This is a genomic window from Streptomyces sp. NPDC020731, assembly GCF_044334705.1.
Classification (GTDB): Bacteria; Actinomycetota; Actinomycetes; order Streptomycetales; family Streptomycetaceae; genus Streptomyces.
The window spans coordinates 57672-115342 of record NZ_JBIRTN010000024.1 but is presented as its reverse complement, the minus strand read 5'-3'; the positions used below and the strand labels follow the sequence as shown (position 1 = coordinate 115342).

43 protein-coding genes (1 of these 43 only partly in view) are annotated in these 57671 nt (G+C 72.3%); 26 read left to right on the top strand and 17 right to left on the bottom strand.

Annotated elements, in window-relative coordinates:
* Window positions 1-107 precede the first annotated feature (107 nt).
* The 4 genes from drmA (at window position 108) to ACH4VX_RS31145 (ending at window position 7176) form a co-directional block, all read left to right on the top strand.
* On the top strand, window positions 108-3932 hold the full coding sequence (gene drmA / locus ACH4VX_RS31160) for a DISARM system helicase DrmA (protein WP_398372077.1): 3825 nt from the start codon (window positions 108-110) through the stop codon (window positions 3930-3932).
* Window positions 3929-5821 (top strand): DrmB family protein, encoded by a 1893-nt coding sequence (gene drmB, locus ACH4VX_RS31155; RefSeq protein ID WP_398372075.1) that lies wholly within the window; start codon window positions 3929-3931, stop codon window positions 5819-5821. The genes drmA and drmB overlap by 4 nt, the downstream gene beginning before the upstream one ends.
* Window positions 5818-6582 carry a DISARM system phospholipase D-like protein DrmC gene (gene drmC / locus ACH4VX_RS31150; protein ID WP_398372074.1) on the top strand — a complete coding sequence of 255 codons (765 nt, stop codon included), beginning with the start codon at window positions 5818-5820 and terminating at the stop codon, window positions 6580-6582. The genes drmB and drmC overlap by 4 nt, the downstream gene beginning before the upstream one ends.
* A gap of 375 nt (window positions 6583-6957) precedes the next feature.
* The gene (locus ACH4VX_RS31145) at window positions 6958-7176 is read left to right on the top strand and encodes a hypothetical protein (RefSeq protein WP_398372073.1); all 219 of its coding nucleotides are present in this window, start codon (window positions 6958-6960) and stop codon (window positions 7174-7176) included.
* A gap of 38 nt (window positions 7177-7214) precedes the next feature.
* Here ACH4VX_RS31145 and ACH4VX_RS31140 read toward each other — a convergent pair whose 3' ends face one another.
* From ACH4VX_RS31140 to ACH4VX_RS31115, 6 genes are all read right to left on the bottom strand, one after another.
* Window positions 7215-8048: an SDR family oxidoreductase gene (locus tag ACH4VX_RS31140; protein ID WP_398372105.1), complete on the bottom strand. Its 834-nt coding sequence runs from the start codon at window positions 8046-8048 to the stop codon at window positions 7215-7217.
* Between the two features lie 178 nt (window positions 8049-8226).
* A complete protein-coding gene (locus ACH4VX_RS31135) occupies window positions 8227-8535 on the bottom strand; it encodes a hypothetical protein (RefSeq protein ID WP_398372072.1) in 309 nt (102 codons plus the stop codon).
* Window positions 8532-9104 (bottom strand): RNA polymerase sigma factor, encoded by a 573-nt coding sequence (locus ACH4VX_RS31130; protein ID WP_398372070.1) that lies wholly within the window; start codon window positions 9102-9104, stop codon window positions 8532-8534. Before ACH4VX_RS31130 ends, ACH4VX_RS31135 begins: the two co-directional genes overlap by 4 nt.
* Window positions 9105-9529: 425 nt before the next feature.
* Window positions 9530-10675 (bottom strand): IclR family transcriptional regulator C-terminal domain-containing protein, encoded by a 1146-nt coding sequence (locus tag ACH4VX_RS31125; protein ID WP_398372069.1) that lies wholly within the window; start codon window positions 10673-10675, stop codon window positions 9530-9532.
* A gap of 185 nt (window positions 10676-10860) precedes the next feature.
* The gene (locus ACH4VX_RS31120) at window positions 10861-11511 is read right to left on the bottom strand and encodes a response regulator (RefSeq protein WP_398372067.1); all 651 of its coding nucleotides are present in this window, start codon (window positions 11509-11511) and stop codon (window positions 10861-10863) included.
* Entirely contained in the window at window positions 11508-12689 is a 1182-nt protein-coding gene (locus ACH4VX_RS31115; RefSeq protein ID WP_398372065.1) for a sensor histidine kinase, read from the bottom strand. Before ACH4VX_RS31115 ends, ACH4VX_RS31120 begins: the two co-directional genes overlap by 4 nt.
* Before the next feature lie 157 nt (window positions 12690-12846).
* Here ACH4VX_RS31115 and ACH4VX_RS31110 point away from each other — a divergent pair, with 157 nt between their 5' ends.
* Window positions 12847-13482, top strand: coding sequence for a VanZ family protein (locus ACH4VX_RS31110; protein WP_398372064.1), 636 nt, complete (start codon window positions 12847-12849; stop codon window positions 13480-13482).
* A gap of 827 nt (window positions 13483-14309) precedes the next feature.
* Here the strand turns inward: ACH4VX_RS31110 and ACH4VX_RS31105 are convergent.
* Entirely contained in the window at window positions 14310-14798 is a 489-nt protein-coding gene (locus tag ACH4VX_RS31105; RefSeq protein ID WP_398372063.1) for a carboxymuconolactone decarboxylase family protein, read from the bottom strand.
* A 288-nt stretch (window positions 14799-15086) separates the two neighbouring features.
* Here ACH4VX_RS31105 and ACH4VX_RS31100 point away from each other — a divergent pair, with 288 nt between their 5' ends.
* The 3 genes from ACH4VX_RS31100 to ACH4VX_RS31090 all read left to right on the top strand — a co-directional run bounded on the left by ACH4VX_RS31100 (window position 15087) and on the right by ACH4VX_RS31090 (window position 18819).
* Window positions 15087-16457 carry a cellulase family glycosylhydrolase gene (locus ACH4VX_RS31100; protein WP_398372061.1) on the top strand — a complete coding sequence of 457 codons (1371 nt, stop codon included), beginning with the start codon at window positions 15087-15089 and terminating at the stop codon, window positions 16455-16457.
* A 112-nt stretch (window positions 16458-16569) separates the two neighbouring features.
* Window positions 16570-17739 carry a cellulose-binding domain-containing protein gene (locus tag ACH4VX_RS31095; RefSeq protein ID WP_398372060.1) on the top strand — a complete coding sequence of 390 codons (1170 nt, stop codon included), beginning with the start codon at window positions 16570-16572 and terminating at the stop codon, window positions 17737-17739.
* A 141-nt stretch (window positions 17740-17880) separates the two neighbouring features.
* The gene (locus ACH4VX_RS31090; RefSeq protein WP_398372059.1) at window positions 17881-18819 is read left to right on the top strand and encodes an RNA polymerase sigma-70 factor; all 939 of its coding nucleotides are present in this window, start codon (window positions 17881-17883) and stop codon (window positions 18817-18819) included.
* Window positions 18820-18837: 18 nt separating this feature from the next.
* On the opposite strand, the gene ACH4VX_RS31085 is transcribed toward ACH4VX_RS31090, so the two are convergent.
* The 3 genes from ACH4VX_RS31085 to ACH4VX_RS31075 all read right to left on the bottom strand — a co-directional run bounded on the left by ACH4VX_RS31085 (window position 18838) and on the right by ACH4VX_RS31075 (window position 23244).
* Window positions 18838-20082, bottom strand: a complete 1245-nt coding sequence (locus ACH4VX_RS31085) for a family 1 glycosylhydrolase (RefSeq protein WP_398372058.1) — start codon at window positions 20080-20082, stop codon at window positions 18838-18840.
* A 76-nt stretch (window positions 20083-20158) separates the two neighbouring features.
* Window positions 20159-22450, bottom strand: a complete 2292-nt coding sequence (locus ACH4VX_RS31080) for a family 78 glycoside hydrolase catalytic domain (RefSeq protein ID WP_398372056.1) — start codon at window positions 22448-22450, stop codon at window positions 20159-20161.
* A gap of 170 nt (window positions 22451-22620) precedes the next feature.
* Complete coding sequence (locus ACH4VX_RS31075) at window positions 22621-23244, bottom strand: TetR/AcrR family transcriptional regulator (protein ID WP_398372055.1); 624 nt, start codon at window positions 23242-23244, stop codon at window positions 22621-22623.
* 243 nt (window positions 23245-23487) lie between these two features.
* On the opposite strand from ACH4VX_RS31075, the gene ACH4VX_RS31070 reads away from it, so the two are divergent.
* Window positions 23488-24954, top strand: coding sequence for an MFS transporter (locus ACH4VX_RS31070; protein WP_398372053.1), 1467 nt, complete (start codon window positions 23488-23490; stop codon window positions 24952-24954).
* 8 nt (window positions 24955-24962) lie between these two features.
* On the opposite strand, the gene ACH4VX_RS31065 is transcribed toward ACH4VX_RS31070, so the two are convergent.
* Window positions 24963-25868: a helix-turn-helix domain-containing protein gene (locus ACH4VX_RS31065; RefSeq protein ID WP_398372052.1), complete on the bottom strand. Its 906-nt coding sequence runs from the start codon at window positions 25866-25868 to the stop codon at window positions 24963-24965.
* Window positions 25869-26031: 163 nt separating this feature from the next.
* Between ACH4VX_RS31065 and ACH4VX_RS31060 the strand changes: the two genes are divergently transcribed.
* From ACH4VX_RS31060 to ACH4VX_RS31040, 5 genes are read left to right on the top strand one after another with little or no spacing between them, the layout of a single operon-like run.
* Window positions 26032-26592: a quercetin 2,3-dioxygenase gene (locus tag ACH4VX_RS31060; protein WP_398372050.1), complete on the top strand. Its 561-nt coding sequence runs from the start codon at window positions 26032-26034 to the stop codon at window positions 26590-26592.
* 7 nt (window positions 26593-26599) lie between these two features.
* Entirely contained in the window at window positions 26600-26746 is a 147-nt protein-coding gene (locus tag ACH4VX_RS31055; protein WP_361749152.1) for a DUF1427 family protein, read from the top strand.
* Window positions 26743-26994, top strand: a complete 252-nt coding sequence (locus ACH4VX_RS31050) for a DUF1427 family protein (RefSeq protein ID WP_398372048.1) — start codon at window positions 26743-26745, stop codon at window positions 26992-26994. The genes ACH4VX_RS31055 and ACH4VX_RS31050 overlap by 4 nt, the downstream gene beginning before the upstream one ends.
* On the top strand, window positions 26984-27949 hold the full coding sequence (locus ACH4VX_RS31045; RefSeq protein WP_398372047.1) for an amidohydrolase family protein: 966 nt from the start codon (window positions 26984-26986) through the stop codon (window positions 27947-27949). Before ACH4VX_RS31050 ends, ACH4VX_RS31045 begins: the two co-directional genes overlap by 11 nt.
* Window positions 27950-27964: 15 nt before the next feature.
* On the top strand, window positions 27965-28864 hold the full coding sequence (locus ACH4VX_RS31040) for an alpha/beta hydrolase fold domain-containing protein (protein WP_398372045.1): 900 nt from the start codon (window positions 27965-27967) through the stop codon (window positions 28862-28864).
* A gap of 167 nt (window positions 28865-29031) precedes the next feature.
* Here ACH4VX_RS31040 and ACH4VX_RS31035 read toward each other — a convergent pair whose 3' ends face one another.
* Together ACH4VX_RS31035 and ACH4VX_RS31030 are read right to left on the bottom strand one after the other, a co-directional pair.
* The gene (locus ACH4VX_RS31035) at window positions 29032-29757 is read right to left on the bottom strand and encodes a dienelactone hydrolase family protein (protein ID WP_398372043.1); all 726 of its coding nucleotides are present in this window, start codon (window positions 29755-29757) and stop codon (window positions 29032-29034) included.
* A 212-nt stretch (window positions 29758-29969) separates the two neighbouring features.
* Window positions 29970-30917, bottom strand: a complete 948-nt coding sequence (locus ACH4VX_RS31030; protein ID WP_398372042.1) for a methionyl-tRNA formyltransferase — start codon at window positions 30915-30917, stop codon at window positions 29970-29972.
* A 266-nt stretch (window positions 30918-31183) separates the two neighbouring features.
* On the opposite strand from ACH4VX_RS31030, the gene ACH4VX_RS31025 reads away from it, so the two are divergent.
* The 8 genes from ACH4VX_RS31025 to ACH4VX_RS30990 all read left to right on the top strand — a co-directional run bounded on the left by ACH4VX_RS31025 (window position 31184) and on the right by ACH4VX_RS30990 (window position 51211).
* Window positions 31184-32524 carry a lysine N(6)-hydroxylase/L-ornithine N(5)-oxygenase family protein gene (locus tag ACH4VX_RS31025; protein ID WP_398372041.1) on the top strand — a complete coding sequence of 447 codons (1341 nt, stop codon included), beginning with the start codon at window positions 31184-31186 and terminating at the stop codon, window positions 32522-32524.
* A 23-nt stretch (window positions 32525-32547) separates the two neighbouring features.
* The gene (locus ACH4VX_RS31020) at window positions 32548-33606 is read left to right on the top strand and encodes a FecCD family ABC transporter permease (protein ID WP_398372039.1); all 1059 of its coding nucleotides are present in this window, start codon (window positions 32548-32550) and stop codon (window positions 33604-33606) included.
* On the top strand, window positions 33603-34664 hold the full coding sequence (locus tag ACH4VX_RS31015) for a FecCD family ABC transporter permease (protein ID WP_398372037.1): 1062 nt from the start codon (window positions 33603-33605) through the stop codon (window positions 34662-34664). The genes ACH4VX_RS31020 and ACH4VX_RS31015 overlap by 4 nt, the downstream gene beginning before the upstream one ends.
* 38 nt (window positions 34665-34702) lie before the next feature.
* The gene (locus ACH4VX_RS31010; protein ID WP_398372035.1) at window positions 34703-35542 is read left to right on the top strand and encodes an ABC transporter ATP-binding protein; all 840 of its coding nucleotides are present in this window, start codon (window positions 34703-34705) and stop codon (window positions 35540-35542) included.
* 112 nt (window positions 35543-35654) lie between these two features.
* Window positions 35655-36713, top strand: coding sequence for an iron-siderophore ABC transporter substrate-binding protein (locus tag ACH4VX_RS31005; RefSeq protein ID WP_398372033.1), 1059 nt, complete (start codon window positions 35655-35657; stop codon window positions 36711-36713).
* Between the two features lie 46 nt (window positions 36714-36759).
* Complete coding sequence (locus tag ACH4VX_RS31000) at window positions 36760-38547, top strand: ABC transporter ATP-binding protein (RefSeq protein WP_398372031.1); 1788 nt, start codon at window positions 36760-36762, stop codon at window positions 38545-38547.
* 57 nt (window positions 38548-38604) lie between these two features.
* Window positions 38605-49524: an amino acid adenylation domain-containing protein gene (locus tag ACH4VX_RS30995; protein WP_398372029.1), complete on the top strand. Its 10920-nt coding sequence runs from the start codon at window positions 38605-38607 to the stop codon at window positions 49522-49524.
* Window positions 49511-51211: an ABC transporter ATP-binding protein gene (locus ACH4VX_RS30990; protein WP_398372027.1), complete on the top strand. Its 1701-nt coding sequence runs from the start codon at window positions 49511-49513 to the stop codon at window positions 51209-51211. The genes ACH4VX_RS30995 and ACH4VX_RS30990 overlap by 14 nt, the downstream gene beginning before the upstream one ends.
* Window positions 51212-51250: 39 nt before the next feature.
* On the opposite strand, the gene ACH4VX_RS30985 is transcribed toward ACH4VX_RS30990, so the two are convergent.
* Window positions 51251-52369: an alpha/beta hydrolase-fold protein gene (locus ACH4VX_RS30985; RefSeq protein ID WP_398372025.1), complete on the bottom strand. Its 1119-nt coding sequence runs from the start codon at window positions 52367-52369 to the stop codon at window positions 51251-51253.
* Between the two features lie 93 nt (window positions 52370-52462).
* Here ACH4VX_RS30985 and ACH4VX_RS30980 point away from each other — a divergent pair, with 93 nt between their 5' ends.
* On the top strand, window positions 52463-52675 hold the full coding sequence (locus ACH4VX_RS30980; RefSeq protein WP_398372023.1) for an MbtH family protein: 213 nt from the start codon (window positions 52463-52465) through the stop codon (window positions 52673-52675).
* Window positions 52676-52730: 55 nt separating this feature from the next.
* Here ACH4VX_RS30980 and ACH4VX_RS30975 read toward each other — a convergent pair whose 3' ends face one another.
* The 3 genes from ACH4VX_RS30975 to aztA all read right to left on the bottom strand — a co-directional run bounded on the left by ACH4VX_RS30975 (window position 52731) and on the right by aztA (window position 54787).
* A complete protein-coding gene (locus tag ACH4VX_RS30975) occupies window positions 52731-53618 on the bottom strand; it encodes a GNAT family N-acetyltransferase (protein ID WP_398372022.1) in 888 nt (295 codons plus the stop codon).
* 155 nt (window positions 53619-53773) lie between these two features.
* The gene (gene rpmF / locus ACH4VX_RS30970; RefSeq protein ID WP_361749118.1) at window positions 53774-53944 is read right to left on the bottom strand and encodes a 50S ribosomal protein L32; all 171 of its coding nucleotides are present in this window, start codon (window positions 53942-53944) and stop codon (window positions 53774-53776) included.
* A gap of 60 nt (window positions 53945-54004) precedes the next feature.
* Window positions 54005-54787 (bottom strand): zinc ABC transporter ATP-binding protein AztA, encoded by a 783-nt coding sequence (aztA, locus tag ACH4VX_RS30965; protein WP_398372020.1) that lies wholly within the window; start codon window positions 54785-54787, stop codon window positions 54005-54007.
* Window positions 54788-54801: 14 nt separating this feature from the next.
* Between aztA and aztB the strand changes: the two genes are divergently transcribed.
* The 3 genes in view from aztB to aztC are tightly spaced (at most 15 nt apart) and all read left to right on the top strand, a layout consistent with a single transcriptional unit that may run on beyond the window.
* Window positions 54802-55656, top strand: coding sequence for a zinc ABC transporter permease AztB (gene aztB, locus ACH4VX_RS30960; protein ID WP_398372019.1), 855 nt, complete (start codon window positions 54802-54804; stop codon window positions 55654-55656).
* 15 nt (window positions 55657-55671) lie between these two features.
* The gene (locus tag ACH4VX_RS30955) at window positions 55672-56919 is read left to right on the top strand and encodes a hypothetical protein (RefSeq protein ID WP_398372017.1); all 1248 of its coding nucleotides are present in this window, start codon (window positions 55672-55674) and stop codon (window positions 56917-56919) included.
* Window positions 56916-57671, top strand: the 5' portion of a protein-coding gene (aztC, locus tag ACH4VX_RS30950) for a zinc ABC transporter substrate-binding protein AztC (protein ID WP_398372015.1). 204 nt of this gene lie beyond the right edge of the window; only the first 756 of its 960 coding nucleotides appear in the window; it begins with the start codon at window positions 56916-56918; the stop codon falls past the right edge of the window. Before ACH4VX_RS30955 ends, aztC begins: the two co-directional genes overlap by 4 nt.

Here is a 57671-nt window from a genome sequence, read left to right as displayed (position 1 = left end):
CGTCCGATACTCATTGTGTGAACTGAGTCAACGGTCTATTCTTCGTGTGCTGTCGCACGTTCGGTCCCCGTCCGTGCCCACCGGATCCGTCCGAAAGGACCCACCGCATGCCGGCCCAGCCCACCCAGGCCGCTGTCCCGCATCCGCTCGACGAAGTGCCCCAGACGTTCCGCGCCGGGGACTCGTACGAGGTGCGGGACGGACTCGTGACCTACATACGCCGCGATCTGCTGGGGCCCTGGGACGGCGAGACCGAGACCCTGCCGAGCGCCTCGTCCGGGCCGCGCGACCGGTATCTCGTGGGCATGCTCGGTCCACGGCCCCAGGACGTCACCGCCGACCGGATCGCGCTCGTGGCCGCCCAGAGCGCGGACGGGGAGTCGGGCGACGAGCAGGAGGGGGACGACACCGAGCTGCAGGACCGGCTGACCCCGCAGGCCGCCGGCCACATCTGGGCCTCCTCCATGGGGCTGTCCTTCACCGTTCCCGCCTCCGTCGGCACACTCAGCGTCACCGTACGCTGGGGGCGCTACACGCAGTCGGAGGAGGCCACCGACCGCGGCACGACCCGCAGGGTCTGGTCGCGCGAACCCGTCGAGCACCCGGTGGACATCGACGTGACGGACCTCGCGGACCGGATCGTCGAGCTCGAAGGGGGAGCGGCCGTCCTCGACGTGCAGGTGCGCCGGCACACCGGCCGGGGCGGAACCGAGGACCTGCGGGTCGTCGAACTGGCCCTGGTGAACCGGCAGCAGGACAGCCGTGAGGCACGCGACGCCCACTGGCTCTTCCAGACGGAGATCGACGTCACCGCCTTCCCGGACGACCAGGCGGCGGTCTTCCTCCCGGTCGACGACCCGCTCGATCCCGCCAACCGCGGCAACGGCGCGGAGGACGCCGAGGAACGCAGACTCCGGCTCCTCCACCGGGACAGTCTCAGCCACGCCAAGGGCCGCAACGTCGCCGTGCACGCCCACGTGCGGGACGGCGAACGCAACGCGCACCGCCTCACCACCACCTGGCTGCCGGAGTACGACGTCCGGGCCACCACCGCGCCGACCGTGAAGGAGCAGGACCTGCTCCGCGGACTCGAACTCGGCATGGACGAACTCGCGGCCCTCGCCGTGCCCGCCCGCCGGGCCGAGCTGAGCGCCGCCCTCGCCCCGCTCGCCGACGGCTACGGCACCTGGCTCGACCAGCAGCGCCGCAAGGCCCGCTCGCTCCCCGACGACCTGCGCGCATCGGCCGACGCCGCCATCGACCAGGCACTGGACGTCTGCGACCGCATCACCCTCGGCATCGACCGGCTCGTGGCCGACGACACCGCCCTGGAGGCCTTCCGGTTCGCCAACCGGGCCATGGCGCTCCAGCGCCGCAACACCGCGATCGCCGCGGCCCGCGCCGGCCGCGAGGACGACCGCGCCTCCTACCGGGAGGCGTACGACGAGATCCACGCGAAGGGCAAGGCGGCCGCGAGCTGGCGCCCCTTCCAGCTCGCCTTCGTCCTGCTGAACCTCGACTCCCTCACCCGACCCGGGCACCCCCACCGCGGCACCGGCCGCGAAGCCCTCGTCGACCTGCTGTTCTTCCCGACCGGTGGCGGCAAGACGGAGGCCTACCTCGGCCTCGCCGCCTACACCTTCGCGCTGCGCCGCCTGCAGGGCACGATCGGCTCGGGCACGGAGGCGCGCAGCGGCGAGGCGGGCGTCGGCGTCCTCATGCGCTACACCCTGCGCCTGCTGACCGCCCAGCAGTTCCAGCGCGCCGCAGCCCTGGTCAGCGCCTGCGAGGTGTTGCGCCGCGAGGAGTTCGCACGGGACGCCCGCTGGGGCGCCATCCCGTTCCGCATCGGCCTGTGGGTGGGGACCTCCGTCTCGCCCAACTGGTCCGACGAGGCCAAGGACCAGATCGCCGAGGCCCGGGAGAGCGCCAGCGACAAGCACGCCCGCGTCCTCCAGGTCCTCACCTGCCCGTGGTGCGGAAGCGGACTGACGGCCCGCTCCCACATGGAGTACGACGAGGGGCGGCGCCGCGTCCTGCTGTACTGCCCGCGCGGGGAGGGCGAGGACCGCTGCCCCTTCTCCCGGCGAGAGTCGCCCGGCGAGGGCATCCCGGTGCTCACGGTCGACGAGGAGATCTACCGGCTCGCGCCCTCCCTGCTGATCGCCACCGTGGACAAGTTCGCCCAGCTGCCCTGGAACGGATACGCCGGCCTGCTGTTCGGCAGGGTCACCGAGCTGTGCCCACGCCACGGCTACCGCCACGACGACCTCGACGCCAAGACCGGCTGCGGGAGCCGCCACAACGCCCGGGGCGACCTGCCCGGCGTCACCGCGCAGCCGGTGACACGCCTGCGGCCCCCGGACCTGATCATCCAGGACGAGCTGCACCTGATCTCCGGTGCCCTCGGCACCATCGTCGGCCTCTTCGAATCCGCCGTCGACCAGCTGTGCACCTGGAGCTTCACCGACGCCCAGGGGCAGCGCCACGAGACCGGACCCAAGATCGTCGCCTCGACGGCGACGACCAAACGGGCCGCCGAGCAGGTGCTGGGCGTCTTCGGGCGCAAGGTCGCCGTCTTCCCGCCCCAGGTCCTCGATGTCGGGGACACGTTCTTCTCCCGCCAGGTCGAGCTGAGCCGTACCGACCCCGGCCGGCGCTACCTGGGCGTGTGCGCGCACGGCACCCGCCTCAAGGCCGCCGAGATCCGGGTCGCCGAGATCCTGCTCCTCGCCGCGCAGCAGCTCTTCGACGACTACGGCAAGCCGGCCGACCCGTACATGACCCTGGTCGGCTACTTCAACGCGACCCGCGAACTCGCCGGCATGCGGCGCTACATGGACGACGACATCACGACCCGGGTCCGCTCCAACGGAAGCCGCAGGGGCCAGAACACGCTGGCCGACCGCATCGTGAGCCGGACCGGCATGCTCGGCATCCAGGAACTGACCTCACGCATCTCCTCCTCCGACATCGGTGCCGCCCTCAAGCGCCTGGAGACCGGGTTCGACCCCGAACGGGACACCTCGGAGCGGCGACGCGCCTTCCTGCGGGAGTACGCGGTGGCCATGAAGGAGAAACGGGAACCCCGCGCCACCATGACGCCGATCGCCCGGCAGGCCGTCGACGTCGTCCTCGCCACCTCCATGCTCCAAGTCGGCGTCGACGTCTCGCGGTTCGGCCTGATGCTGGTCGTCGGCCAGCCCAAGAACACCGCCGAGTACATCCAGGCCTCCTCACGTGTCGGCCGTGACGCCTCGCGTCCCGGTCTCGTCGTCACCCTCTACAACTGGTCACGCCCCAGGGACCTCGCCCACTACGAGGACTTCGAGCACTACCACGCCACCTTCTACCGGCAGGTCGAGGCGCTCTCCGTCACCCCGTTCACCCGGCGTGCCCTCGACCGGGGCGTCGCCGCCACCTATGTGGCGGCCCTGCGCCAGGCGGCCCACGACACCTCGCGCAACCTGGACGCCCACCACGTGGATCTCGACGGCCCCCTCGCCGGGGACGTCGAGCGCCGGCTGCTGGAACGCGCCGAACGGGTGGGCGGCGAGCTGTCCCGCCAGTACCTGAGCGAACGACTGGACCGGCTGAAGGACGAGTGGCGCCGCAAACGGGACGAGAACAGCGCGGCCCTCGGCTACCGCAAGGAGAAGCACAAGAACACCGTCGTGAACGGGCTGCTCCGGCGGGCGGACGGGACACGGTGGACCGAGCTGACCGTCGGCATGTCGATGCGCGAGACGGAGAACGAGATCAACCTCCTCCTGCCCGGCGGCGGAGCCTTCCTCGAAGATTCCTCGGGAGGCGGCCCCGACTGGAACTTCGGAGCGGCCGTCACCGAGACCGACCCCGACCTGACGGCCACCGTGGACAGCGACGAGTACGGAACCACCCCTGCGGACACGCCCAGGAGGGCACAGCGATGACCACGTGGAGCAACCGCAGGGTCGGGGCCGTCCGCCCCAGCCACCTCATGTTCACCGCCGGGGTCGGCTCCCTCGTCGACCTGCCGAACTTCTCCGTCCTCATCAGGGGCCTGGACGCCTGGAGTTACTCCGGCATCACCGACTACGACATCGACGAACCCCGGCTGCGCGCCGCCGTCAACCGCTCGCTCCAGCGCTACGGGCGCGGACAGATCGAGCAGTTGCGGGCGGCCCCCTGGCTGGAGGGCGGGGACACGGACCCCAAGGGCTGGGCGGCGCAGGGAGTCGGCGTGCCCGTCGCACCGTTTCCCCAGTGGCTGCGCTGCACCGCCTGCAACATCCTGGCCGCCATCGACTCCGACGAGTTCGCCTTCGTCAACGCCAACCCGCGCGCACCGCACGAGGCGAAGTTCGTCCACGACTGCAAGCGGGGCAAGCCGCTCGCCGTGGCCGCCCGCTTCACCCTCGTCTGCACCGCCGGCCATCTCGACGAGTTCCCCTACACCCCGTACGTCCACCACGGGCAGACCTGCGGCAAGATCCCGCGGCCCAAGCTGCGGATGAAGGACCACGGCGGCAACCAGGCCGCCAACGTCACCATCGAGTGCGTCGCCTGCGGCGCCAAGCGCAACATCCGCGAGGCGATGGGCGAGCGGGGGCGGCGCCACCTGCCCCGGTGCCGTGGCCGCCATCCGCACCTGGGCACGTACGCGCCGAACGGCTGCGACCGGGACTCGGTCCTGATGGTCGCGGGCGCCTCCAACCAGTGGTTCCCGCTCACCCTCAGCGCGCTCGCGCTGCCCAAGGGGCAGGGCGGGGACATCGACAAGCTGCTCGACGACCACTGGCCGGAACTGGAGAAGATCGAGGAGCGCGGCGAGCTCGCCTTCATGGCGCGGCTGCCCCAGTTCGGGTTCCTCAAGGAGTTCGACGCGGACGCCGTCTTCGCGGCGATCGAGACCCGTAAACAGGGAAGCGACGGACCGGCCCCCTCCGCCCCCGACGTCCAGGCCGACCTCTTCCGCCCCGAATGGGAGGCGCTCTCCGGACCGGTCCCCCCGCCCAGCGACGACTTCGCCCTCAGGCCGGTCCCGGTCCCAGCCCCGCTGGACGAGTTCTTCGCGGACATCCGCCAGGTCGAGCGGCTGCGCGAGGCACGTGCCCTGATCGGTTTCACCCGTCTCGACGCGCCCGACCCCGAGTCCCCGGAGATCGCGACCCGGGTGGACCTGTCCCGGGGCACGCAGAACTGGGTGCCCGCCAGCGAGGTCCGAGGGGAGGGGATCTTCCTGCGCGTGCGGGACGACCTCATGGCGGAGTGGGTGGCGCGCATGGAGAAGTCTCCGCAGATGGAGGCGCACCGGGAGGCCTACGGCCGGTTCCGCGCCAACCGGAAGTCGGACCGCAAGACAAGCGACTTCGACCCCTTCCACGGCTGGCCCGGCGCTCGCTACATCGCCCTGCACACCCTTTCCCACCTGCTGATCCGCACCATCGCCCTGGAATGCGGCTACAGCTCGGCCTCCCTGGCCGAGCGGATCTACGCGGGCGACGAGCAGAACCCGAGAACGGGAATCCTGATCTACACAGCCGTCCCGGACTCCGAGGGCACCCTCGGCGGCCTGGTCTCCCTCGCCGAGGAACGCGAGTTCGGCCGGATCGTCCGCCGCGCCCTGGCCGACGCCGGGCACTGCTCGGCCGATCCGCTCTGCTCCGAGCGGCTGCCCCACGACCCCGGCGACTACCTCCACGGGGCGGCCTGCCACGTCTGCCTCTTCGTCTCCGAGACCACGTGCGAGCGTGCCAACCGGTTCCTCGACCGCCGCTTCCTCGTCCCGCTGTCCGGGGACAAGGAACAGATACTCACACCGGTCGGTCTGCTGCCGTGAGCCGCCGCGCGTTCGAGGCCGCCGCGGAGGCCGCCGTGGCGGTCCTCGGCCTGCCCCGGGGCAAGGACCTCGCCGGCCTGCTGGCGCGGAGAGGCAGCCGGGAGCGGGCCCTGGTCGAACTGACCACGCCGGGAGCCGAAGCGGTCGTCGCGGACCTGTACGACGCGATGGAGCGGGACGCGGTCCCCTTCTCCGAGGCGGCCGCCTACATACGGGGCTATGCAGCGGCCATGCTGCACGCCCGGGACCGGGTGCGGGTCCGTACCGTGTGGAGCGGTCCCTCGACACCGGGCGTACCGGTGCGGGCGACCGCCCAGGTACTGGTCGACGTCATCGACGAGGCCCGGGACGAGCTGCTGGCCATGACCTACGCGGCCCGCCCGTACCCGGCGCTGACCCGGGCTCTCACGGCGGCCGCGGGCCGGGGCGTGGGGATCCACGTCGTCGTCGAGACGCTGGCCGGTGCGAAGGGGCTCCTCGCCGGCCGCGAGCCGGCCGAGGCGTTCACGTCCGTCCCCGGGCTGAGTCTGTGGCACTGGGCCCGTGACCCGGACGTCCATCGGCACTCGCGCCAGCACGCCAAACTCGCGGTGGCCGACCGCCGCACGCTGTTCCTGGGCAGCGCCAACCTGACCGAGTCCGCGGCCCACCGCAACATAGAGGCGGGGGTGCTGGTGAGCGGCGGCGAAGCACCCCGGCGGGCGGCGGAACACATCATGGAGCTGCAACGCGTGGGCGCGCTGAGGCGGCTTCACCTGTGAGCGGGCCGGGTGCGGAAGCCTGCCGTCCTGCTCTTCGACGACCTGTTCACCACCGGTCAGCGGATGCGGGCCGTCGCCGAGACGCCCGGCTGTCGCGGGAGGCGGGCGTCACCGAGGTGAGGGGTCCCGTCCTCGTACGGGCGCCCTGGCGCGGAGCGGACATCGCCGGGGCGGGCGCGGGCAAGAACGGATCCGGGTCCACCATGCGGGCGGCCACCGCGCTCAAGAGTCACGGCCTCGGACTCGGTCCGGAACTGGAGTCGACTGCCGAGATCTGGGCCTCGTGGGTGAAGCACGTCCTGCAGGCCTGCGCGCATCTCCAACCACCTCGACTACAGCTTGGAAGACGAGGGCGAGCGTGAGTTGGCGATCTGCGTGCGGGATGTCCGTCTGGTCGCCCTGTGCGACTGCGGCGACGACTTCTGCCAGAGCGTCCACACGGCGGTGCACCAGAAGGGCACGCCGTACGGCGAGGGCCACCGATGCGTACCGCTCTCGCCTTCGGAGGGCATGCTGGTCCTCGATGTCGTGTACGGCCGGATCGTGTACGTCGAGATACTGAACCGGGTGCCCATGCACCGTCTGAAGCCCTGACGTCCACGCCCCGCCGTGAAGCGGTCCCGTCCGGGCCGTCAGCGGAACGCGGCGACGTTCTCCGCGGCCCACTGCGCGAAGGGCCGGGCAGGGGAGCCGGTGACCCGCGGAACCGTGTCGTGCACCGTGAGCAGTTCGTCGTTGACGTCCCCGCCCATCAGGTCGAGCACCGCGTGCGCGGTCTGCTCTCCCATGAAGGGGGCCATCTGCCGGTGTGCCTCTTCCCGGCCGATCTCCTCGACGGACACCTCGTCTCCCAGGGCCGCCCCGATCGCCCGGGCCTGCTGACGTGGCGTGATCCGTGCCGGTCCGGTCAGCGCGTACGTCCGCCCGCGGTGCCCCGGCTCGGTCAGCGCCGCCCGTGCCACCGCCGCGATGTCGGCGGGGTGGACGGCGGGAAGCCCGACGTCCGCATAGGGCACCCGGATCGACCGGTGTTCCCGGATCGACTCCGCCCACCACAGGGCGTTCGAGGCGAACTGCGTCGGACGCAGGACCGTCCAGCTCATCCCGCTGTCCTGGAGCAGCCGCTCGACGGCCAGGTTCTCGGCGGCGGCGGGCAGGTGCGGATGGGTCCGCACCGTGATGGAGGACACCAGCACCACGTGCTCCACACCCGCCTGCCGGGCGGCCGTGAGAACGTCCGCGTCCGCGCCCATGCCCCGCACGAGGAACAGGGAACGCACTCCGTCCAGCGCCGGCTTCAGCGAGGCGGGCCGGGCGAGGTCACCCTCGACGGCTTCGACTCCGTCGGGAAAGGAGGCCCGGGCGGCGTCACGGGTCAGGCCTCGCACGGGTGCGGCGCCGGACCCGTGCAACTGCCGTACCAGAGCGCTTCCGATGTTTCCGGTGGCACCCGTCACAAGGATCATCGTCGTCTTCTCCTGCCGTCGTCCGCTGATCACGTCTGCCGCACGCTAGGACCTCAACCGTGATTCAGGTCAAGCAGAGGGCCCGGGCCGAGGCCGGCAAGGTGAGGATCCTCGGGCGACGCAGGCCCTCGGAGTCCCAGGGACGGCACTTCCTGATGGCGCATCAGTGGATGAGCGGTCACTCCGACGTCGCGGTGGTGCCGCCCGCCTTCGTCAGGGTGCAGACGCCGTCCGTGCAGTCGCGTTGCAGGCGGCCGCGGGAGACGGTCTGCGTCAGGCCGATCATCCAGCAGGCCGGGCAGCCGCGGAGGGCGACCAGGCCCAGGGGTGCGGCCAGCAGGGTGGCGGGGCCGGCGAAGGGCGCCAGGGCGATGGAGCCGATGATCAGGCCGAAGCCCAGAACACCGCGCAGCAGGTGCCGGGGGACGGAGGCGCCGGCGAAGTCCGCCTCCGCGCGGACGGGCCTGCCGGTTTCGGCGGTCCTCATGGTCGTGTCTCTCCTTCGGCTGCTTCACCGGTCGCCAGGGCCTGCCGCAGGGCGGCCCGGGCGCGGTGGAGTCTCGATTTCATGGCCGCGTTGCTCAGGCCGAGCGACTGGGCGACGAGACGGCCCGGATACCCCTGGACGTCTCTCATGATCAGTACCTGCCGCTGGTCGCGGGGAAGGCCGCCGACCGCGACGGCGACCCGCTCGGCGTCCAGCCGCCGCAGCACCGAGGTCTCCGCGGAGGGCGCCGGCTCGCCGCCGGCCTCTTCGGTGACGGTGGCGGAGGCGGAGGTGAGCAGTCGTAGCTGCCGCAGGCATTCGTTGCGCACGATGCGGAACATCCAGGAGGCCAGGGCGCCGGATGCGCGGAGCGTGCCGATCTTCCGGTAGAGGATGATCAGTGCTTCCTGAGCCGCGTCCTCGGCGTCCTGCGGTGTGGCGCACAGCGACAGCGCGAACCTGCGCACGTGGGGCTGCGACTCCATGATCACAGCGGTCAGCGAGGTGATGCTGCCGTCCTGGGCGGCTTTGACCAGCCGCTCGTCGGGCCAGGGGGAGCTTCGGCTCATGTGCCCTGCCCGTGTCCGGGGATCTGCCGTCGTGACCGGTGTGGATCAACCACGGTTCCGGTCCCTCCGCTTGAGCAACGTCACGGCGCACATACAGACCAGCAGTACACCGGCCACGGCGATGATCGCGATCATCATGCTTCGTTCCTCCTGGTATCCGCCGGCCCGCGCGGCCGGTTCATGGACAAGAGGCGGCGGAGGCGGAAAAGGATTCAGCGCCGCTGCGGCCGGCACCGGGGCGCGGTGCCCGTCCCGCCCGCCGACCGGCTCGCCGTGCGGCAGCTCGTGGCCCGGGACATCCTGTACGGCTCCGGGATGTCACGGTCCGTCTCCCTCGTCACGGCCGAGCCGGCGGCCGACGTGAGAAGGGACTGCACGGCGGGAGTGCGTGCCGCCGCGCGGGTGTTCGGCCGGCACCGGGGCGGTCAGCCCGTCTGTACGGGGCTGTCGGCGAATGCGACGGCCAGGTCCGACTCGATGCGGGCGGCGCAGGCGCGCAGCGCGGGGAGGAGAGCTTCCCTGGTGTGCTCGGGCGGCTCGGGACCGGCGTGCAGGGCGATGTTCACGGCTGCGACGGCCCGCCCGCTCCGGTCCCGGACCGGTACGGCCAGCGAGCGCAGTCCCGCCTCCAACTCCTGTTCGACCAAGGCGTGTTTCTCACGGGCAACCCGGTCCAGGGTGGCGGCGAGCGCATCGAGCGAGGTGAGCGTGTGCGGGGTCAGGGCCCGGGGGCGCGAGGCGTCGACGCGTTCCCGCCGGTCCGCCTCGGGCAGGTCCGCGAGCAGGGCCCGGCCCATGGAGGTGGCGTACGCGGGCAGCCGTGTGCCGGGCATGATCCGGGCGCTGGTGATCTGCTGGGCGGTGGCCCGGGCCACGTAGTGGACCTCGGTGCCGTCGAGGACCGCGAGTGAGGCCGATTCCCGTACTCGTCCGGCCAGTTCGGTCAGATGGGGTTGGGCGATGTCGGCGAGGGTGAGGGTGGACAGCCGCGCGTAGCCGAGTTCCAGGACGCGCGGGGACGGCAGGAAGCGGCGGTCGAGCTGTTCCACGTAACCCAGCTGACGGAGTGTCAGGAGGTTGCGGCGGGTGCTGGGATACGAGAGACCGGCCGCCTCGGCGGCCTCGGCGAGGGTGAGTCCGCCGTGCCGCCGGCCGAGCGCGGTCAGGACGGCGAGGCCCCGGGCCAGCGCCTGCAGGAAGGACGGCCCCAGTTCCGGCTTGGCGTCGGCGTAGGTGGGGGTGGCGGGCGGCGCGGTGGCTGCCGTCGAGGGGTCGTACAGCTCGTCCGCGATGCACCGGGCCTCCTCCGTCATCGTGGCCAGCGCGTGCGCGCGCAGTTCGTCGCCGCTGTGGCGGCTGGTGTGCGCGAGCACGCTGATCGCGCAGACGGGCCGGCCGCCGGGGTCGCGCACCGGGACCGCCACCGCGACCAGGCCCGGGGCGACCAGCTGGTCGTCCAGCGCCCAGCCGTCCGCGTCGGCCGCCGCCGACCGGGCGGCGAAGTCGGCCAGGTCGCGCTCCGCTCCGTCGGGTCCCGCGCCGTTGAACCCCGCCCCGGCGGCATGGGCCACGCGAAGACCTCCTACGCCTGCCTGCACTGTCGAGCCTCGTACGAGCAGCCCTACGACCCCTACGACAGGGACAGGCCGCGCCGGGCCTGCCCCGCTGCGCGGAACCGCTGATCCACGTCGGGTCGGCCTTCGTGGCGCCCCCGCGCCGGTCAGTCCCGTCCGCGGGACCGTCGCTCGCGGTCCGGTCAGCGGGCGAGTCCCGATTCCCAGGTCCAGGCCGCTATCTCGACCCGGTTGCGGACACCCAGTTTGCTCTGGATGTTGGTGAGATGGGTTTTCACCGTGCCCGCGCTGATGTGCAGGGCGGCGGCGATCTCCGCGTTGGTGTGCCCGCGGGAGACGAGGGCGGCGACCTCGGTCTCGCGCTCGGACAGGGGCGAGGGACGGGCCGGGGCGGCAGTGGCGGCGGGGCGGGTGAACCGCTGGAGCAGGCGGACGGTGATGGAAGGGCTGATGAGGGCCTCGCCGGAGGCGGCGGAGCGGACGGCCTCGGCCAGCAGGCGAGGGCCCGCGTCCTTGAGGAGGAAGCCGCAGGCACCGTTGTGCAGGGCCTGGTGGACGTATTCGTCGTCGTCGAAGGTCGTCACCATGACGACCTTCGGGGTGTGCGCGGCCCCGGGACGGTGCAGGTGCCGCAGGGCCTCGATGCCGTCCAGCCGCGGCATGCGGATGTCCATGAGGACGACGTCGGGGCGGTGCCGGTCCGCCTGCTGGATCGCGGCGACCCCGTCGGAGGCCTGGGCGACGACCTCGATGTCGTCCTCGGCCGACAGGATCATGGCCATGCCGGTGCGGACGATCGTCTGGTCGTCCGCGAGAAGGACACGGATGGTCATCGGAGCACCTGCCGTAGGGGGAGGGGGAGTTCGAGTCCGACGTGCCAGCCGGCCTCGGGGCCGGGACCCGCGGTCAGCGTGCCCCCGGCGGCGTCGGTGACCTCGCGCAGGCCTCGCAACCCGTAGCCGGTGCCGTCGGACGGGCGGTGGTGTCCGTCGTCGGTGATCCGCGCGGTCATCCGGCGGCGGGAGACGTCCAGGTGCACCTGGACGGTGGTGCAGTCACGGGCGTGCTTGCGGATGTTCGTCAGCGCCTCCATGACCACGCGTTCCACGAGGCGGGCGGCGTCCGCGGGGAGGCTGTCGGCCGCTCCGGTCTCGGCGAAGTCGACCCGGACCCCGGGCAGTCGGCAGTCGGCGACGAGGACGCGGACGGCGTCCGTGCCCGATGGCCGTGTGGTCGGGACGGTGTCCTCGCGCAGGGCGCCGACCATCCTGCGCATGGCGGTCAGCGCCTCCGCCCCGGTGGTCTCGATCAGTTCGAGGGCGTCACCCACCGCCTGGGGTTTCCTGGCCGCGACGGCACGGGCGCCCTGTGCCTGGAGCACGATGCCCGATATGTGGTGGGCGACGAAGTCGTGCAGGTCGCGGGCGAAACCGAGGCGCTGTTCGAGTCTGATCTGCTCCTCGCGCTGCCGGCGGGAGACGACGACCAGACGGACGGTGAGGCCGGAGGCCAGGGCACCGCCGGCCACCAGCGTCAGGACGAGCGCCACGATGCTGCTGGCCTCGTCCACCTCGATCACCAGCGGACGCAGGACGACGGCGGCCATGAGCAGCGGCAGGGCGACGGCGGTGCCGGCCGGGGAACCCCGCCGCGCCGTCACGTGCAACAGCACCATCAGGGCGGTCGGCTCGAACAGGGTGTAGGTGTCGGAGGCCTGGTCCAGGTCCGAGCCGCCGGCCGCCGCCACGCGCAACCCGGCCGAGCAGGCCAGCGACACCAGGGCCACGCCGCACGCCGCCCACGCCAGCACCGCGGGAGGCAGCCTGATCCCCACGGCCGGAAAGGCGCCGGCCACCGCCGCGGCCGTCGACAGGAACAGCAGGATCCCGGTGCCCTGGCTTTCGAGGGCGCCGGTGTCGACATCGATCAGCAGGGCCGCTCCGAGGACGCAGAGCAGCAGGGCGCTGCCGGCGAGCCGGCCGGCGGCCGCCGCGCGCAGTGGTCTGAGCATGGTGAGAACCCTAGCCGCGCGCGCCGCCGGGCCCCCTCTGCCGAAAGTCGTAGTCGTCCGCCGGGGAATGGGTCCTTCGGGAGATCCGTCGGGCCTGGTCCCGGAAGGAAGCTGAACGACGTCAGCACCGCTCGCCCCGACCGAAGGATCACCCCTCATGGACATCAGCTTCCAGGTGGACTCCGCACCCGTTCTCGGCCCCCTGCTCGTCCTGTTCGCGGCCGGCACCGTCGTCCAGGTGCGGCGCGGTGCGTGGGACAGGCGCCGCGCCCTGCTGCAACTGGCCGCCGCCGTCTACGCCGCCGCCGTGCTGTCCCTGACGGTCTTCCCGCTGAACGTGACGTGGGGCGAGTACGCCAACCAGACCCCCTGGATCGAGCAGATCAACTTCATCCCGCTGCTCACCGCGGACATCACCATGGTCCCCAACGTCATCATGCTGGTGCCGGCCGGCTTCCTGCTGCCCCTGCTGTTCCGGAACGCGACCTCGGCGTCGCGGGTGACCCTGGTGACGGCGGCGGTCAGCCTCTCCGTGGAAGCCGCACAGTTGTTGTCGTACATCGTCCTGAACAACGGTCGCTCCGTGGACGTCAACGACCTCCTCGCCAACACGCTCGGCGGACTCGTCGGCTACGCCCTGGTGACCCTCGCCCTGCGCGCGCCGGTCCTGCGCGGCCCCCTCCTCGCGGCCGCGCTGCCCCGCTCCGCGGCGCTGCGGGACGACCGCCGACGGACGGCGACCGCCGACGGCCCCCAGGCGGCCCCGACCGCGGCCCCCGTCATCCGCCCCTGACCCCGCCGGCTCCCACACCACCCCCGGTCCACGCGGAAAACGGCGGCTCACGACGACCACGGGGCCGTGGCCCGTCATCTTGAGTACGCTGAGGTCGCGGGACGCGCCGTCCCGCGCACGCACCTCACCCCCAGATGTCCGGGAAGCCGGGTGCCCACGTGAGCCGTATGCCGGTGTGCCGGGCCGATGAGGACACCACCGGGGTCCACCGGGCGCTTCCCCAGCACCGGAACGGGATGCAGGCGACGACCGGGGCGGGCGGTCCGGAGCCGGTGCGCGCAGTCGACGACCTGCCCGATACCCAGGCGGATCTTCTGGTCCTCCCGTGCCCCTGCCAGGCTCTTGACCTCGGCGATGAGCAAGTCCGTCCCGCATTGCCACCCTGCGTCGAACGCGGGAGCGCCCGGTGCGCGGGTGCGTACCCCGATACCTCGATCGGAAAGGTGTACGAGGAGCGCCCTCGCCGTCGCCTTGTCGAGACGGCTCAGATCGAGCATGAGATCCACGGACGGGCGCCGGCCTGGTCTGCGCACCCGAAGGGGGCCGCCGAGGATTTCGCTCCCGGACGGAGCGGCTGCCACGGGGCGCACGCGTCCGGTGCCCGACCTGCTCGGCTTCGGACACGGGGCGGGCCGCCGCTTGAGCAGCTTTCGGAGCGGCGCGCGACACATCGAGTGGGAGACCCGCCCTCCGCGCCGTCCCTTTGGCGGAGACTCCGAACGTCCTCCATGAGGCGGCGCGATCGGACCTGGCCATGGCCCGCAGAAGCCCCGCCCGGTAGCCGGCCCGGATCACACGGTCCCGGACCGGCCCGAGGCGTCCTCCGGTCAGCTCCTGACCGCCGCCGCGAACATGCCCGCCTCGTACGAGCCGCCCTTCTGATGGGTGATCACCGCGAGCCGGTTGGCCGCGTTGATCAGGGCGACCAGGGTGACCAGCGCGGCGGTCCGGTCGTCGTCGTAGTGCTTGCGGACCAGGGCCCAGGTCTCGTCGGAGACACCCTGGGAGGCGTCGGCGAGGCGGGTGCCCTCCTCGGCGAGGGCCAGGGCCGCCTGCTCGGCCTCGGTGAACACGGTGGACTCGCGCCAGGTGGCGACCAGGTGGAGCCGGACCGCGCTCTCGCCGGCCGCCGCGGCCTCCTTGACGTGCATGTCGACGCAGTGGCCGCAGCCGTTGATCTGGCTGGCGCGCAGCGACACCAGCTCCTGCGTGGACTTCGGCAGGGGGGAGTCGTGGATCACCAGGGCGGCGCCTGCGAACCGCTTGGCGAACCGGGCGGCGAGTTCGTTCTCGAACAGGTTGAATCGGGCATCCATGGCTTCGTCCTCACTCGTGCTCGTTCGTGGTGTTGCGCTGGGCTGAACACGAGATGCCGGCCGCCCGCTCCCTGTGACAGGGAGGAAGTGTGACGTGCGCCACTGTTAGCGTCGACGGGCCCGGCCGCCTCCCTCTGGGCAGCGGTCACCCGCGTCGCGGCATTCTTCGGCCGTCACACGGCTATCGCGCATGGGCGCACCGGTGTACGGTCTCGGGCCGATGAGCCTTTGGGAGCGCTCCCAAAGTGCTGTATCACGTTGTGCTCGCATCGCACGAGGAGGAACGCTTTGAAACGCTTCTTGGCCTTACTGGCGACCTGTGCGACGGTCCTGGGCCTCGCGGCACTGTCCGGTCCGCAGGCGGTGGCCGCCACCGGCTGCAGGGTCGACTACACGGTGGCCAGTCAGTGGCAGGGCGGCTTCCAGGCCGGAGTGAAGATCACCAACCTGGGTGCCCCCGTCTCCGGGTGGACGCTCGGGTTCACCATGCCGGACGCCGGGCAGAAGGTCGTCCAGGGCTGGAACGCCACCTGGTCGCAGTCCGGCTCCGCGGTCACCGCCGTCGGTGCCGACTGGAACCGCGCGCTGGCCACCGGCGCGACCGTCGACGTGGGATTCACCGGCTCCTTCACAGGCACCAACCCGCAGCCCACGGCGTTCACGCTCAACGGCGTCGCCTGTACGGGCTCCGTCGAAGAACCCCCGCCCACTCCGGACGACGGCACTCCCGTGGACATCAACGGCCGACTGCACGTCTGCGGAGTGAACCTGTGCAACCAGCACGACCGCCCCGTACAGCTGCGCGGCATGAGCACCCACGGCCTCCAGTGGTTCAGCCAGTGCTACAACACCGCGTCCCTGGACGCGCTCGCGAAGGACTGGCGGTCGGATCTGCTGCGTATCGCCATGTACGTGCAGGAGGACGGTTACGAGACCGACCCCGCGGGCTTCACCGGCCGCGTGAACGGCCTCGTCGACATGGCCGAGGCCCGCGGCATGTACGCCGTGATCGACTTCCACACCCTCACGCCGGGCGACCCCAACTTCAACCTCGACCGCGCGAAGACGTTCTTCGCTTCCGTCGCCGCCCGCAACGCCGGCAAGAACAACGTGATCTACGAGATCGCCAACGAGCCCAACGGCGTGAGCTGGGCGGCCGTCAAGAGCTACGCCGAGCAGGTCATCCCGGTGATCCGGGCCGCCGACCCGGACGCCGTCATCATCGTCGGCACCCGCGGCTGGTCCTCGCTGGGAGTCTCGGACGGCTCCAACGAGAGCGAGGTCGTCGACAACCCCGTCGACGCCACCAACATCATGTACGCGTTCCACTTCTACGCCGCGAGCCACAAGGACGCCTACCGCGCCACGGTGAGCCGGGCCGCCTCCCGGCTGCCGCTGTTCGTCTCCGAGTTCGGCACGGTGAGCGCCACCGGCGGTGGAGCGGTGGACCGGGCGAGCAGCACGGCCTGGCTGGACCTGCTCGACCAGCTGAAGATCAGCTACGCGAACTGGACCTACTCCGACGCCGACGAGGGCAGCGCGGCGTTCAGGCCCGGCACCTGTGACGGCACCGACTACAGCGGCAGTGGCGTGCTGACCGAGTCCGGCGCGCTGCTCAAGAGCCGGATCAGCACCCCTGACAACTTCCCCACGAGCTGACCTTCGACGGGGGCCGGCCGGCCCCCGTCCCGCCGAACGGGAGCGCTCCCAGCACGCTTTCGCACCTCGTACGCCCCATCCCCACCCCCCACCCCCTACCTCGGAGGCACAAGTGCGCGCTCTCCTCGCACGATTACCGCGCCGGCCCTGGACCGCGGTCCTCACCGCGGCCGTGCTGTCGGCGTCCGCCCTCACGGTGCTGCCCGCGAGCGGTGCGGAGACCGGCTGCCGGGTCGACTACACCGTGAACAAGTGGGCCGACGGCTACACCGCACAGATCAAGGTCACCAATCTCGGTCCGGCGCTCGACGGCTGGCGGCTGAGCTGGACCTACACCGGCGACCAGCAGGTGACCTCGGCGTGGAACGCGACCGTCACCCAGACCGGCGGATCCGTCGTCGCCGCCGGTACGAGCTGGAACGGCGCGCTGCCCACGGGAGGTGCCGCCGAGTTCGGCCTGCAGGGGACCTGGCGTTCGGCCGACCCCGCACCGAGCGACTTCACCCTCAACGGCGTGCCGTGCGGAGGTGACGGCACCACGCCGCCGACCACGCCCCCCACCACCCCGCCGCCCACGACCCCGCCACCGAGCGCGGACTGCGCCGGCGCGGTGATCTGCTCGGACTTCGAGGACCAGACCGGCTCCGCTCCGTCCGGCGACTGGCGCTTCACCGCACCCGACTGCCAGGGCACCGGGACGGCCGCCGTGGACACCGCCGTCGCGCACAGCGGCAGCCGGTCGCTGCGGGTCGACGGCCGGGCCGGCTACTGCAACCACGCCTTCGTCGCCGCCACCGCGGACCTGTCCTCGGTCGGTCCGGTGATGCACGTACGCATGTGGGTGAGGCACACCACCGCGCTCCCCTCCGCCCACGTCACCTTCGTGTCCCTGCCCGACACCTCCCAGAGCGGGCGGAGCCTGCGCGTCGGCGGCCAGAACGGCGCCCTGCAGTGGAACCGGGAGAGCGACGACGCCACCCTGCCCGCGCAGAGCCCGGCCGGCGTGGCGCTGAGCAGGCCGCTGCCGACGGGAAGCTGGCAGTGTCTGCGTTTCGCGGTCGACACGACGGCCCCCGGACTCGACACCTGGCTCGGCGACGAGCGGATTCCGGGCCTGCACGCCGACGGCGTGCCGACGCAGGACATCGACCGGCAATGGCTCGCCCGTACCACCCCGCCCCGCCCCACCGCCCTGCGACTGGGCTGGGAGAGCTACGGGACGGGCGACGACACACTGTGGTTCGACGACGTGGCCGTCGGCTCCACACCCATCGGCTGCTGACAACCCGCCGACCGGGGCCCCGCCCCGGCGTCCGCCCGGCGTCCCGGCCGGAACACGGCCGGAACACCGGGGCGGACGGTCGGTCCGGACCGGCCTCCCCCGCACATGTCACAGAACCGCGGCGGCCGGCGTCCTGTGTGCATGGGACCGTGGGAAGCGACAGAGCGGGAGCAGCCGGTGAAGAGCGAGGACACAGAGCACACGGACGCGGCGACCGAGGCGTTCGTCGCCCACCGCAACCTGCTGTTCACCGTCGCCTACGAGATGCTCGGCTCGGCCGCCGACGCGGAGGACGTGCTGCAGGAGACCTGGCTGCGCTGGGCGGGCGTCGACCTCGCCGCGGTGCGGGACCGGCGGGCCTACCTCGTACGGGTCACCACCCGCCAGGCGCTGAGCAGGCTGCGCACGCTCGGCCGCCGCAAGGAGTCCTACGTCGGCTCCTGGCTCCCCGAGCCGCTGCTCACCGCACCCGATGTGGCCGAGGACGTCGAGCTCGCCGACAGCGTCTCGATGGCGATGCTGCTGGTGATGGAGACGCTCGCCCCCACCGAGCGGGCGGTGTTCGTGCTGCGCGAGGTGTTCGGCCTCGAGTACGACGAGATCGCCGAAGCCGTCGACAGGAACCCGGCCGCGGTGCGTCAGATCGCGCACCGGGCACGGGCGCACGTCGCGGCACGCCGGCCGCGCGGGGCCGTGTCACCGACCGAGACACGGGGCGCCCTCGACGCCTTCCGGCGGGCGGTCGAGACGGGTGATCTGCAGGGCCTGCTCGACGTCCTCGCGCCGGATGTCGTCCTCCTGGGTGACGGAGGCGGCATCAAGCAGGCCGTCCTCAAGCCCGTCGTGGGAGCCGACAAGGTGGCCCGCCTGCTGCAGGGCGGGCTGGGCAGGCTCACCGCCGAGGTGTCGCTGCGGTCGGCGGAGGTCAACGGCCGCCCCGCGCTGATCGTCGGGCTCGACGGCGTGCTCGACACCGTCCTCGCGGTGCGCGTCGACGACGGCCTCATCACCGGCCTCTACGCCGTCCGCAACCCCGAGAAGCTGTCGCACATGGAGAGCGAGACCGCCCTGCGCCGCTGAGCCGGCCGGGACACCGGGTCACATGTGCGGGCCCCGGTGGCGTCGCACCACGTCCGCGTACGCCTTCGCGCTCGGCTTCGGGCGGCGCTCGAAGGTCTCGCGGTCGACCTCGTGGAGCCCGAGCCGGGCGCCGTATCCGAAGATCCACTCGAAGTTGTCCACGAGCGTCCAGTGGCAGTACCCGAGGACGGGCGTGCCCGCGCGCACCTCGGCCGCGAGGTGTTCGACGGCGGCGGGGACGAAGGCGGCGCGCTGTGCGTCGTCCGGGGTCTGGATGCCGTGCTCGGTGACGAGGACCGGCACCCCGGACACCTCGTGGGCGTAGCGCACGGCGCCCGCGAGGGATTCCGGCTCGATGACGGTGCCCATCCCGTTGCGTTCGCCGTCGGGCGTCACCTCGCCGTCGGGGCCGTGGACGACGCGCTCGTAGTTCTGCACGCCGATGAAGTCGTCGTGGCGCGCCTCGCGCAGCCAGTGGTCGTAGACGGCGGCGCGCTTGGCGTCCCGGCGCTCCTCACCGCCGGGGAGGGCCACTTCGTCGGCGATGGCGATGGAGACACCGACGGGCAGGTCGGCGCGACGGGCCTTGATCGCGTCGCGGGCGGTCCGGTGGACCCGGGTGAACGCGGCCTGGAACTCGTCCTGCCGGTCGGCGGGGATGACGTTCGCGCTGGCGTAGGTCTCGCTCCCGGCGGCGTGCGCGGCGGCCGCGAGCATCCGCGTCTTGAGCGCCTCGGCCTCGGCCGGCAGCTTCGCGCCCTCCTGCAGCAGCTGTTCCAGGTTGGGTTCGTTCAGGGTGACGCCGTAGGCGATGCGGTCGCCGAAGCGCGCCATCACGCGGTCGCACTGCTCGGCGAAGCGGGCCGGGGCGTCGGCGGCGGTCCAGGAACCGGCCGCGGCGAACCAGTGCGGTGCGGTGAAGTGGCTGAACGTCACCATGGGGGCGAGCCCGCGCTCGAGGCAGCCGTCGACCTTGCGCTCGTAGTGGTCCAGGGCCTCGGCGGAGACGACACCGCGCTCGGGTTCGACGCGGGCCCACTCGACGGAGAACCGGAAGGCGTTGAGACCGAGCCCGGCGGCCAGGTCGAGATCCGTCTCCCAGTGCTGGTAACCGCGGCACGCCGGACCGCTCGGTTCACGGAACAGCGAGGGTGTCGTGTGCTCCAGGAACCAGGTGTCACTGGCGCTGTTGTCGCCCTCGTTCTGGTGTCCCGCGGTGGCGACGCCCCACAGGAAGGTGTCGGGCAGGCTGGTGTGTGTCATGTGTGTGCTCCTCACACTGGTTCAGGTAGGGCAGTGGCGGGGCGCCCCGCGGGGCCGGACGTGTGGTCGTCGGGCGTCACCGCGCGGTCGCGGGGAACGGCGCGTAGAAGGTGTGCCGGCCGGACCCGGCCTCCACGGGCTCCGCATCCGGCAGATCGACCAGCGCGGTGACGTGGGGCGGCACGATGACGTCGACGCGCAGCCTGTCGCCCTCCCGGCTCCACCCGGCCCCGGCCCGGCCGTACGGCGTCTCGTGCTCGGCCCGGGCCCAGGTGAGGCCGCCTCCGGGGCGGGGGCGGACCAGCAGCCGCCGGTAGCCCGGCCCGGCGGGAGCCAGACCGGCCACGGTGCGGTGCATCCAGTCGGCGACCGCGCCGAGCGCGTAGTGGTTGAAGGAGGTCATCTCGCCGGGGTTGACAGTGCCGTCGGGAAGCATGCTGTCCCAGCGTTCCCACACGGTGGTGGCACCCATGTCGACCTGGTGGAGCCACGAGGGGGCGGACCGCTGGGTCAGCAGCCGGTAGGCGGTGTCCACGTGTCCGGTGTCGGCCAGCGCGTCGCACACCAGGGGAGTGCCGAGGAAGCCGGTGCCGATGCGGTGGCCGCGCTCCGCCACCAGGTCCGCCAGCCGGCGTCCGGCCTCGGCGCGCTCGGCGTCGTCCTCGAGCAGCCGGAAGCACAGGGCGAGGGCGTAGGCGGTCTGCGTCTCCTCCGCCAGACGTCCGCCGCCGGTGTGGAAGCGGGCGAGGAAGGCATCGCGGACCGCGTCGGCCAGGGCGTGGTGGCGGACGGCGTCGTCGTGGTCGTCCAGGACCTCCGCGGTTCGGGCCAGCAGCCGCGCGGAGTGCGCGAAGTACGCCGTGGCGACCAGGGCGGACGACGTCATCGCGCGGCCGGGATCGTCCGCCGGGGCGGTCGGGTCCAGCCAGTCGCCGAACTGGAACCCCTCGCCCCAGATCCGGTCCGGCCCGGCCAGGCGGTCGACGGCGTCGACCCAGGCGCGCATCGAGGGGTACTGGCCGCGCAGCACCTCCGTGTCGCCGTAGCGCTCGTACAGCACCCAGGGCACGACGACGGCCGCGTCGCACCAGCCGGCCATGGGCGGGTTGCCGGGCGGGATCGGCACCGGGGTGATCACGGGGATGTCGGGGCTGAACACGGGAGGCACGCGCCGTTCGTCGGCGCCCTGGTCGGCGGCGAGGTCGCGCAGCCAGGAGCGCAGGAAGTCACGGACGTCGTGGAGGAAGGCGGCGGTGGGGGCGAAGACCTGGACGTCGCCGGTCCAGCCGAGTCGCTCGTCGCGCTGCGGGCAGTCGGTGGGCACGTCGACGAAGTTGCCGCGCATCCCCCACACCACGTTCTCGTGCAGGCGGTTCAGGGAGGCGTCCGAGCAGGAGAACCAGCCCGTGCGGCGCAGGTCACTGTGGACGACCACGGCCGTGACGTCGGCCGGGTCGAGGTCGCCGGGCCAGCCCTCGACGTCGGCGTAGCGGAAGCCGTGGAAGGTGAAGCGGGGCTCCCACTCCTCGCCCGCCGGGTCGCCGCGCAGGACGTAGCGGTCGGTGGCGACGGCGTGCCGCAGCGGACGCGTGCAGAGTTCACCGTTCTCGAGGACCTCCGCGTGGCGCAGGGTCACCGTGCGGCCGGCCTCGCCGCGGACCCGGATGCGCAGCCGCCCGACGAGGTTCTGGCCGAAGTCGAGGACCGTGCGTCCGGTGGGCGAGGTGGTGACCGCGACGGGCGCGAGGTGTTCGATGCGGCGCACCGGCGGGCTGTCGGCCGGGAAGAGGACGGTGGTGTCGAAGTCGATGACGTCGGCCGGCTGCCACGCCGAGTCGTCGAAGCCGGCCTCGCCGAAGCCCGCCCGCTCCCGGCGGGCGTCGTACTCCTCGCCCTCGTACAGACCGGCGGCGAGGACCGGCCCGGCGCTCCAGCGCCAGCCGTCCCCGGTGCCGACGGTCTCGGTGGTGCCGTCGGCGTACTCGAGGCGCAGTTCGGCGAGGAGTCCGGTGCGCTCGCCGTAGATGTCCCGGGTGCCGCCGTTGAACCCGAGCAGGCCCCGGTACCAGCCGTCGGCCAGGTGCGCGCCCCAGGCGTTGCGGCCCTCCCGGACCAGGGGAGTGACGTCGAAGGACTGGTAGCGGTGCCGGTGGCGGTAGCTCGTCCAGCCGGGGGCCAGCACGTGGTCGCCCACCGTGGTGCCGTTGAGCTCCAGTTCGTAGACGCCGAGAGCGGTGACCAGGAGCCGGGCGGACCGTACGGCTGTCCGCGCGGTGAACTCGCTCCGCAGCAGCGCGGCCGGGCGGGCCCCCTCGGTGGGAGCGGACATGCGGGGGCTGACGACGCGTGCGGTCCAGTGGTGGTTCATGGCGCCCTTCTAGGCGGCGACGGGGGAGCAGGCACGATCATGCAGCGAACACCTAGTGATTACTAGGTGTTCGAGTGTGTGACGTGCGGCACGTGCGAGGGGTCGCTTCAGTAGGTCATGCGCATGACAAACATGGGGTGGGTCGCGGCCCGGCGGCTCCGGGGGAACCCTTACAGTCCCTGCCCGCTCGCGGAGATGCCCCGCAGCAGGCGGTCGAGGTGGGCGCGCATGACCGCGATCAGATCGAAGGACCGCCCCGCGGCCAGCCATTGCTGCCGCAGTCCCGCGTCCATGGCGACGCACTCGCGGGCGATGCCCTCGTGGTCCAGTCCGGGGAGCAGCTCCCCGCTGCGACTGCCGGCCCGCAGCCGGTCGGCGAGCTCCGCGACACCCTTCTCCTGCCACGTGGTGAAGTGGCCGTGGGCCGGGTGGTCGGGTGCGGTGGCCTCGGCGGTCAGTACGACCGCCAGCTCCACCATGCCGGGCATGCCGAGCGTCTCGGCCGTGTCCTCGAGGTGGCAGCGGAAGGCGTCCCGCACCGAGTCGGAGACACGCTCCCACTGCACGTCCATGCGTTCGTGCCAGTACTCGACGACCGCGAGCAGCAGCTGCTGCTTGTCGCGGAAGTGGTGCAGCAGTCCGGCGTCGGTGATCTCGGCGTCCCGCGCGACGCGGGCGAGGGAGGTCTTGCGGTAGCCGTCCCTGCCGAAGCGCAGCAGGGCGGCCTCCAGGATCTGCGTGCGCCGCGCCCGGCCCGCCGTGTAGTGGCCGCGAGGTCCCCTGGGTGTCGCCATGCCAGAACAGTACCGGCGGGGCCCGGGGTGGCGGCCGGCCGTGCCCTCCGTGTGCGGACTGTGTGAGGTGGGCCACACTCTCGAAACCTAGCGGTCACTAGGTGTTCAGGTCATCATCGAGCCACGCGACGACAGGTTGCCGCGCCGTCACATCTCCGTGAGCACCGCGTTACGGCAGCCCGTCCTCAGCCCTTCCCCCACATGCTCCCCTTCCCTCGGCACCTCCGTGAAAGGAGGGCTGGCATGACGACGCCGTCATCAAGCCCCACGGTCGACCACGCGCCCCGCGACCCCGCGGACGGGCGGTGGACTCCCCGTCTGGTCCTGATCCTCATCGCACTCGCCTGGCCGACCCAGCTGCTCGCCGCGGGCGGCATCCTCGGGGCCAACGCCACCGCGGGCGTCGCCCAGGCGTTCCACACCACCCAGGTGGTGTGGTTCGGACTGGCCCTCACCCTGGTGTCGACCCTGCTCACCCCCTTCGTGATCAAGCTGGGAGACCTGCACGGCAAGCGGCGCGTCATGCTCGCGATGACGGCCCTGGGCGCCCTCGGCGAACTGCTGGCCGCGCTGGCCGGCAGCTTCTGGCTGGTCCTCGCGGGCCGGGCGATCGCCGGGTTCTACGGTCCCTTCGGTGCCCTGTCGTTCGCCGCCGTGCGGGACGTCTTCCCGGCCCGGCTGGTGAAGCAGGCGAGCGGCATCATGGGCAGCAGCGTCGGTCTGGTGGCCATCGTCTCGCCCTTCCTCGCGGGCCGGCTGATCGACACCTGGGGATACCGCGGGGTCCTGTGGTTCCTCGCCGCCGCCACCGCGGTCGCCTTCGCACTGATCGCGCTGCTGGTTCCGGAGACACCCCGGCACGCCTTCGGGTCCCGCCTCGACTGGCCGGGCGGCCTGGTCCTCGGCGGTGGTCTGACGGCCGTGGTCTACGCCCTCGGCCAGGGGCAGAGCTGGGGCTGGGCGGACGTACGAACCCTGGGCTGGCTGGCAGCGGGGGCCGCCGCGCTGATCGCCTTCCTGTTCGTCGAGCGCTCCAGTGCCCATCCCATCCTGGACCTGCGGGTCCTGCGCCGCCGCCCGGTCGCCCTGGCGCTGACGGCCGGTGGTCTCGGCCAGACGGTCGCCTTCACCATGCCGGGTCTCGCCATCCTGCTCGCCCTGTACCCCGCCATCCCGGGCGTGTCGGACGGGCTCGGCTGGACGGCCCACCACAACGCGGTCGTCAGCGTGAGCTGGAACCTGGTGATGTTCGGTACCGGCATGCTGGTCAGCCGGTACCTGCGCCGCTTCGACGTGCGCCGGGTGTGGTGCGCCGGTCTGGCGGTCATGGCCGTCGGCTACACCCTCGTGGGCTTCTTCCACGGTGACGAACTCCAGCTCATCGTCACCTCCTGCGTCGCCAACGTCGGCGCCGGCGTCGTCGTCTCGGTGGCACCGGTCCTGGTGATCGGCGTGGTCTCGCGCGACGAGCAGGGGCTGGGCAGCGGCATGCTCAACATGCTCATCAGCCTGTTCGGTGCCGTCGTGACCGCCGGCGCCTACGCCGTCCTCGGCACGCACAGCACCACCGTCGACGGCACCGCCTTCTACCTCGACGCCGGTTACTCCGGGATCTTCTGGCTCGGTGCCGCGGTCACGGTCGTGGCCCTGGTGCTCTCCGTGTTCATCCCGCGGCTGCGCGACCCCGAGGAGGAGCCCGCCGCCGGCTGACCCCGGCCTCAGGGCTTCGTCAGCGACCGGAACTCGGTCGGCGTCATACCGGTGTGCCGGCCGAAGAAGGCGCTGAAGACCGTCGGGTAGGTGAACCCGATGTGCTCGCTGATGGCGACGGGCGGCAGCGAGCTGTGGATCAGCAGGCGCTTCGCCTCCAGCAGCACCCGGTCGTCGATGTAGCGCTTGGCGCCGCAGCCGAGGGCCGCCCGGGTGGCACGGGTCAGGGTGCGCGGGCTGTAGCCGAGCCGGGCGGCGTAGTCCTCGACCCGGTGGGTCCGGCGGAAGTCCTCCTCGACGGCCTCGCGGAACAGCTGGAACGGCTCGCCGCCACCGTCACGCCCCTGCCGTCGCGGGTCGGCGAGATGGACGAGCCGGATGAGGATCACCGACAGCAGGTTCCGCACCGTCTCGATGTACGCCTCCAGCGACAGGTCGGACAGCGCGGCGTGCTCCTCGACCAGGGAGTCCAGGAGCCGCAGCAGGGCCGTCTGGCGCGGCTCGTCCGGCGTGACGAGACGGTGCGGGACGTGCGCGCCGTCCCGGATGAGCGCGTCCGTCGCGGCGCTGGGGAAACCCGTCGGGAAGACCAGGACGGTGGCGTCGCAGCCCCGGTGCCCGTCGGGGAGCTGGAGCACCTGTCCGGGCCACACCCAGAGCCAGGCCCCCGGGGTGAGGGAGTACGAGGTGAAGTCCACCGAGCACGCCAGGCGCCCGCCGCGGGCCGCGACGACCACGTGGAACGCCGGACGTCCGGGCACCGTGAGGGGCAGCCCCCGCTCGTCGGCGCGGGCGGCGAGTCCGGGCAGGTCGAGGACCTCCAGGCCCGGTGGCCTGCCGGGCGTCGGCCGGTACGACAGGGCCGGGATGCCGGCCGCCGCACGGCCCACGGGGAACTGTCCGTTTTCCTTCATCGTGTGCCCGAGTGTACGTAGGCCGTCCCTTCCCGCCGGTCTAGCTTGAGGAAGAGAGGCCGCAACGGGCGCGGAGCGAGCCGCCGACACCCCGGCCGAGTCCCTTTTCCTTCTTCCTTCCACCTCTTCGACCCCTTCGGCTTCTTCGACAGGAAGGACCACCATGACCATCGAGTTCGCCACCCGCTACCGCGAGCGCTCCCACATCCCGCCCGAGCCGGGCAAGCCGTACTTCATCGAGAAGGGCAAGGGCGACCGCGCCCACCTGTTCACCGACCTGTTCACCGTCTACGCCGGCGGCGAGCAGACCGAGAGCACCTTCAACTTCTTCACCTGCGAGGGCCCGAAGGGCGACATCATCCCCGCCCACTCCCACCCGGACACCTACGAGGTCTTCTACATCACCGACGGCGCGGTGCGGCTGTTCGTCGAGGACCTCGAGGGCGAGCAGTACGAGAAGCTGCTCACCGCGGGCGACTTCGGGTTCGTGCCCAAGAACTGCCCGCACGCCTACCGCATCGAACGCCACCACAGCCGGATCGTCGGCGTGGCCGCGGGACCGGGCGGCACCTTCGAGCGGTTCTTCGAGAACCTCGGCACCCCCACCGACGAACTCGGCCTTCCCCGGCGGCCGTTCGTGCCCGAGCCGCACAAGTTCGGCACCGTGCCGCAGCGGTACGACGTGACCTTCCTGCCCGACCACGAGTGGCGCACCGGGAGCTGAGCGGTCCATGCCGTACCTGAAGGCGTTGATCGCCGGAGCGCTGGTCGGCGTGGCCTACGTGCTGGTGCGGGTCGAGTCGCCCGCGCCGCCCCCGGTCGCGCTGGCCGGACTGCTGGGCATGCTGCTGGGCCAGGCAGTGCTGGAGACCCTGTGAGCGCCGCCGGTGCCGCGCGCGGTCCCCTCCGCAAGGCCGGCCTCTCCTTCGCCGCCGGTCTGCTCATGGGGGCGCTGTACTGGGCGATGGACCTCACCTCACCCGCCCCGCCGCTCCTCGGCCTGACCGGGCTGGCCGGCATCGTGCTCGGCGAACGCGCCGCCACCGCCGTACGCGACCGCCCGGCCCGGCGTCGTCCCGCTCCCCCTCCGTCCGCCGCAGAAGAAGGAACCCCCCGTGTCCCCTGACACCCCCGGATACCTCGACGTCCACGCGCACTTCCTCACCGACTCCTACGTCCGCCTGGCCCGCGAGGCCGGACACGAGCTCCCCGACGGGGTCCCCGCCTGGCCCACCTGGTCGGCGGCCGCGCACCTGGAGCTGATGGACCGCTGCGGCATCGGGACCTCGATGCTCTCGGTCTCCTCGCCGGGCGTCCACTTCGGCGACGACACCGCCGCCCGCCGCCTGGCCCGCGAGGTCAACGAGGCCGGCGCCGGGACCGTACGCGAACACCCCGGCCGTTTCGGTCTGTTCGCCTCGCTGCCGCTCCCGGACGTCGACGGCGCCCTGGAGGAGATCGCGTACGCCTACGACACCCTGCACGCCGACGGGGTGGTCCTGGAGACCAACACCCACGGCACCTACCTCGGCGACCCGGACCTGGAGCCCGTATGGGCCGAGCTCGACCGGCGCCGTGCCGTCGTCTTCCTGCACCCCACGTCCCCGGTGTGCTGGGAGCGGTCTGCCCTCGGACGCCCCCGCCCGATGGTCGAGTTCGTCTTCGACACCGCCCGCACCGTCACCGACCTGCTCATGGCCGGGACGCTGGACCGCCACCGCGACCTCACGGTGATCGTGCCGCACTGCGGTGGCGCCCTGCCGGTGCTGGCCGACCGCATCGACGGCTTCATGAGGATGTTCATGCCCGAGGGCACCGAGGCCCCCGGAGCCGTCGAACAGCTCCGCCGCCTCCACTACGACCTCGCGGGACCCGCGCTGCCCCGCCAGCTCCCCGCCCTGCTGAGCCTCGTCGGCAGCGACCGGCTCCTGTACGGCAGCGACCACTGCTGGACCCCCGCCGCCGGGGTGGAGGACCATGTCGCGGGCCTGGACGCCGCCCCGGCACCCGACGGCGCGACCAGTTGGCGCGCGCTCACCACCGCCAACGCCCGCCGCATCCTGCCCCGCACGGCCCGCTGACGTAAGGCACCCACCGTGACTTTCCCCTTCCACCTGCTGGCACCGCCCGACCCGGCCGCGCTGCCCCTGCCGCACCCCGCGCGTCCCGCCGACGGCGTACGGCTGCTGCGCGGCGCCGTCTACGCGGTCCCTGGGGGCAGCCGACCGCTGGCCGTCGACCTGTGGCTGCCGCAGGATGCCGCCGGCCCCGTTCCGGTCGTGGTCTTCGTCCACGGCGGCGCCTGGCGCACGGGTCTGCGCGACGACCTCGGCCCCCGCTTCCGCCACTGGAACCCCGGCCCCTTCGCCCGGCTCGCTCGCGCCGGGTTCGCCGTCGCCTGCCCCGACTACCGTCTCAGCGGCGAGGCCACCCACCCCGCCCAGACCGACGACCTGGCCGCCTGCCTCACCTGGCTGCGCACCCGCGCCGCCGACCTCGGCCTGGACACCGCGCGCACCGTCCTGTGGGGCGAGTCGGCCGGCGGGCACCTCGCCGCCCTGACCGCCCTCACCCGGCCCGCCGGCACCGTCGCCGGCTGCGTCACCTGGTACGCCCCCACCGACCTGCCCGCACTCGCCGAGGACCATCCCGAGGGCGCCTACGACGCCTGTGACCCGGCCGGCTTCGAGGCCCTGCTGCTCGGCGGCGCCCCGGCGGAGCGGACCGGCACGGCCCGCGACGCCAGCCCGGTCACCCACGTCGGCCCCCAGGCACCGCCCTTCCTGCTCCTGCACGGCACCGACGACGTCCTGGTCCCCGCCCGGCAGTCCGTCCGCCTCGCCGAAGCCCTCCGCGGGGCCGGCCACCATCCCGACCTGCGACTCCTCGGCGGCGGCAACCACCTCTGGGTGGGCCTGACCGACGCGGACGTCGAGGACTGCTTCACCCGCACCGTGGACTTCGCCCGCCGCTGCACGGCCGGCGGGCGGACCTGAGCCACTGCCTTCCTCCTCGGGCAGCAGGAGCCGAGCGGCCCGGCAGCGTGACGGCCGCCCGGCTCAGCGGCGTCCCCCGATGGGCGGCGGGCGTGCGACAGGTGCCGCGGACCGCGGGGGTGACGGCCGGCCTGGTCCGCGGCCCGGGCGCGCGGTTGCCGACGGGATCACTCCGTCACGGGCAGGCACTCGGCGAGCAGGCCGACGACGTCGCGCCAGGCTCGCTGTGCGTGCCGTGGGTGGTGGCCGACGCCGGGGAGCACGGGCTGGTCGACCGGCGGGTGGTGAAAGGCGTGCAGGGCGCCGCCGTAGACCACGAGGCGCCAGTCGACGCCCGCGGCCTGCATCTCGGCGGTGAACGCGTCCCGTTGCGCGGGCGGCATGATCGGGTCCTCCGACCCGACCCCGGCCCACACCGGGCAGTGGATGCGCGCCGCCTCGCCCGGCCGGCCCGTGATCAGTCCGTTGACTGTCCCGATCGCGCGCAGGCCGACGCCGTCGCGCCCGAGTTCCAGTCCGACGGCGCCCCCGGTGCCGTAGCCGACGGCGGCGATCCGGTCGGGGTCGGTGCGCGGTTCGGCGCGCAACACGTCGAGCGCCGCGTGGCCGATGTCCCGCATCCGGTCGGGATCGGCGAGCAGCGGCATGCAGCGGGCCAGCATCTCCTCGGGGTCGCTCAGATAGCGCCCGCCGTGGAGGTCGAAGGCCAGCGCCACGTATCCCAGCTCGGCGAGCGCATCGGCCCGGCGGCGCTCGACGTCGCCGAGTCCCGGGCCCTCCGGCCCGAGCAGCACCGCGGGTCGGCGGCCCGCGCCTGCCGGGAGCGCGAGGTGTCCGGTCATCGTCAGGCCGTCGGCCGGGTACTCGACCGTGCGCGTGGTGATCGTCTCCATGAAACCGGACCGTAGTGCTCGTCGGGCCCGGCCGGGCCGGTGTTCTGCCGTCGGCAGAGCAGCACGGGTGTTCCTCCGGGATGCCGGCGGCCCGACCTTCGCGGCAGGTTCCCGGCGTCCTTTCCGATTCCGTCCCGTCAGCGGTCCGTGCCGTGCGCGAGGAACCCGCGCACGGGCGGCCGGCACGGTGCCGCGGGCGCGGCGCCGGCGGTTCAGGGACGGTTCGTCAGGTAGCCGCCCATGGAGGTGAAGTACTCGGTGGCGGGCAGCTCCCGGCCGTCCTCGGTCCGTACGCGGGTGATGGCGAGGCCGTGGTTGCGGCCGGTGCGGGCGTCGGCGCCGGCGACGATCACCACACCGTCGCCCTCGCGGTAGAAGACGCGGCCGGGTGTGCCGCCGTAACGCCCCTCGGAGACGACCGCGGCCAGGACCTCGAGCCGCTTGCCCTTGTGGTGGGTGAAGGCGCTGGGGTACGGCTCGGACTGGGCGCGCACCAGACGCTCCAGGTCCGCGGCCGGCCACGTCCAGTCGATGCGGCTGTCCTCGATGGACCGCTTGTGGAAGAAGCTCGCCTGCGAGCGGTCCTGCCGGGTGAACTCCGTCCGCCCGGAGGCGATCAGGCCGAGGGCGCCGATGGTGACCGGTGCGATGAGGTCGACGGTCCTGTGGAAGAGGTCGGTCGCGGTGTCCGTCGGCCCGACCGGCACCGACTCCTGCCGCACGATGTCGCCGGCGTCGAGCTCGTCGTTCATCATGTGCGCGGTGACGCCCACTTCGGGCTCGCCGTTGATGAGTGCCCAGATCAGCGGGGAGAAGCCGGCGTACTTCGGCAGCAGCGAATCGTGCACGTTCAGGGTGCCGTGGCGGGGCAGGCCGAAGATGCGCGGGGGGATCCACGTACGCCAGTTGTTGGCCACGATGACGTCCGGGTCGGCGTCCTTGAGGCGGGCGAACAGTTCGTCGTCGTCGGGGCGGTTGCGGAGCACGACCGGTACGCCGTTCTCCTCGGCGAGGTCGGCGACCGAGTCGCTCCAGATCTTCTCGTACGCGTGCTCGCTCCTGGGGTGGGTCACGACCAGGACCACGTCGTGCTCGGAGTCCAGGAGGGCTCGCAGGGTGCGGTGCCCCCAGGTCTGGTAACCGAACATGACGACCCGCATGGGGTTCCTCCTCGGGGCAGGGTATGGCCGTGGTCAGTAAAGCAAGGCTTACCTAAGTGGTCAACGGGGCGCATTCGAGGGCGTGTTGATGGCCGACGTGCCTCCGGGGGCCCGTTTTCTCTATGGACAGCTCCGTAAAACTGAGCTTAGCCTTACCTAAGTTCCGAGTGGCTGATCTTCGGCATGCCCGGACGTCCGTACTTCCCGATGCATGACCAACGGCTGCCTGCCCCCGCACGGCCGCCGCACCGCACGATGGGAGTGACATGGCACAGGCTCGTCCCGGCGACGCCCCTTTGATCCACGACCTCATTGGTATCGGCTTCGGTCCGTCCAACGTGGCCATGGCGATCGCGCTCAGCGAGCACAACGCACGCGCCGGCGGGGAGGAAGCGGTCACCGCGCACTTCTTCGAGCAGCAGCCGCGCTTCGGCTGGCACCGGGGCATGCTCATCGACGACGCGACCATGCAGGTGTCCTTCCTCAAGGACCTGGTGACGCTCCGGAACCCGGCCAGTGAGTTCAGCTTCCTCTGCTACCTCAAGAGCAGGGGACGGCTGATCGACTTCATCAACCACAAGAACCTCTTCCCGCTGCGGGTGGAGTTCCACGACTACTTCGAGTGGGCCGCCGGCCGGGTCGACGGCATGGTCTCGTACGGCCACGAGGTCGTCGGCGTCATGCCTGTCGTCCGCGACGGCGCCGTGGAGTACCTGGACGTGACGGTCCGGTCGGGGGAGGGACTCGCGGTCCACCGTGCGCGCAACCTCGTCATCGGCACCGGCCTGCGCCCCCTCATGCCCGAGGACGTGGAGCGCGGCGCCCGCGTCTGGCACAACTCCGAACTCCTGGCGAGGGTCGACGAACTGGAGGGCTCCTCGCCCTCCCGGTTCATCGTCGTGGGCGCCGGACAGAGCGCCGCCGAGAACGTCGCCTATCTGCACCGCCGGTTCCCCGAGGCCGAGATCTGCGCCGTCTTCTCCCGCTACGGCTACAGCCCCGCCGACGACAGCGGCTTCGCCAACCGGATCTTCGACCCCACGGCCGTCGACGAGTTCTTCACCGCGCCGGGGACCGTCAAGCGCCGGCTGATGGACTACCACGGCAACACCAACTACTCCGTGGTGGACATCGACCTGATCGACGACCTGTACCGGCAGATGTACCAGGAGAAGGTCCTCGGCACCGAGCGCCTGCGCTTCCTCAACGTCTCCAGGCTCACCGGAGTCAAGGAGACACCGGACAAGGTGCACGCCACCGTCACCTCCCTCGTCACCGGCGAGGAGACCCTCCTCGACGCCGACGTGGCGGTCTTCGCCACCGGTTACAGCCCCGCCGACCCCGTCGCTCTGCTCGGCGAGGTCGCCGACCGCTGCCTGCGCGACGACGAGGGCCGGGTCCGCGTCGAGCGCGACTACCGCGTCGCGACGGACCCCGGACTGCGCTGCGGCATCTACCTGCAGGGCGGCACGGAGCACACGCACGGCATCACCTCGTCCCTGCTCTCCAACACCGCCGTCAGGGTCGGCGAGATCCTGGACTCGCTCCTCGACCGGGGCCGTGAACCGGTCGCCGACGGCACGGGCAGCCACGCCCGCCAGGGCTGATCAAAGGGATAACGTACGTCCACATGGGCACGACTGCGGTGGAGCGCGCCCCGTCCGGGGTCACAACCCGGGCCCGGCGGCGGCGGATTGTGGGCCTGGGCACCCTGGTGGGGATTCTCGTGATCGCGGCGGCGGTGTCACTGGCCGTCGGTGCGCGCGCGTTGAGTCCCGCCGAGGTGTGGCACGGGTTGTTCGCGCCGCCCGACCCCGACCAGCGGCTCACCGAGATCCGGCTCATCGTGCGGACCGTCCGGGTGCCCCGGACGGTGCTCGCGATCGTGGCGGGCGTCGCCCTGGGGGTCGGCGGGGCGCTGATCCAGGGGTACACCCGCAACCCGATCGCCGACACGGGCCTGCTGGGGGTGAACTCCGGTGCCTCGTTCGCCGTGGTGTCGGTGATCGCCGTGTTCGGCCTCTCCGACCCGTTCCAGTACGTCTGGTTCGCCTTCCTGGGGGCGGGGGCCGCCGGCGTCGTGGTGTTCGGGCTGGCGAGCATCGGGCGGGGGGCCGGCAACCCGCTGACGCTCGCACTGGCCGGGCAGGGGGTCACGGTGTTCCTCGCGGCGATGACCACGGCCGTCGCGCTCTCGGACCAGAAGTCCCTGAACGCACTGCGGTTCTGGAACTCGGGCTCCGTGGCCGGTGTCGGATTCGACGTCATCTGGCCGGTGGCCGCGTTCATCGCGGCCGGGCTGGTGCTGGCACTGACCACGCTGCCCGCGATCAACCTGCTCAACCTGGGCGACGACGTGGCGAGAGGGCTGGGCGTGAACATCGCCCTGAGCCGGACCGTCGGCATCGCCGCCATCACCCTGCTGGCGGGCGCGGCGACGGCCGCGTGCGGCCCCATCGCGTTCATCGGACTCATGGTCGCCCACGTGGCCCGCCACCTGACCGGACCGGACTACCGCTGGCTGGTGCCCTGTGCGGGTCTGCTCGGCGCCGTCGTCCTCCTGGTCTGCGACATCGTGGGCCGTGTGGTGGTGCGGCCGGGCGAGCTGGACGCGGGTGTCCTGGTGTCCCTCCTCGGCGCCCCGTTCTTCGCGGCTCTGGTGTGGCGCGGAAAGTTCAAGAGCGCGTGAACGGGGCGGACGTGAAGTCATCGGTGGCGCCGGGCGTCAGGCTCGGCCCTGTGTCGTTCGTCTGGCGGCCCTGGATCGTCCTCGTCACGTTCCTGCTGGCGGCGGCCGCCCTCCTGCTGTTCTGCCTGTCCATCGGTGTCGGGGACTTCCCGATCGGCCTGTCCCGGGTGACCGCCACGATCCTCGGGCAGGGGGAGCAGGTCGACGAGTTCGTGATCATGGACCTGCGGATGCCGCGTGCCCTGGCCGGGCTCGTCGTGGGGATCGCGCTGGGGGTGTCCGGGGCGATCACGCAGTCCGTCGCCCGCAACCCGCTGGCCGGCCCGGACGTCCTGGGGATCACCGCGGGCGCGAGCGCGACCGCGGTGTTCCTGGTGACGGTGTCGGGCGGGACGGCCGCGGCGGTCGTCGACTCCGTGGGCCTGTCCGCGGCGGCGCTCGCGGGCGGGCTCGGCACGGGGCTGCTGGTGTACTTCCTGGCCTGGCGGCGTGGGATCGACGGCTTCCGGCTCATCCTCATCGGCATCTCGGTGAGCGCCGTGATGCAGGCGATCACCACCTGGCTGCTGGTCACGGCCGACATCAGGGACGTGGCCCAGGCCCAGGCGTGGCTGGTCGGTTCCCTGGACAACCGGTCGTGGGACGAGGTCTGGCCGGCCTTCTGGGGCACGCTCGCCCTCCTGGTCGTCGTGACCGGTGCCGCCTTCCAGTTCAAGCCCATGCACCTCGGCGACGACGTCGCGGCGGGCCTGGGCGTCCGTTACTCGGCGGTGCGGGCGGTCCTCCTGCTGTGCGCGGTCCTGCTGGCCGGCACGGCGGTGAGCGCGGCGGGCCCGGTCCCGTTCGTCGCGCTGGTCGCGCCGCAGGTGGCGATGCGACTGGCGCGGTGCCCGACGCCGCCGATGGCGGCCTCCGGCATGGTGGGGGCGCTGCTGCTGATCGGATCGGACCTGGTCGCGCGCAAGGCACTGCCCGTCAGCCTGCCGGTCGGTGTGGTCACCGCGGCGATCGGCGGCCCCTTTCTCGTCCATCTGCTGGTACGGGCGAACCGCAGATAGCTGATACGAAGTCAGGCATACCTGAGTAAGGGGGTCTTGTGGTCGCTCAGTCCATCACCGGGGTCGAGTCCGCGGTCGACGACGCCCCACGGCTGGCAGCCAGGGGCGTCACGGTCGGATACGGCGCCCGGACCGTCATCGACGATCTCGACGTGGTGATACCGCCGGGGCTGGTCACCACGATCATCGGCCCCAACGGCTGTGGAAAATCGACCCTGTTGCGCACCCTGTCGCGGCTGCACAAGCCGGCCGCGGGGACGGTCGTACTGGATGGCGAGGACATCGCCGGGCTCAGGACCAGGGACGTGGCGAAGAAGCTCGGCCTGCTGCCGCAGGCACCGGTCGCGCCGGAGGGTCTGACGGTGGCCGACCTGGTCGCCCGGGGCCGCCATCCGCACCAGAGCTGGCTGCGGCAGTGGTCGTCGGACGACGCCGCCGTCGTGGAGCGCGCGCTGGCCATGACGGGGGTGTCCGACCTCGCCGGCCGTGCGGTCGACACGCTGTCCGGCGGACAGCGTCAGCGCGTCTGGATCTCGATGACCCTCGCCCAGGGCACCGACCTGCTGCTCCTCGACGAGCCGACCACCTATCTGGACCTGGCGCACGCCATCGACGTGCTCGACCTGGTGAACGACCTGCACGAGTCGGGGTGCACCGTGGTCATGGTGCTGCACGACCTCAACCTGGCCACGCGCTACAGCGACAACCTCGTGGTGATGCGGGCCGGGTCGGTCCTGGCCCGGGGCCACCCGCGTGACGTGATCACGGCCGACCTGCTGCACGAGGCGTTCGGTCTGCGCGCCAAGGTGATCGACGATCCGGTGGGCGACCGGCCGCTCATCGTGCCGATCGGTCGTGCACACGTCCAACTCGACTAGTCCGCAGGAAGGTTGTTCAAGTTAGGCTAGGCTCACCTTACCTCGATGCGGTACGGTTTGCCTGCCCTGCGCACGGGGTGCAGCGACAGCGCGAGAAGCAAGGGGATTGCGGATGCTCCTCCACAGGACGACGCGTGGGAAGCCAGGGCGGCGGCCGGCGGCGACGCTGTTCGCCGCGGTGCTCGGCGCGGGCCTTCTCGCGGGCTGCGGTTCCGACTCGGACCCGGCGGAACGGGCGGGCGACGACAAGTCCACCGCCCAGGCCGGCGCGTTCCCGGTCACCGTGGAGCACGCGTTCGGATCCACGACGGTCGGCAAGGCCCCCGAGCGGGTCGTCACCGTCGGCTACACCGACGACCAGTCCGTGCTGGCCTTCGGCATCAAGCCGGTCGGCATGGTCGACCAGTACCCGAACCCGGCGGGCCGGAGCCCCGACATCAACACCCAGTGGCCGTGGGTGAAGGACAAGTGGGGCGACACCGAGCCCGAAGTCATCATGAAGAACGGCGACTCCGGTCCCAACTACGAGAAGATCGCGGCCCTTCGCCCGGACCTGATCATCGCGGTCTACTCCGAGGTCGACCGGACCGCCTACGACAAGCTCTCCAGGATCGCTCCGACAGTGGGCCGCACCAAGACCGAGAAGGAGCCGTTCAGCGCCCCCTGGCAGGACAACGCCCTCCAGATCGCCAAGGCCCTCGGCAAGTCCGACGAGGGCGAGAAGATGGTCGAGGACATCGAGGGCAAGCTCGACGACGCCAAGAAGGCACACCCCGAGTTCGCCGGCCGGACCGCCGTCGTGCTGTCCTGGTACGAGAACTCCGTGGCGCCGTTCGCCTCCACCGACGTGCGCGGCCGGCTGGTGTCGGGCATCGGCTTCACGTACCGGACCGAGATCGACGAGATCGCGGGCGGCAGCTTCTACACCAAGCTCTCTCCCGAGCGTGTCGACCTCGTCGACGTCGACCGCGTCTTCGTCGTCAACGACAAGGCGGACACGGAAGCCCTCAGGAAGTTCGAGCTGTTCGCCAACCTGGACGTCGTGAAGAAGGGGAACGTGTCCTACCTGCTGGACAGCGAGGGCCCGGCGGTCGGCGCGGCCATCTCCCAGGGCACCTTGCTGTCCATGCCGTACGCCGTCGACGAGCTCGTCGAGTCGGCGGCCGGCTGAGGATGACGGCCGACACGTCCCGCCCCCGGCCCGCCCGGGGCGCGGTGTGAGGACGACCGACACGCGCGTCGCCCCGGCGACCCTGCGTACGTCGACCGGACGCGAGGCCGCCCGATGGGTCGCGGTGCACTGCCGGCAGGTGCCCGGTCTGACGACGGCCACCGTGCTCACCACGGTGGCCGGGGCGGCCCTCCAGGTGCTCCCGGTGCTGCTGCTCGGCCGGGTCGTCGACGGGGTGGCCGAGGGTGGGTCACGCTCGATCCTCGTCACGATCGGCGCCCTGATGGCGGCCGCCGCCCTGCTCGGAGCGGCGGCCACCGCGGTGTCGACCTGGCTGATCGGCAGGCTGGGCGCGGACCTGCTCGCACGGCTGCGGGAGAGGGCCGTCCGGGCGGTCCTCGCAATGCCGAGCGAACGGATCGAGCAGGTCGGCCGGGGAGACGTGCTCTCACGGGTGGGTGACGACGTGGCCGTCGTCTCCAAGGGCATCAGCACGGCCGTCCCCACGGTGTTCTCGGCGGGCGTACTGGTCGCCATCGCCACGTTCGGCATGTTCGGACTGGACTGGCGGCTCGGCCTGGCGGGCGCCTGCGCGCTGCCCGCGTACGCACTGGCCCTGCGCTGGTACCTCCCGCGCTCCGCCCCGCTGTACCAGGAGCAGCGGGAGGCCCAGGCCGACCGGGCGCAGGCGTTGATCAGTGGCCTGGACGGGATCGACACGGTCCGGGCCTACCGGCTGGAGGGCGCCTTCCGCGAGAAGGTCACCGAAGAGTCGTGGCGCGTCCGCGACCTCGGTATCGACGTGTTCCGGTTCTTCGGCCGGTTCGTCGGCCGTGAGAACCGCGCCGAGTTCATCGGGCTGGTGCTGATCCTCCTGGTGGGGTACGCCCTGCTGGAGGCCGACGCCGCCAGCCTGGGCGAGGTGTCGGCGGCCCCGCTGCTGTTCCACCGGCTGTTCGGCCCGCTGGGCCTCATCATGTTCACCTTCGACGAGGCGCAGAAGTCGGGCGCGAGCCTGACCAGGCTGGTCGGGGTGCTGGGGGAGGCCCCCGAGGGCAGGCTGGTGGGCGACCCGGCGGTCGCGCCGGCGGGCCCCGGGCCGTTGCCGGTGACGGTGGAGGGACTGACGTTCCGTTACCCCGGCACCGACGAGCCGGTCCTGAGGGACGTCGACCTGACCATTCCGGCCGGTGGTTCGCTCGCGCTGGTGGGGGCGACGGGTGCCGGGAAGACGACCCTGGCCGCGCTGATCGCGGGCATCGGAACCCCGCAGGCCGGATCGGTGCGCATCGGGCCGACCGACCTCGCCGGACTGGACGAGGCCGGGGCGCGGGCCCTGGTGAGCATCCTGACCCAGGAGACGCACGTGTTCTCCGGTCCGCTCGCCGAGGACCTGCGGCTGTCCGCGCCGGCGGCGGCCGACGCCGAGCTGACGGACGCGTTGCGCACGGTCGGCGCGGGCGAGTGGGTCGAGGCGCTGCCCGACGGTCTGGCCACCCCGGTCGGCGAGGGCGGTGAACGCCTGGACGTCACCAAGGTCGCCCAGATCGCCCTGGCCCGGCTGGTGCTGGCGCGGTCGCCGGTGGTGGTGCTCGACGAGTCGACCGCGGAGGCGGGCAGCGAGGGCGCCGCCGAGCTGGAACGGGCCGTGCTGGCCGCGTGCGCCGGCCGGACCACCCTGTTCGTGGCGCACCGGCTGACCCAGGCGATGGCGGCGGACCGGATCGCCGTACTGGACGCGGGACGCGTGGTCGAACTGGGCACGCACGAGGAACTGGTGGCGCTGGGCGGCCGGTACGCGCGGTTGTGGCGAGCCTGGCGAGAAGGTGGTTAGGTAAACCTAAGTTAGGTTGGGCTAACTCGCATGCCGAGAAGGGGCGTTGAGTCGTCGATGGAACCGAACGCTCGTGACGTACTGCTTTCTCCCGCACGCCTGGCCGACGTACGCCGGCGCGTCGGCGACTACTCCGACAGGACCATCGCCCAAGCGTGTGCCGTCGGGCTGTCGTACTGGGCGACGGGCCTGAGCCCCGACGGTGTCGACCTGACCCCCGGCACCCTGTTCGCCGACGTCCTCGGCTGGGTCGACAGCGGTGGGACCGCACCCACCGGGTGGCGGGTCGGCGCGGACTGCCTGAGCGTCACCGCCCCCGAGGGCGTCCTGCCGGCCGGCGCCCAGCTCGCGCTGGACGACCTCGCCGACTTCCCGGACCGTCCCCTCGGCACCATCGGCCCGTCCGGCGTGGCGGCGAGGCTGGTGACGCTGGCCGAGTGGAACGACACCGAGGCCGACCGGGCCCGCCCGACCATCGTGGAGATGTTCCACGAGCAGGCGCGCACCAGGCCGGACGCCGTCGCCGTCGTCGACGAGCACCGGTCGCTGACGTACCGTCAGGCGGCCGAGCTGTCGAGCCAGCTGGCCCACCACCTCGTCGAACGCGGACTCACCGCCGAGCAGGTCGTCGGCATCTCACTGGGCCGCTCCGCCGACATGGTGATCGGGCTGCTCGCCGTGCTCCAGGCCGGATGCGCGTTCGTGCCCCTCGACCCGCAGTGGCCCGCCGCCCGTCGGGCCGTCGTCATCGAGGACGCCCGGGTCGTCCTGCAGCTCAACGACTCGGGCGAGCACGACCCGGCCGAACCGGAGGCCGTGGCCGTCGACCTCGCCGACTGGCGCCACGGTTCCCACCCCACCGGCGGAACCGGCGTTTCCCTCCCCGGTGACGCCCTGGCATACGTGATCTTCACGTCCGGTTCGACCGGGCGGCCCAAGGGGGCGATGATCCGTCACGAGGCGATCAGCGAGCGCCTGTTGTGGCAGGTCGACGAGATCCTGCGCTTCGGCCACGACGACGCGTCCCTGTTCAAGGCTCCGCTGTCCTTCGACATCTCCATCAACGAGATATTCCTGCCGCTGGTGTCCGGTGGCCGGCTGGTCGTCCTGCGGCCCGGCGGTGAACGCGACCCGCACCATCTGCTGAGCGTGATCGCCGAACAGCGCGTCACCTTCACCTACCTGGTGTCGTCCATGCTGGACGTGCTGCTGGAGATCGCCGGCGACTCCGGCCGGCTGGACAGCCTGCGGCACGTGTGGTGCGGCGGCGAGGTGCTGACCCCCGAACTGTACGAGCGGTTCCGCACCGGACTCGACATCCCCATGTACCACGGCTACGGCCCCGCCGAAACGACCATCGGCGTCTCGCACGTCATCTACCGTGGCGCGGCGGAACGCCTGTCCACGTCGATCGGCAAGGCCAATCCCAACACCCGGCTGTACGTCCTGGACGACGAACTGCGCCCGGTCCCGTTCGGGGCCGGCGGAGAACTGTACGTGGGCGGCTTCCTCCTGGGGCGCGGCTACGTCAACGCGCCCGGTCTGACCGCCTCCCGGTTCGTGGCGAACCCCTTCGCCGACGACGGGTCCCGGCTGTACCGGACCGGTGACCTCGCACGGTACAACCCGGACGGATCACTGGACTTCCTCGGCCGTGCCGACAACCAGGTCAAGATCCGCGGCATGCGGCTGGAGATCGAGGACGTCGAGGCCGGACTCGCCGAGCACCCCGGGGTACGGCACACCTGCGTCGTCCCGAAGAAGAACACCGCGGGCGGCACCTACCTCGTCGGGTACGTCATCCCGGCCGCCGGAAGCGAGGACCTGCGGGCCGACGAGGTCAAGGCGTGGGCCGGCCAGAACATGGTCGAGTACATGGTGCCCGCCCACATCGTCGTCCTGACGGAGTTCCCGCTCACCGCGAACGGCAAGCTCGACCGGAACGCCCTGCCGGAACCCGCGATCCCGGCGGGCACGCTCGTCCCGTCCGCCACCGACAACGAGCGCGCGGTGTGCGCGGCGGTCGCGGAGGTGCTGCGGCTCGAAGAGGTCGGCGTCGACCAGGACTTCTTCCAGCTCGGCGGGGACAGCATCCTGGCGATCTCGCTGCTGAGCGCGCTGCGCGCCGCCGGTCTCCACGTCACGGCCCGGCAGATCTTCACCCACACCACCGTGGGGGCGCTGGCGGCGGTGGCGAGCCGTGAGGACGTCTCCACCGTGGACCACCGCGATGTCCCGACCGGCTCCGTCGTCGGATCCCCCATCGTGCAGTGGCTCGGCGAGACCACGGACGCGATCGACGGCTTCGTGCAGTCGGTGGTGCTGAACACCCCGGCGGACCTGACCGCCGACGCCCTCGACGAGATCCTCACCGCGGTGGTCCGGCGGCACGACATGCTGCGTGCCAGGCTGGTGCGCGGCGAACGCTGGAGCTTCGACATCCCCGAAGCCGACCGGGCCGCGGCCGACTGGCAGGAGAGCGACCGCCCGCTCGACGAGTGCGTCGCCCTCGCCACCGACGGGCTGGACCCCGAGGCCGGCGCGATGCTGCGGGCCGTCTGGCGCCGTGAGGCGCGGCAACTCGTCCTCGTCGCCCACCACGTGGTGATCGACGGCGTGTCCTGGCGCGTCCTGATGGAGGACCTGGCCACCGCCTGGCGGCGGCTCACCTCCGGCACACCCGTCGAACTGCCCCCGGTGGGCACGTCGTTCCGGCGCTGGACGCTCCTGCTGGAACGCGCCGCGTTCGACGCCGACAGTTCCTGCCACCGGCGTCCCCTGCCGGGCGAGGACCTGCCGCTGGGCCGGCGCGCCCTGTCCGAGGACGACACCGTCGCGGGCGAGCGCCTGCGGACCGTCACGGTCGGCCCCGAGGTCACGGCGGCGCTCCTGGGTGAGATCCCCGCGAAGTTCCACGCCGGCGTCAACGACGTCCTGCTCACCGCGCTCGCCGTCGCCCTCGCCCGCCGGCGCCGCGACCTCGGCCAGGACCAGACGTTCGCGCACATCGAACTCGAAGGCCACGGCCGCGAGGCACGGTTCGTGGCGGACTCCGCCGGCTTCGAGCCGGAACTGTCCCGGACCGTGGGCTGGTTCACCACGCTCTTCCCGGTGACGGTGGATCCCGGCACGGCGGCCGACCCCACCGCCCCCGAGTACCTGACCGCCGCTCTCAAGGCGGTCAAGGAAGACCTCGCCCGGGTGCCGGACAACGGCGTCTCCTACGGCGCCCTGCGGTACCTGACCCACACCGGGTTCGACGCACCCGCACCGCAGGTGCTCTTCAACTACCTCGGCCGCTTCGCCGCCGGCGCCCCCGGAGACTGGCAACTCGCGGGCACCACCGGCCGGCTGGGGGAGAGGCGCGACCCCCGGATGCGCCTGCCGCGCGCCCTGGAGTTCAACGCGATCGCCGAGCCCGCCGCCACCGGCGGGTACGAGCTGGTCACCACCATCTCGTGGCCCGACGGGATGTTCACGGACAGGGACATCACGACCCTCGGAGACTACTTCCGCACGGCCCTCGCCGGACTCGCCGCGCTCGGGCGAGGCGGCCACTCGCCCAGCGACTTCCCCCTGGTGCCGCTCACGCAGGGCGACGTCGACGCCCTGGACGGCCCGTCGCTGCGGGGCATCCTGCCCCTGACCCCGCTGCAGGAGGGTCTGTACTTCCACTCGGTCTTCGACGACGACTCGGCGGGCGCCTACGTCGAGCAGCAGCTGCTGACGCTGGGAGGCGACGTGGACGCCGACCGGCTCGCGGTGGCGGCCACCCGGCTGCTCACGCTGTTCCCCAACCTGGCCGCCCGCTTCACGGCCCTCGCCGACGGCCGTGTGGTCTCCGTGCTGGAGAACGGCGTCGAAGCGCCCTTCACCACGATCGACCGCCCCGGCATCACCGACGAGGACCTACGGGACCTCGCCGAACGCGACCGCCGCGCCGGCTTCGACCTGGCCACCGGTCCGCTGATGCGCTACACCCTGGTCCGCGGCGGCCCCGGCCGGAACGTCCTGGTGCAGACCGTGCACCACATCATCGCCGACGGCTGGTCCGTCCCGCCGATGCTCCGCGCGCTGCTGGCCGAGTACCACGCGCCGGGGACCGTGTACCCGGTCGGCGGTTTCGCCGACTACGTGCACTGGCTCGCCGGACGCGACGCCGAGGAGAGCGACCGGGTGTGGCGCGAGGAACTCGCCGGCCTGCCCGGCCCGTCGCTGGTCGCCGAGGACCACACCCCGTCCGGCCGGTTCGCCGACACCGCCGTGGAGCCCGAGGACGACACCGACGCCGCCGCCCGCGAAGCCGGCGTGCCGCTGAGCGTGGCCGTGCACAGCGCCTGGGCCCTGACCCTGGGCGGCATCCTGCGGCGCGGGGACGTGGTGTTCGGCTCCACGGTGTCCGGCCGCGACGCCGAGGTGCCCGGCATCGGGGACATGGTGGGCCTGTTCATCAACACCATTCCCGTACGCGTCCGTTGGTCCTCCGACACCACGACGGGTGACCTGCTCTCCTCGGTGCGCGACCACCAGGGCGCGGTCCTGCCGCACCAGCACGTGTCGCTGGCGAGGATCGGCCGCCAGGCCGGCTCCGGGCCCCTGTTCGACACCCTCGTGGTGTTCGACGTGGCCACCGACACGGCCTCCCTGCGGCGGCCCGGTGACACCATGGCCGTCACCGGCATCGTCAACGAGGGCGCGCCGCACTACCCGTTGACGCTCGTCGTCGAGCGCGCACCCGACGGCCGTCCGCGCTTCAACCTCATCTACGACGGTGAACTGTTGCGGGAGACGACCGCCCGGGCGATCCTCCGCACGTTCACCGGTGCTCTGACCCACCTGCTCGCCCGCCCGGACACCCCGGTCGCGATCCTGGAGCCGGAGAGCGGGCGGCGCCCCGCACCCGTCACCCCGACGACCCTGGACGCACTCTTCGACGCCGCCGCGCGCCGCGACCCCGCCGCCACCGCCGTCACCCAGTGCGGCCTCGACGGTGCCACCCGCTCCCTGACCTACGGTGAACTGTCGAGTGCGAAGGACGGGTTGGCCGCCTCCCTGCGCGCGGCCGGGGTCGGCCCGGGCAAGCTGGTCGCCGTCGCCGTCCCGCGCTCCGTCGAGCAGGTCGTCGCGCTGGTCGCGATCGCCGGCGCGGGCGGCGCGTACGTACCGCTCGACCTGGCGTACCCGGACGAACGGCTGGAGTACATCCTCGCCGACGCGGCCCCGCAGGTGGTCCTGGTGGACCGCGAGCAGCGCGACCGCTTCACGGAACTCCTGAGCCGGGCCGGCGTCACGGCCCACGTGCTCGTCCAGGGAGAGGGACCACCACCGGAGGATGCCGCCGAGCCCGCACCCGAGGCCGACTGGCACAACCCCGCGTACGTCATCTACACGTCCGGATCGACCGGCCGGCCCAAGGGCGTCGTCGTCCCGCACGCCGGCGTGGTGACCCTGCTCGCCCACACACAGCCGGACATGGACTTCGGCCCGGACGACGTGTGGGTCCAGTTCCACTCCTTCTCCTTCGACTTCGCGGTCTGGGAGCTGTGGGGCGCGCTGGCGCACGGCGGTGAGCTGCTGGTGCCCGAGTACGGGCTGACCCGCTCCCCGGTCGACTTCCACCGCCTGGTCCGCGAGCGCGGAGTGACCGTGCTCAACCAGACCCCGTCGGCGTTCCACCGGTTCATCGAGGCGGACCGGTCGGCCGGCGAGCCGCTGCCCGCGCTGCGCCTGGTCGTCCTCGGCGGGGAGGCGCTGGACCTCGGCCGGCTGCGTGGCTGGGTCGAGCGGCACGGCACCGCATCGCCCGAACTGGTCAACATGTACGGCATCACCGAGACCACCGTCCATGTCACCCACCGGACGCTGACCGACGAGGACTTCGGTCCCGGTGACGACGCCAGCCCGATCGGCGGCCCGATCCCCGGCCTGGTCGTCCACCTCCTCGACGACCGGCTCCGGCCGGTGCCACCCGGCCGGGTGGGCGCCATCTACGTCGCCGGCGACCAGGTGTCGCTCGGCTATCTGGGCAGGCCAGGCCTCACCGCGGGCCGGTTCGTGGCGAACCCGTTCGCGGGCGACGGCTCCCGCATGTACCACACGGGCGACCTCGCCGTCCGCACCCTCGACGGCGAGCTGGAGTTCACCGGGCGTGCCGACGACCAGGTCCAGCTCAAGGGTTTCCGGATCGAGCCGGGCGAGGTGGAGTCCGCCATCAGGGAGCTCGACGGCGTGGTCGACGTCGCCGTCACGGTGGCGGACACCGGCGACCACCTGGTCGCGCACGTGGTGGGCCGCGTACCCGGCGAACTCACCGCCCTGCTGGCCGGGAAGCTGCCCGTGCACATGGTTCCGGGCCGGGTCCTCACGATCGACGCCCTACCGCTGACGGTCAACGGCAAGCTCGATCGAAAGGCCCTGGCCGAACACGCCCGAAGGGGCACCGAGGACCACGCGACCGGCCACGAAGCACCCGCGGACGAAAGCTCGGCCGTGGCCGCGCTCGTGGACGTCTTCACCCGGACGCTGCCCGGCGCTGACGTGGACGCCGACACCGACTTCTTCCGCGCCGGGGGCGACAGCATCGTCGCCATCACCGTGATCAACCGGGCCAGGGCGCTCGGCCTGCCGATCGCACCACGGGACGTGTTCCTGCTCAGGACACCGCGGGCGCTCGCGGAGCACCTGGAAACACGCACCCCACAGGTCACCGCGGCTCCCGGACCCGCCCGCCGGGAGGACGGCCCGCTGCTCCCCACGCCGGTCATCCTGCGCCGACGTGAACTCGGAGGCACACTGGACCGGTTTGCCCAGGCCAGGACGCTGGTGGCCCCCGAAGACACCGGCTTCGCCGACGCCGGGCGCGCCGCGACCGCCGTCGTGGCCGCGCATCCGGCACTCCGGCTCCGGCTGCGCGTCGACCACGGGACGTGGACCCTGCGTACCGAGCCCGTGCCCGAGGTCACCGTCGTACGGCCGGACACGCCCGACGCGACGACGGCGGCGAACGAGGCCGCCGGACGGCTCGACCCCGAATCCGGGAACGTGGTCGCGTTCTCCTGGCTGGAGGCGAGCCGGACCCTGGTGGTCACCGTGCACCACCTGGCCGTCGACGCGGTTTCCTGGCTGGTCCTGCTGGACGACCTGGCCGCCGCCATGCGCGGGGAGCCCCTCGCGCCGCCGAGCACGTCGTACGCCGAGTACGCCGAGGCGCTGACACTCAGGTCCGCCGACGCGATCGACGACCTCGGACACTGGCTCGACACGCTCCAGGCGCCCCCGCTCCTGCCCGTGCCGGAGGGACTGCGCGAGGCCACGGTCGTCCTCCCGCCCGACGTGACCGACCGCGTGACACGCACCGCGCCGGCCGCGCTCGGCGTCGGCCCCACCGAGTTGCTGTGCGGCGCCCTGCGCACCGCGCTGACCCGCATCCAGCCGTCGCCCACCGATCTCGCGATCGAACTGGAGCGGCACGGCCGGGTCCCGGTCCTCGAACACCACGACTACACCCGCACGGTCGGCTGGTTCACCTCCATCGCGCCTGTACGTCTCACGGCACACACCGACCCCGTGGCGGCGGCCCGCGAGGTGGCCGGGCGCCAGCCGGACGAACGCGCACACGTCGCGTACGGTCAGCTCAGGTACCTCAACCCGCAGACGGCCCCACTGCTCACGGCCCGCCCGCAGGTGCTGTTCAACTACCTCGGCCGGGGCAGCGAGTCCCAGGCGCTGCACCTCACCGGCGGTGAACAGGGCAGCCCGTACGCCGTCGAGGTCAACGCGTGGCTCGACGAGACCACCGAGACCCTGCGCGCGGTCTTCACCCTCGCCGAGGGCATCCCCGACGAGATCACCGGGCACTGGCTGAGCGCACTGGAGCACATCGCGGACGCCTCCGCCACGGCCGAGCGCACGGCGCCGGTCACCCCGCTCCAGCGGGGCCTGTTCTTCCAGGCGCAGATGGCGGGCTCGGCCGGACACTACGTCGCGCAGAACTGGTTCACGTTCGACCGCCGCCTGGACACCGGTGCGCTCGCCGAGGCGATGGCCCACGTCATCGGGCGGCACCCGGTGGTGGGCGCCGGCTTCACCACCGACGACGACGGCAACCCGGTCCAGATGCTCGGGGCGGGCCGGCGGGTCGACGTCCGCACGGTCGTCCTGTCGACGGACGCGGAGGTCGAGGAGCTGCGTGTCCGGGACCGCGACACCGGGTTCGATCCGGGTGAGCCGCCGCTGATCAGGCTGACCGTGGTGCGTCTGCCCGACGACCGCGACGGCCTGCTGCTCAGCCACCACCTGCTGCTGTGGGACGGCTGGTCCCGGGAGATCGTGCTGCGGGACCTCTTCGACGCCTACCGGGCCGCCGTCGCCGGCGAGTCGGCCGATCCGGCTCCGGCGACGCCGGGCTTCGAGGACCACGCCCGGGCCCTCGCCGCCAGGGACACCGCCGCGTCGGAACGCTTCTGGGCGGAGCACCTGGCGGGGCTCCCCGGCCCGACCCTGCTCGCCGGACCGGCGCCGGCCCTCTCGGACGACCTCCCGCAGGCCCTCGTGCACACCCTGTCCGCCGAACGGTCCGACCGGGTGCGGGAAGCGGCCAGGACGCACGGTGTCACGCTGAACTCCGTACTGACCGGCGCGTTCGGCCTGCTGCTGGGCGCGCACACCGGCCGCAGCGACGCGGTGTTCGGGGTGACCGTCTCCGGCCGCGAGGGCGAGGGGCTGTCCGGCATCGTCGGCGTGCTGCTCAACACCGTGCCCATGTGGACCCGGGCACGGCCCGACCACACCGTCCGGGAGTACCTGTCGGCCGTACAGGCGGCCAGGGTCGAGGCGATGGAGCACGAGTACCTGGGACTCGGCGAGATCCAGCGGGCCAGCGGGCACGACACCCTGTTCGACAACCTGTTCGTGCTGCAGAACTTCCTGGACGTGGACGCGTTCGCCGAGATGAACACCAGGCACGGCATCACCTCGGTGAAGGCCGACGACTCCACGCACTACCCGTTCACCTGGGTCGTCACGCCCGGCGACCGGCTCACGGTCAAGCTGGAGCACCGCGACGGCGACACCGGGAAAGCCCGCCGCCTCCTCGACGACTACCTGCGCGTGCTCGACGACCTGGTCCGGGCCACCGGACCGGTGGGCGCGCTGCCGGGCCTCGGCGCGGAGCCGTCGCCCGGGGAGCGCACGGACGTCGGCACGGACACCGTCGTCGACCGGTTCGACCGGGCGGCGGACCGTGCCCCGGAGCGGACCGCGCTCGTCGCCCACGGCTCGACCATGACCTTCGCCGAACTCCGGGGCCGCAGCCGTGCGGTGGCGGGTGTGCTCGCCGGGCGCGGTATCGGTCCCGAGACGACCGTGGGTCTCGCGGTCCCGCGCTCCCTCGACTCGATCGTGGCCCTGTTCGCCGTACTGCGCACCGGCGCCGCGTACGTGCCGCTGGAACTGGATCACCCGGACGAGCGCATCGCGGCGATCGTCGCGGACGCCCGCCCGGAAGTGATCCTCACCGTCGGCTCCGTCTCGCCCCGGCTGACCGGGCTCCCCGGCGACCTGATCGAGCTGGACCGTCCCCTGCCCGAGGCCGAGCCGTATCCGACGTTCGCGCCGGACGACCCGGACCGTCTGCGGCACCCGGCGTACACGATCTACACCTCCGGTTCGACCGGGAAGCCGAAGGGCGTGGTGACCGAGTACGCCGGGCTCACCAACATGCTGGTCAACCATCGGCGCCGCATCTTCGAGCCGGTGCTGGCGGAGCACGGCCACCGGGTCTTCCGGATCGCGCACACCGTGTCGTTCGCCTTCGACATGTCGTGGGAGGAGCTGCTGTGGCTCGCCGACGGGCACGAAGTGCACGTCTGTGACGAGGAGTTGCGCCGCGACGCGCCCCGTCTGGTCGAATACTGTCTGGAGCACGGGATCGACGTCGTCAACGTGACCCCCACCTACGCGCAGCAGCTCGTGGCGGAGGGCCTGCTCGACAACCCGGAGCGGCGGCCGGCGCTGGTGCTGCTGGGCGGCGAGGCCGTCACCCCGACGCTGTGGCAGCGGCTCGCCGGGACCGAGGGGACGGTCGGCTACAACCTGTACGGACCCACCGAGTACACCATCAACACCCTCGGCGTCGGCACCTTCGAGTGCCAGGACCCGGTGGTGGGGGTGGCGATCGACAACACGGACGTGTACGTACTGGATCCGTGGCTGCGGCCGCTGCCGGACGGGGTGCCCGGTGAGCTGTACGTGTCGGGTATCGGCATCGCGCGCGGTTATCTCGGGCAGCCGGCCCAGACCGCGCACCGGTTCGTCGCGTGCCCGTTCGGTGAGCCGGGTGGGCGCATGTACCGCACCGGGGACCTCGTGGTCCGCCGGCCGGACGGCAACCTGATGTACCTGGGCCGCACCGACCAGCAGGTCAAGATACGCGGCCACCGGGTCGAACCCGGCGAGGTCGAGGCCGCGTTCGCGGCGCATCCGGCGGTACGGTTCGCCGCCGCGGTCGCCCGGCCCGACCCGGGGGTCGACGGCGCCCACCGGCTGGCCGCCTATCTCGTGCTGGAGGGAGCGGAGTTGGCGACCGTGGCCGCCGAAGTGGGTGCCGGACTGCCGGACTTCCTGCGCCCGACGCACTACGCCCAGGTCGACGCCATCCCGCTGACGGTGAACGGGAAGGCCGACACCAAGGCGCTGCCGGAGGCCAGGCCGCTGGGCGCGCTGACCACGGCGGGGGAGCGGGGCCCGGAGACCGGGACCGAGACCGTGGTGTGCGAGTTCTTCGCCGAGGCACTGGACCTGGACGACGACGAGGTGAGCGCGGTGAGCGACTTCGTGTCCCTCGGCGGGCACTCCATGCTGGCGGTGCGGCTGATCGGGCTGCTCCGCCGGGAGTACGGTCCTGTCGTCACGATCCGTGATCTGTTCACCCTGCGCACCCCGGAAGCGATTGCCCGCCACATCGATGACCACTCCTGACACACAGCGGCCCCGCCCGGGGTCCGACATCCTGCGGACCGCCCTGCGCCGCAACATCGGCGCGATGGCCGGTGGCACCGTCCTCATGGGCCTGTACCAGGCCGGTGAGACCGCCTTCCCCATCGCGCTCGGCCTGATCGTCGAGCACACGCTGCGGGACCGGAGCCCCGGCCTGCTCGCTCTGTCGATCGCCGCGCTCGCCGTGATCATCACGACCGTGTCGCTGTCGTGGCGGTTCGGGATGCGCATCCTGCAGAAGGCCAACACCACGGAGGCGCACCGCTGGAGGGTGAAGGTCGCGGCCTGCGGACTCCAGCCGGTGGCCAGGGACGTCGACCTCAAGTCCGGCGAGGTGCTGACCATCGCCACCGAGGACGCCGACCAGACCGCCGACATCATCGAGGTGGTGCCGCTGCTGATCAGCTCACTGGTGGCCGTGCTCGTCGCGGCGGTCGCGCTGGGTCTCGCCGACATCCGGCTCGGCCTGCTGGTGATCGTGGGCACCGCCGCGATCCTGACGGTCCTGAGCGTCATGTCCCGGCGGATCGGCGGCAGCACCCGCGAACAGCAGGCCCGGGTGGCGCGGGCGGGGGCGAAGGTCGCCGACCTGATCACCGGCCTGCGCCCGCTGCACGGGTTCGGCGGCAACCACGCGGCGTTCCGGTCCTACCGGAAGGTCAGCACGGAGGCGAGGCTCCAGGCGATCACCGTCGCCAGGGCGAACGGCGTGTACGCGGGCACCGCGCTGGCCCTCAACGCGGTCCTCGCCGCCGCCGTGACCCTGACGGCGGGATGGCTGGCGTTCGACGGCCGGATCGGCATCGGGGAGCTCGTCATGGCCGTGGGACTGGCGCAGTTCATCATCGAACCGCTGAAGCTGTTCTCGGAGATGCCGAAGTACGTGATGGTGGCGCGTGCGTCGGCCGAGCGGATGGCGCTGGTGCTGACCGCGCCGCCGGTGGCCGAGCCGGGGCCGGAGCGGCCGGCCGCGGGCGGCGGCCTCGAGATCGACTGCGTACGGTACGGGTCCCTGAACAAGCTGAAGTTCCAGGTGGCCGCGGGCGAGTTCGTGGCGGTCGCCGCCTACCGGCCGCGCACGGCGGCCGACCTCGCGTCGGTCCTGGCCGTCAACGTGCCGCCCCACGCGTACGAGGGAGTGGTGCGGGTCGGCGGCCGGGAGCTCGCGGAACTGTCGGTCGAGGCGGTCCGTGAGCACATGCTGGTGAACCCGTACGACGGGGAGATCTTCGCCGGCACCCTCCGCACGAACATCGACCCGTCGGGCACCAGCCGGACGGTCCCCGAAGCCGTCGAGGCGTCCATGCTGACCGACGTCGTCGCCCTCCACCGCGAAGGACTCGACTACGCCGTCCGCGACCGCGGCGCGAACCTGTCCGGGGGACAGCGCCAACGGCTGTCCCTGGCCCGCGCCCTGGCCGCGGACACCGACGTCCTCGTCCTGCACGACCCGACGACGGCCGTCGACGCCGTCACCGAGCAGCTCGTCGCGCGGGGCATCGCGGAGCTGCGCCGGGGCCGTACCACCGTCGTGATCACCAGCAGCCCGGCCCTGCTGGACGCCGCCGACCGTGTGCTCGTCCTGGACGACGGGGTCGTCACCGCCGAGGACACCCACCGGAACCTGCTGGCCACCGACGAGAACTACTGTGCGGCGGTGGCACGTTGACGTTCCCCGGAGGACCGGCCCCACCGGCCCTCGGGTGATTCATCCCTCTCCCGGCGGCGCGCCGAGCACCCAGGCGACATCGCGCAGCAGGGCGTGGCGCCAGCCCGCCCGGTCGTGGTGCGACGCCGAGCGGGAGACCCGTACGGTCGCACCGGCCTGTCCGGCCAGGTTCTCCACCCGGGCGCAGTGGGGGAGCATCCGCGTCTCGTGCTCCCCCACGTCGAACGTGACCCGCAGACCGGACAGACCGGACCGCTCCCGTAGACGGGCGGCCATGGCGCCGCCGACCGGACCGCCCAACGGGTCCGCCAGGCCGGCGGCGTCGGGTGTCCACCAGAACGCCCCCGACTGGCAGGCCACGCGGGAGACCAGGTCCGGGAACTCCAGCGCCGCGTACAGCGCGCTCAGCCCGCCGAGGCTCTGCCCCGCGACCACCAGCCGGTCCCCGTCGGCGGGCACGCCGGTTTCCGCCACCAGCGGCAGCAGTTCGTCCCGGACCACCTCCCACAGTTCGGGCCGGCACCCGAACTCGGCCTTCCGGTCCTTGGCCGGCAGGAAGACGAGCGTGACCGGAGGCATCGCGCCGGCGGCCACGGCCGACTCGAACGCGGTCGTCGCCGGGTGCAGGTACAGCCAGTCGTCCCCGTCGAGCAGCAGGACCACCGGCCCGCCGCCGCCCACCGGATGGACCCGCACGGTGCGCCGCCCGCCGAGCCGCTCGCTGTTCCAGCGGATCCGGGTGCGCGGCACGGGAAGGACGTCCTCGGGGCCGAGGTCGGGCCAGTGCGGCTGGGCCGGGGCGTCCGGCATCGCCGCGATGGACCGGTCGCCGCCCGCACCGGCCGGGTTGAACGGGTCGGCGAAGGCCGCGCCGTCCACGAGGAACCGGTAGGTCACCCGTAGCCGCGCGGGCATGCGCACCTCGGCGTACCAGCAGTCCGTGTCGCGCCATCGGCCCAGGCGCACCGGCTCCGACCAGCTCTCGAAGTCGATGCTCGCACCGGGGCCGCGCCACAGGAACAAGGCCACCCAGCCGCCGTCACCGGCGGGCACCGACACGGGTGTCCGCACCGTGGCCCAGAACTCGTCGGTGCCGGGTGTGCCGGGCAGCCCGAACGCGTCGAAGTCGCCCTTCGTACCGGCCGCCGGGCCCCGCATGAACGTCTCCTTGTGAGAGGGAAGGGGAAAAGCTAGGCTCATGTCGATTAGGTTAGGCTAACCTAATCTCGGCTTGCCTGGGAGGCATTCGACATGAGCACCAACCCCTTCGACGACGCCGCAGGCAGGTTCCTGGTCCTGGTGAACGACGAGGGTCAGCACTCCCTTTGGCCGTCCTTCGCGGCGGTGCCCGGCGGGTGGTCGGTCGTCTTCGGCGAGAACACCCGGGAGGCGTGCCTGGAGTTCATCGAGGCCCACTGGACCGACCTGCGCCCCCGGTCCCTCTCGGCGTCCGTCGACGGCTGACCCGTCACCGGCCGGTCCGGGGCCGGTGGCAGGTGTGTTTGCGTCGATCATGGCCCTACCCGGCTTGTGGTGCGCCGTGGGAGAACTCGTACCCGGCGAAGTCGGCGACGTGGACGTACCCGATGCGCTGGTAGAGGGCGTTGCTGGTGGGGTTGTCCGGGTCCGTGAACAGGACGACGTCCGTCGCCCCCGCGGCCAGCGCGGCCCTGCTCACCTCGACCGTCACGGCCCCCGCGTAGCCGTGGCCGCGGCGGCGGGCCGGGGTGTGGACGGGGTCCACCCGGACCATGCCGCCGACGACCGAGGTCGCGGCCGCCATCGAGAGGGGGGTGCCGTCCGGGGTCTCCCAGAAGGTGAAGTGCCGGTCGCCGAAACGCGAGTCGCCCCAGGAGCCGGCGTCGATCAGGTCGATGGAGGACTGCTCCCCGACATCGACGCAGAACTCACGGCACCAGCGCACGACTTGCCCACGGTCCTTACCGCCCGCCAAGCGACCCCGGCCCTCTGGGCGCGGTCGCGGTGGGGTGAGCGTGCCGAGACGGTAAAGATGCGTCCGCCAGAAAGGTTCCGGCGCCGCGCCCGTGCGCCGCTGCCATGACTCGGCGAAGGCGCCGGCGGTGTCGCGGTCCGCGATGACGCTGGAGGGGGAGTGGCCGAAGCCGGCCAGGTGAGCAGCGAGGGTGTCGGTCCGCTCGACGGAGAGGGGGGTGAGGCCCAGGCGGCCGCGCGGAGTGAGATAGGAGATCGCGCGGACCTCGCCTCCCGACTCCAGCCGGCCGAAGACCGCGGCTTCGGCGTCGTGTTCGGCCGCCCTGTGTATGCGCAGTTTCTCGATGTCCGTCAGCGGTGTGTTGTGCAGGGCGGGGCGCGAGCACAGGAAGTCCCCGGCTAGGGCGAGGAAATCGTCGACGTCTTGGGTGAAGTGCCAGTCATCCGGGAGCATGTTTCATGATCCCGGATGTCCTCGCTTCGGGGGCACCTGCTCAACGCCTTTCGGCCACGTGACGCAACTGCTCCCGGTCAGCCGCAGGCTCCTGTTCGCCGTCGGCCGTCAGGCATGCGGAGAAGGCCGTGCGCGGGTCCGGCCGGGCATCGGCCTCAGCCCTCCGGGCGCAGCAGGCCCCGCCGGTAGGCGGGCACGAGGTGCTGAGGCACCCGGTGGGTCACGCCGTCCACCGTGACGGGTACCAGGTTCGGCGTGCTCGCCTTCCACTGGGCGCGGCGGTGGCGGGTGTTGCTGCGGGACATCTTGCGCTTGGGCACGGCCATGGGTGGTTCCCTCCGGTCGGAACGGTCGTACGGGAGGCACTCAGCATACGACAATGGTTTTCATGTGCGATAGGTGCCGGATTTCGCGCGCCGGGTGTCTCCGCCCGGCTGCCAGACGTGGGCGAGCGCCGACGGGGTGAGGATCTGCTCGGGATGCCCCTGTTCCACAAGGCGCCCCTCGCGCAGCAGGAGGCAGGCGTCGGCCGAGCGGGCGGCGTCCAGATCGTGTGTGGCGTGGACGACGGTCACGCCGTCGGCGACCAGTTCCGTCAGCAGTGCCGCGATGCGTTCCCTGGCCTCGGGGTCGAGCCCGGTGGTCGGCTCGTCGAGCAGGAGCAGGTCCGACTCCTGGGCGAGCCCTTGGGCGATCAGGGCACGCTGCCGCTGTCCGCCGGACAGGTCCCCGAGTTGACGCGTGGCCAGGTCGGCGATGCGCGTGCGGTCCATGGCCGCGTCCACGGTGGCGCGGTCCCGCCGGGTCAGCCGGCGCCACGGACCGCGTTCGCCCCAGCGTCCCATCTCCACGGTCTGCCGCACCGTCAACGGCAGCGCGTCACCGACCGCGCCGCGCTGGGGGACGAACGCCGGTGGCCGGCTGCCGGTGTGGTGCAGCTCGCCCGCTGTGGGCCGGATCACACCGGCCAGGACGCCGAGCAGGGTGGACTTTCCGCTGCCGTTCGGGCCGACGAGTGCGGTGGTGGCCAACGCCGGTATGCGAGCGTCGAGTCGGTGGAGCACCGGATGGCCGGCGTAGCCCGCGGACAGCTCCGTGAAGCGGATGCGGAACGCCGTGTCCTCGGGGGTGCCGGGCGGGGGGCCGGGTTCTCTGAACATGATTTTCATTATAGTGTGCTGCCATGGAGTGGTTGACAGGCCCTTTCGAGGCGACCTTCGTGCAACGGGCCTTGTGGGGCGGAATATTGGTGTCGGCGATCTGCGCCCTGGCGGGCACCTGGGTGGTGCTGAGGGGGATGGCCTTCCTCGGTGACGCCATGTCGCACGGCCTGCTGCCCGGAGTGGCACTCGCCGCGCTGCTGGGCGGCAACCTCATGGTGGGGGCGCTGCTGAGCGCGGCGGTCATGACGGCCGGGGTCACCGCGCTCGGCCGCACCCCGCGGCTGTCCCAGGACACCGGTATCGGGCTGCTGTTCGTGGGGATGCTGTCGCTCGGCGTCATCATCGTGTCGCGGTCGCAGTCCTTCGCGGTGGACCTGACCGGCTTCCTCTTCGGCGACGTCCTCGCCGTCCGCGAACAGGACCTGGCGCTGCTGGGCGGGGCCCTGGCACTGGCTCTGGCCGTCTCGGTCCTCGGCCACCGGGCCTTCCTCGCCCTGGCGTTCGACGCGCGCAAGGCCCGGACCCTCGGCCTGCGTCCTCGCCTGACCCATGCCGTGCTGCTGGGGCTGCTGGCCCTGGCCATCGTGGCCTCCTTCCACATCGTGGGGACGCTGCTGGTGCTGGGGCTGCTCATCGCTCCGCCGGCGGCCGCGCTGCCGTGGGCGCGGAGCGTGCGCGGCGTGATGGTGCTCGCGGCACTGCTCGGCATGACCGCCACGTTCTTCGGTCTGCTGCTGTCCTGGCATCTGAGCACCGCGGCCGGAGCGACCGTCTCGGCGCTGGCCGTGGTCCTCTTCTTCCTCTCCCACCTGGCATCCGGCATCCGCCACCGCCACGCACGCCCGGCCGGCACCCGTCCGGCGGCAACCGACTGAGAAAGACCTGAGGCGATGTCCTTGTTCGTCCGAAAGAACGTCACTGCCGGGGTGCCGGCCGCGCTCGTGGCCCTCGCGCTGCTCACCGCGGGCTGTGCGGGGGAGGACGGCGACGCGGCCGATCCGAAGGCGGGTTCCACGACTTCCGCCACTCCGCACGGCTACGTCGAAGGCGCACAGGAGGCGGCCGAGCAGCAGTCCCGGCTGGTGCTCAACGACCCGGGTACCGGAGACACCCGGGTAGTGGACCTGATCACCGGGAAGACGCACGAGGTGTCCCGGACGACCGGTACCACGGAACTCACCACGGACGGCCGGTTCGGCTACCTCCACACCCCGGGCGGCACCCGCGTCCTCGACGGCGGCGCCTGGACGGTGGACCACGGCGACCACGTGCACTACTACCGCGCGGAGATACGCGACGCCGGCACGTTCCCGGCAGGAGCGGGTGCGCGGGTGCGCAGCGACGCGGCCGTGACCGCGGTCACCGATGCGGACGGCCGGGCCACGATCCACCGCCGGGCCGAACCGGGGAAGGGCCGCGTCGGCTCGTCCCGCACGCTTCCCGGAACACACGCCGGGGCCGTGGTGCCGTACGCGGAGCACCTGCTGACCCTCACCGGCGACGGGAAGGGCACGCCGAAGGCCGCGGTGTACGACCGTGAGGGCGGGCGCGTGACGTCCCTGGACGCCACGTGCGAGAACCCGAAGGGCGATGCCGTCACCCGGCGCGGCGTCGTCTTCGGCTGTGCCGACGGCGCCCTGCTGATCCGCGGGGACGACGGAGACTTCACGGCCGAGAAGATCCCGTACGACGGCGACGTGCCCGCAGGGGAACAGGCGCCGTCCTTCCGCCACCGCGCGGGGAGCGACACGCTCACGGCGCCGGCCGGCGACCGGGCCGTGTGGGTGCTGGACGTCACGGAGCGCACGTGGACCCGGGTGGAGACCGGTTCCGTCGTCGCCGCCAACACCGCCGGCGAGGGCTCCCCGCTGCTGGTGCTGGAGACCGACGGGGCACTGCACGGCTACGACATCGCCACCGGCGAGCAGATCGCCGCCACCGAACGGCTCCTGACCGGAGAGCGGCGGGCGGGCACCGACGGAAGCGGACCCGTGATCGAGGTCGACCGCAGCCGTGCCTACCTCAACGACCCGGCGGGTGCCCGCGTGCACGAGATCGACTACAACGACAGCCTGCGCGTCGCCCGCACCTTCGACCTGGACATGAAGCCGGCGCTGATGGTGGAGACCGGACGATGACGACACCGAAGCGAACCGTTCCGCGGCTGCGCCGCCTGCTGCCGGCCCTGCTCGCCCTCGTCTGCGCGAGCACGGCCACCGCCTGCACGAGCGGCGACGACCGGCCCCAGGTCGTGGTGACGACCAACATCCTCGGCGACATCACCCGGGAGGTCGTCGGCGACGAGGCCGACGTCACCGTCCTGATGAAGCCCAACGCCGACCCGCACTCCTTCGGCCTGTCGGCGGTGCAGGCCGCCGAACTGGAGAACGCCGACCTGGTGGTCTTCAACGGACTGGGCCTGGAGGAGAACGTACTGCGGTACGTGGACACCGCCCGCGAGGCCGGGGTCGCCGCCTTCGAGGCCGGCGAGGCGGTGGACCCGCTCACCTTCCGGGCACACACCGACGGAGGCCCCGAGGGGGAGGCGGGGCAGCCCGACCCGCACTTCTGGACCGACCCCGACCGCGTACGCAAGGCCGCCGGACTGATCGCCGACCAGGTGATCGAGCACGTGGACGGCGTGGACGAGGCGGTGGTCCGGGGCAACGCCGAACGCTACGACGCGCAACTCGCCGACCTCACGGCCTGGATGGAGAAATCCTTCGACCGCATACCCGAGGACGAGCGCGCCCTGGTCACCAACCACCACGTCTTCGGCTACCTCGCCGACCGCTTCGGCTTCCGGGTGATCGGCGCGGTGATCCCCGGCGGCACCACCCTGGCCTCACCCAGCTCCTCCGACCTGCGCTCGCTCACCCGGGCGATGGAG

What these genes read in the sequence shown, in the direction of transcription:
- ACH4VX_RS31005 (WP_398372033.1), top strand. Translation starts at nt 35,655, where the DNA reads ATGCTCCTCCACAGGACGACGCGTGGGAAGCCAGGGCGGCGGCCGGCG.
- ACH4VX_RS31090 (WP_398372059.1), top strand. Translation starts at nt 17,881, where the DNA reads ATGGGACCGTGGGAAGCGACAGAGCGGGAGCAGCCGGTGAAGAGCGAG.
- aztA (WP_398372020.1), bottom strand. Translation starts at nt 54,787, where the DNA reads ATGAAAATCATGTTCAGAGAACCCGGCCCCCCGCCCGGCACCCCCGAG.
- ACH4VX_RS31120 (WP_398372067.1), bottom strand. Translation starts at nt 11,511, where the DNA reads ATGACCATCCGTGTCCTTCTCGCGGACGACCAGACGATCGTCCGCACC.
- ACH4VX_RS31110 (WP_398372064.1), top strand. Translation starts at nt 12,847, where the DNA reads ATGGACATCAGCTTCCAGGTGGACTCCGCACCCGTTCTCGGCCCCCTG.
- aztB (WP_398372019.1), top strand. Translation starts at nt 54,802, where the DNA reads ATGGAGTGGTTGACAGGCCCTTTCGAGGCGACCTTCGTGCAACGGGCC.
- ACH4VX_RS31135 (WP_398372072.1), bottom strand. Translation starts at nt 8,535, where the DNA reads ATGAGGACCGCCGAAACCGGCAGGCCCGTCCGCGCGGAGGCGGACTTC.
- ACH4VX_RS31075 (WP_398372055.1), bottom strand. Translation starts at nt 23,244, where the DNA reads ATGGCGACACCCAGGGGACCTCGCGGCCACTACACGGCGGGCCGGGCG.
- drmA (WP_398372077.1), top strand. Translation starts at nt 108, where the DNA reads ATGCCGGCCCAGCCCACCCAGGCCGCTGTCCCGCATCCGCTCGACGAA.
- drmB (WP_398372075.1), top strand. Translation starts at nt 3,929, where the DNA reads ATGACCACGTGGAGCAACCGCAGGGTCGGGGCCGTCCGCCCCAGCCAC.
- ACH4VX_RS31130 (WP_398372070.1), bottom strand. Translation starts at nt 9,104, where the DNA reads ATGAGCCGAAGCTCCCCCTGGCCCGACGAGCGGCTGGTCAAAGCCGCC.
- ACH4VX_RS31035 (WP_398372043.1), bottom strand. Translation starts at nt 29,757, where the DNA reads ATGGAGACGATCACCACGCGCACGGTCGAGTACCCGGCCGACGGCCTG.
- ACH4VX_RS31105 (WP_398372063.1), bottom strand. Translation starts at nt 14,798, where the DNA reads ATGGATGCCCGATTCAACCTGTTCGAGAACGAACTCGCCGCCCGGTTC.
- ACH4VX_RS31020 (WP_398372039.1), top strand. Translation starts at nt 32,548, where the DNA reads ATGGGCACGACTGCGGTGGAGCGCGCCCCGTCCGGGGTCACAACCCGG.
- rpmF (WP_361749118.1), bottom strand. Translation starts at nt 53,944, where the DNA reads ATGGCCGTGCCCAAGCGCAAGATGTCCCGCAGCAACACCCGCCACCGC.
- ACH4VX_RS30955 (WP_398372017.1), top strand. Translation starts at nt 55,672, where the DNA reads ATGTCCTTGTTCGTCCGAAAGAACGTCACTGCCGGGGTGCCGGCCGCG.
- ACH4VX_RS31030 (WP_398372042.1), bottom strand. Translation starts at nt 30,917, where the DNA reads ATGCGGGTCGTCATGTTCGGTTACCAGACCTGGGGGCACCGCACCCTG.
- ACH4VX_RS31070 (WP_398372053.1), top strand. Translation starts at nt 23,488, where the DNA reads ATGACGACGCCGTCATCAAGCCCCACGGTCGACCACGCGCCCCGCGAC.
- ACH4VX_RS31080 (WP_398372056.1), bottom strand. Translation starts at nt 22,450, where the DNA reads ATGAACCACCACTGGACCGCACGCGTCGTCAGCCCCCGCATGTCCGCT.
- ACH4VX_RS31140 (WP_398372105.1), bottom strand. Translation starts at nt 8,048, where the DNA reads ATGATCCTTGTGACGGGTGCCACCGGAAACATCGGAAGCGCTCTGGTA.
- ACH4VX_RS31085 (WP_398372058.1), bottom strand. Translation starts at nt 20,082, where the DNA reads ATGACACACACCAGCCTGCCCGACACCTTCCTGTGGGGCGTCGCCACC.
- ACH4VX_RS31060 (WP_398372050.1), top strand. Translation starts at nt 26,032, where the DNA reads ATGACCATCGAGTTCGCCACCCGCTACCGCGAGCGCTCCCACATCCCG.
- ACH4VX_RS30995 (WP_398372029.1), top strand. Translation starts at nt 38,605, where the DNA reads ATGGAACCGAACGCTCGTGACGTACTGCTTTCTCCCGCACGCCTGGCC.
- ACH4VX_RS31065 (WP_398372052.1), bottom strand. Translation starts at nt 25,868, where the DNA reads ATGAAGGAAAACGGACAGTTCCCCGTGGGCCGTGCGGCGGCCGGCATC.
- ACH4VX_RS31055 (WP_361749152.1), top strand. Translation starts at nt 26,600, where the DNA reads ATGCCGTACCTGAAGGCGTTGATCGCCGGAGCGCTGGTCGGCGTGGCC.
- ACH4VX_RS30980 (WP_398372023.1), top strand. Translation starts at nt 52,463, where the DNA reads ATGAGCACCAACCCCTTCGACGACGCCGCAGGCAGGTTCCTGGTCCTG.
- ACH4VX_RS30975 (WP_398372022.1), bottom strand. Translation starts at nt 53,618, where the DNA reads ATGCTCCCGGATGACTGGCACTTCACCCAAGACGTCGACGATTTCCTC.
- ACH4VX_RS31115 (WP_398372065.1), bottom strand. Translation starts at nt 12,689, where the DNA reads ATGCTCAGACCACTGCGCGCGGCGGCCGCCGGCCGGCTCGCCGGCAGC.
- ACH4VX_RS30985 (WP_398372025.1), bottom strand. Translation starts at nt 52,369, where the DNA reads ATGCGGGGCCCGGCGGCCGGTACGAAGGGCGACTTCGACGCGTTCGGG.
- ACH4VX_RS30990 (WP_398372027.1), top strand. Translation starts at nt 49,511, where the DNA reads ATGACCACTCCTGACACACAGCGGCCCCGCCCGGGGTCCGACATCCTG.
- ACH4VX_RS31025 (WP_398372041.1), top strand. Translation starts at nt 31,184, where the DNA reads ATGGCACAGGCTCGTCCCGGCGACGCCCCTTTGATCCACGACCTCATT.